Origin of the sequence: Maritalea porphyrae (assembly GCF_027213965.1) — a bacterium.
GTDB classification, from domain to species: Bacteria; Pseudomonadota; Alphaproteobacteria; order Rhizobiales; family Devosiaceae; genus Maritalea; species Maritalea porphyrae_A.
The window spans coordinates 799208-845167 of the sequence record NZ_JAPWGX010000002.1; the positions used below are offsets into that span (position 1 = coordinate 799208).

General features: G+C 50.1%; 44 protein-coding genes (1 of these 44 running past the window's edge). 34 read left to right on the forward strand and 10 right to left on the reverse strand.

Annotated features, from left to right (window positions below; translation table 11 throughout):
- From O4H47_RS08650 to deoD, 5 genes are all read right to left on the reverse strand, one after another.
- On the reverse strand, positions 1-205 hold the 5' portion of the coding sequence (locus O4H47_RS08650) for an ATP-dependent Clp protease proteolytic subunit (RefSeq protein WP_269393556.1). Its footprint begins 572 nt before the window's first position; the window shows 205 of its 777 coding nt (coding positions 1-205); the start codon lies at positions 203-205; the stop codon falls past the left edge of the window.
- Positions 202-1524 (reverse strand): hypothetical protein, encoded by a 1323-nt coding sequence (locus O4H47_RS08655; RefSeq protein WP_269393557.1) that lies wholly within the window; start codon positions 1522-1524, stop codon positions 202-204. The genes O4H47_RS08650 and O4H47_RS08655 overlap by 4 nt, the downstream gene beginning before the upstream one ends.
- A 76-nt stretch (positions 1525-1600) precedes the next feature.
- Positions 1601-2254 (reverse strand): hypothetical protein, encoded by a 654-nt coding sequence (locus tag O4H47_RS08660; protein ID WP_269393558.1) that lies wholly within the window; start codon positions 2252-2254, stop codon positions 1601-1603.
- A gap of 43 nt (positions 2255-2297) precedes the next feature.
- Complete coding sequence (locus tag O4H47_RS08665) at positions 2298-3320, reverse strand: NAD-dependent epimerase/dehydratase family protein (RefSeq protein WP_269393559.1); 1023 nt, start codon at positions 3318-3320, stop codon at positions 2298-2300.
- A 65-nt stretch (positions 3321-3385) separates the two neighbouring features.
- Positions 3386-4096, reverse strand: coding sequence for a purine-nucleoside phosphorylase (deoD, locus tag O4H47_RS08670; RefSeq protein ID WP_269393560.1), 711 nt, complete (start codon positions 4094-4096; stop codon positions 3386-3388).
- 156 nt (positions 4097-4252) lie between these two features.
- Here deoD and leuD point away from each other — a divergent pair, with 156 nt between their 5' ends.
- The 9 genes from leuD (at position 4253) to O4H47_RS08715 (ending at position 11798) form a co-directional block, all read left to right on the forward strand.
- The gene (gene leuD, locus O4H47_RS08675; protein ID WP_269393561.1) at positions 4253-4861 is read left to right on the forward strand and encodes a 3-isopropylmalate dehydratase small subunit; all 609 of its coding nucleotides are present in this window, start codon (positions 4253-4255) and stop codon (positions 4859-4861) included.
- Between the two features lie 121 nt (positions 4862-4982).
- A complete protein-coding gene (locus tag O4H47_RS08680) occupies positions 4983-5372 on the forward strand; it encodes a RidA family protein (RefSeq protein ID WP_269393562.1) in 390 nt (129 codons plus the stop codon).
- 86 nt (positions 5373-5458) lie between these two features.
- The gene (locus tag O4H47_RS08685) at positions 5459-5884 is read left to right on the forward strand and encodes a hypothetical protein (protein WP_269393563.1); all 426 of its coding nucleotides are present in this window, start codon (positions 5459-5461) and stop codon (positions 5882-5884) included.
- 114 nt (positions 5885-5998) lie between these two features.
- A complete protein-coding gene (gene leuB, locus O4H47_RS08690) occupies positions 5999-7096 on the forward strand; it encodes a 3-isopropylmalate dehydrogenase (protein ID WP_269393564.1) in 1098 nt (365 codons plus the stop codon).
- A 59-nt stretch (positions 7097-7155) separates the two neighbouring features.
- Positions 7156-8208, forward strand: coding sequence for a DUF2157 domain-containing protein (locus O4H47_RS08695; RefSeq protein WP_269393565.1), 1053 nt, complete (start codon positions 7156-7158; stop codon positions 8206-8208).
- Positions 8198-9388: a DUF4401 domain-containing protein gene (locus tag O4H47_RS08700; protein WP_269393566.1), complete on the forward strand. Its 1191-nt coding sequence runs from the start codon at positions 8198-8200 to the stop codon at positions 9386-9388. The genes O4H47_RS08695 and O4H47_RS08700 overlap by 11 nt, the downstream gene beginning before the upstream one ends.
- Entirely contained in the window at positions 9381-9887 is a 507-nt protein-coding gene (locus O4H47_RS08705) for a GDYXXLXY domain-containing protein (RefSeq protein WP_269393567.1), read from the forward strand. Before O4H47_RS08700 ends, O4H47_RS08705 begins: the two co-directional genes overlap by 8 nt.
- Before the next feature lie 343 nt (positions 9888-10230).
- A complete protein-coding gene (locus tag O4H47_RS08710) occupies positions 10231-11268 on the forward strand; it encodes an aspartate-semialdehyde dehydrogenase (RefSeq protein ID WP_269393568.1) in 1038 nt (345 codons plus the stop codon).
- Between the two features lie 95 nt (positions 11269-11363).
- The gene (locus O4H47_RS08715; protein ID WP_269393569.1) at positions 11364-11798 is read left to right on the forward strand and encodes a GNAT family N-acetyltransferase; all 435 of its coding nucleotides are present in this window, start codon (positions 11364-11366) and stop codon (positions 11796-11798) included.
- Positions 11799-11805: 7 nt separating this feature from the next.
- On the opposite strand, the gene O4H47_RS08720 is transcribed toward O4H47_RS08715, so the two are convergent.
- Positions 11806-12450: a carbonic anhydrase gene (locus O4H47_RS08720; protein ID WP_269393570.1), complete on the reverse strand. Its 645-nt coding sequence runs from the start codon at positions 12448-12450 to the stop codon at positions 11806-11808.
- A gap of 128 nt (positions 12451-12578) precedes the next feature.
- Between O4H47_RS08720 and O4H47_RS08725 the strand changes: the two genes are divergently transcribed.
- The 17 genes from O4H47_RS08725 to O4H47_RS08805 all read left to right on the forward strand — a co-directional run bounded on the left by O4H47_RS08725 (position 12579) and on the right by O4H47_RS08805 (position 30123).
- Positions 12579-12785 carry a DUF1737 domain-containing protein gene (locus O4H47_RS08725; protein WP_269393571.1) on the forward strand — a complete coding sequence of 69 codons (207 nt, stop codon included), beginning with the start codon at positions 12579-12581 and terminating at the stop codon, positions 12783-12785.
- A gap of 174 nt (positions 12786-12959) precedes the next feature.
- Positions 12960-13337, forward strand: coding sequence for a succinate dehydrogenase, cytochrome b556 subunit (gene sdhC / locus O4H47_RS08730; RefSeq protein WP_269393572.1), 378 nt, complete (start codon positions 12960-12962; stop codon positions 13335-13337).
- Between the two features lie 15 nt (positions 13338-13352).
- Positions 13353-13736 (forward strand): succinate dehydrogenase, hydrophobic membrane anchor protein, encoded by a 384-nt coding sequence (gene sdhD, locus O4H47_RS08735; RefSeq protein WP_269393573.1) that lies wholly within the window; start codon positions 13353-13355, stop codon positions 13734-13736.
- A gap of 6 nt (positions 13737-13742) precedes the next feature.
- Entirely contained in the window at positions 13743-15548 is a 1806-nt protein-coding gene (sdhA, locus tag O4H47_RS08740) for a succinate dehydrogenase flavoprotein subunit (RefSeq protein ID WP_269393574.1), read from the forward strand.
- Between the two features lie 28 nt (positions 15549-15576).
- On the forward strand, positions 15577-16020 hold the full coding sequence (locus tag O4H47_RS08745) for a DUF3052 domain-containing protein (RefSeq protein WP_269393575.1): 444 nt from the start codon (positions 15577-15579) through the stop codon (positions 16018-16020).
- Between the two features lie 18 nt (positions 16021-16038).
- Positions 16039-16815: a succinate dehydrogenase iron-sulfur subunit gene (locus O4H47_RS08750; RefSeq protein WP_269393576.1), complete on the forward strand. Its 777-nt coding sequence runs from the start codon at positions 16039-16041 to the stop codon at positions 16813-16815.
- 74 nt (positions 16816-16889) lie between these two features.
- Positions 16890-17372: a DUF2059 domain-containing protein gene (locus tag O4H47_RS08755; protein ID WP_269393577.1), complete on the forward strand. Its 483-nt coding sequence runs from the start codon at positions 16890-16892 to the stop codon at positions 17370-17372.
- 5 nt (positions 17373-17377) lie between these two features.
- Positions 17378-17605 (forward strand): hypothetical protein, encoded by a 228-nt coding sequence (locus O4H47_RS08760; protein WP_269393578.1) that lies wholly within the window; start codon positions 17378-17380, stop codon positions 17603-17605.
- 170 nt (positions 17606-17775) lie between these two features.
- Complete coding sequence (locus O4H47_RS08765; RefSeq protein ID WP_269393579.1) at positions 17776-18405, forward strand: AprI/Inh family metalloprotease inhibitor; 630 nt, start codon at positions 17776-17778, stop codon at positions 18403-18405.
- Complete coding sequence (gene zapE / locus O4H47_RS08770; protein WP_269393580.1) at positions 18405-19562, forward strand: cell division protein ZapE; 1158 nt, start codon at positions 18405-18407, stop codon at positions 19560-19562. The genes O4H47_RS08765 and zapE overlap by 1 nt, the downstream gene beginning before the upstream one ends.
- A 135-nt stretch (positions 19563-19697) precedes the next feature.
- Positions 19698-20660 carry a malate dehydrogenase gene (gene mdh, locus O4H47_RS08775; RefSeq protein WP_269393581.1) on the forward strand — a complete coding sequence of 321 codons (963 nt, stop codon included), beginning with the start codon at positions 19698-19700 and terminating at the stop codon, positions 20658-20660.
- 47 nt (positions 20661-20707) lie between these two features.
- Positions 20708-21904 carry an ADP-forming succinate--CoA ligase subunit beta gene (gene sucC, locus O4H47_RS08780; protein WP_269393582.1) on the forward strand — a complete coding sequence of 399 codons (1197 nt, stop codon included), beginning with the start codon at positions 20708-20710 and terminating at the stop codon, positions 21902-21904.
- A gap of 3 nt (positions 21905-21907) precedes the next feature.
- On the forward strand, positions 21908-22813 hold the full coding sequence (gene sucD, locus O4H47_RS08785) for a succinate--CoA ligase subunit alpha (RefSeq protein ID WP_269393583.1): 906 nt from the start codon (positions 21908-21910) through the stop codon (positions 22811-22813).
- Positions 22814-22974: 161 nt separating this feature from the next.
- Positions 22975-25956 carry a 2-oxoglutarate dehydrogenase E1 component gene (locus O4H47_RS08790; protein WP_269393584.1) on the forward strand — a complete coding sequence of 994 codons (2982 nt, stop codon included), beginning with the start codon at positions 22975-22977 and terminating at the stop codon, positions 25954-25956.
- Between the two features lie 34 nt (positions 25957-25990).
- On the forward strand, positions 25991-27526 hold the full coding sequence (gene odhB, locus O4H47_RS08795) for a 2-oxoglutarate dehydrogenase complex dihydrolipoyllysine-residue succinyltransferase (RefSeq protein WP_269393585.1): 1536 nt from the start codon (positions 25991-25993) through the stop codon (positions 27524-27526).
- Between the two features lie 114 nt (positions 27527-27640).
- The gene (lpdA, locus tag O4H47_RS08800; RefSeq protein ID WP_269393586.1) at positions 27641-29044 is read left to right on the forward strand and encodes a dihydrolipoyl dehydrogenase; all 1404 of its coding nucleotides are present in this window, start codon (positions 27641-27643) and stop codon (positions 29042-29044) included.
- A gap of 80 nt (positions 29045-29124) precedes the next feature.
- A complete protein-coding gene (locus tag O4H47_RS08805) occupies positions 29125-30123 on the forward strand; it encodes a threonine/serine dehydratase (RefSeq protein ID WP_269393587.1) in 999 nt (332 codons plus the stop codon).
- A gap of 42 nt (positions 30124-30165) precedes the next feature.
- On the opposite strand, the gene O4H47_RS08810 is transcribed toward O4H47_RS08805, so the two are convergent.
- The 4 genes from O4H47_RS08810 to O4H47_RS08825 form a co-directional block, all read right to left on the reverse strand.
- Positions 30166-31188, reverse strand: coding sequence for a TraB/GumN family protein (locus tag O4H47_RS08810; protein WP_269393588.1), 1023 nt, complete (start codon positions 31186-31188; stop codon positions 30166-30168).
- Positions 31189-31269: 81 nt separating this feature from the next.
- Positions 31270-32235: a DMT family transporter gene (locus O4H47_RS08815; protein WP_269393589.1), complete on the reverse strand. Its 966-nt coding sequence runs from the start codon at positions 32233-32235 to the stop codon at positions 31270-31272.
- 7 nt (positions 32236-32242) lie between these two features.
- Positions 32243-33391 carry an acetylornithine deacetylase gene (argE, locus tag O4H47_RS08820; protein ID WP_269393590.1) on the reverse strand — a complete coding sequence of 383 codons (1149 nt, stop codon included), beginning with the start codon at positions 33389-33391 and terminating at the stop codon, positions 32243-32245.
- A gap of 224 nt (positions 33392-33615) precedes the next feature.
- Positions 33616-34548, reverse strand: coding sequence for a tyrosine recombinase XerC (locus O4H47_RS08825; protein WP_269393591.1), 933 nt, complete (start codon positions 34546-34548; stop codon positions 33616-33618).
- Positions 34549-34655: 107 nt separating this feature from the next.
- Between O4H47_RS08825 and O4H47_RS08830 the strand changes: the two genes are divergently transcribed.
- The 8 genes from O4H47_RS08830 to O4H47_RS08865 all read left to right on the forward strand — a co-directional run.
- Complete coding sequence (locus O4H47_RS08830; RefSeq protein WP_269393592.1) at positions 34656-36836, forward strand: primosomal protein N'; 2181 nt, start codon at positions 34656-34658, stop codon at positions 36834-36836.
- 175 nt (positions 36837-37011) lie between these two features.
- On the forward strand, positions 37012-37656 hold the full coding sequence (locus tag O4H47_RS08835) for a F0F1 ATP synthase subunit delta (protein ID WP_269393593.1): 645 nt from the start codon (positions 37012-37014) through the stop codon (positions 37654-37656).
- The gene (atpA, locus tag O4H47_RS08840; RefSeq protein WP_269393594.1) at positions 37656-39188 is read left to right on the forward strand and encodes a F0F1 ATP synthase subunit alpha; all 1533 of its coding nucleotides are present in this window, start codon (positions 37656-37658) and stop codon (positions 39186-39188) included. Before O4H47_RS08835 ends, atpA begins: the two co-directional genes overlap by 1 nt.
- A 34-nt stretch (positions 39189-39222) precedes the next feature.
- Positions 39223-40098 carry a F0F1 ATP synthase subunit gamma gene (locus O4H47_RS08845; RefSeq protein WP_269393595.1) on the forward strand — a complete coding sequence of 292 codons (876 nt, stop codon included), beginning with the start codon at positions 39223-39225 and terminating at the stop codon, positions 40096-40098.
- Positions 40099-40116: 18 nt separating this feature from the next.
- Positions 40117-41547 (forward strand): F0F1 ATP synthase subunit beta, encoded by a 1431-nt coding sequence (atpD, locus tag O4H47_RS08850; RefSeq protein ID WP_269393596.1) that lies wholly within the window; start codon positions 40117-40119, stop codon positions 41545-41547.
- A gap of 15 nt (positions 41548-41562) precedes the next feature.
- Positions 41563-41979, forward strand: coding sequence for a F0F1 ATP synthase subunit epsilon (locus tag O4H47_RS08855; RefSeq protein ID WP_269393597.1), 417 nt, complete (start codon positions 41563-41565; stop codon positions 41977-41979).
- A gap of 272 nt (positions 41980-42251) precedes the next feature.
- Positions 42252-44777, forward strand: coding sequence for a methyl-accepting chemotaxis protein (locus O4H47_RS08860; RefSeq protein WP_269393598.1), 2526 nt, complete (start codon positions 42252-42254; stop codon positions 44775-44777).
- Between the two features lie 245 nt (positions 44778-45022).
- A partial coding sequence (locus O4H47_RS08865; RefSeq protein WP_269393599.1) for a Cache 3/Cache 2 fusion domain-containing protein occupies positions 45023-45960 on the forward strand: 938 nt, incomplete at its 3' end.

The following is a 45960-nucleotide window of genomic DNA, read 5'->3' on the forward strand; positions in this document are numbered from 1 at the left end:
ATTCTGGGCGCTCAACTGCTGGTAATATTGGTCTTTCAAATTGCAAGGGCTGAGCGGCTGTTTGCTCGTTCAATGACATGAAGTCCAAATAGAGCAAGGTCCCCGCGCCAGCGAGTAGGGCAAAGAAAATGCCTCTAATGAGATTAGCATCGCTTGGCCAACCAAGGCGTGAGCGTTTTGGCGGTGCCATTTGTGCGTCACTCATGTGGGTTTAGCGTCGTGGCGTTTTGCAGTTTCAATCGAGGTGACATTGGGGTCGTCTGTTTTGGTTTGAGGCGTTGGCTCTTTACTTTGCTCTTTTTCCTGTGGTGCTTGTTTGGCAACTTCTGCCTCGCGGTTTGCGTTCATTTCATTGAACAGGCTAACCGCGCGCATCATTTCAGCGGCTGTAATTTTGTCTGCCGCATCAAGCGTTCTGGCTTCGCGTCGACTGGCCGAATAAACAACAGCCAAGATTAAGACCAAGACCATCGGGAGCAAATCGATTGAAATGGCCCCGGCCCAGCTTGGCAAGAAGTCGCGCGCGTAAAGCAATACCGCTTCTGCTGAGGATAAAGGCACAAATCGACGTGGTTGTACTTTTGGCTCGCCTAAGATTTTGTCGGCGGCGGTTTTAAGGGCGGTGGATTGGGCTTGGACGGCCCCCATGACCGATTGCATCACTTCGTCTTGGCGGGCGACCAGTTCGTCCGATCGGCCATCTGCCACCGGGGCGATAAAACCAAGTGACAAGTCGTCCGCAGCGCGACTGACAGAAGAAGCAATGGATGTTTCCTGCAAAGAGGCAATCACGCCCGTCAGCGCTACGGCTTCGGCGGCAAACTTATCGGCACGCGGTTGCACTGCCCCTTCGCCCGAAACAAGGGCGCGCATGTTGGCAAGGTGGGTTGAGCCTTTTTCAAATTGCTCCGTCACAGTGCCGCGCGAGGCGGTAATTGTGTTGCCCAATTCGTCCAATTGGGCAGACATTTGGGTCAGCAATTGCACCACAGATCCAGACCCCGAGGTGCCGGTGAGGGCACCGGAACGACGCTCGTCGTCTGCCAGCCGTGAAAAGCGCACCGAGGCACGTTGTACGTCGGGCAAAAGGCTTTGTGCGGAAAGCGCATTGCCGTGGGCCGCATCCAAATCCGCAACATAATCTTCAAGGGTCACCGCTAAATGCTGCTCAAGCGCTGCCGACCCTGCAAGGGCTGCGGCGTTGAGCCAAGAGGACATAGCAACGATCATCAAGCTGCCCAACCCCATAACAGCGATCAATGCGCCGCGCCGCGCGTTGTCGCGCATTAGGGGCAAGAATTTCATCATATAGGTCCAAAAGGCATAAATGCCCACGGAAACGGCAACCGAATAGATGATGGCGGCGGCAAAAACCATGTCTGCGGACCCATCAAGCAAACTGCGCACGCCCAAATAGGTATAGACCCCGCTGGCCAACGCCAAAACGGCCAACGCAAAGCGGGTCATGGTTTCAAGGCTTTTCACCCCTTCGCGCAGACGCGCAGCATTATTGTTGTCGAGCATGGATCGCAATTCCCCTTAAGGCTGTTGCCAAGCATTAAGAGATTTAATCGCGACAAAAAAAGGGCGAACTTCGCAATTAGGCGAGCGAAAGCGGTTTTGGGGGCAGTGAAAGCTTAGCGATTGCCTTTTCTAACCGCGCACGTTTTGCTGCGGTCGGCATTTCTTCAAGGCGCGCAAAGAGCGTGTGCACCAGCTCAACGTTCTCGGTATTGATGAACCTTTTTGCAGCGTTTTCCGCATACATGGGCAGTTGATTTGGGGCCGCCGCGCTCAAGAAATTAATGAGATGCGGGTGCACCTGATTTTGATGGGCGGAGCTGGCCGCTAGTTCTAACAATATCTCACAGGTGGCGTCTTTGGCGATAACAGATCCGCGCGCTGAGGCGTCCAAAATTTGGGGCAAGTGCTCAAAGGTTGCGCCATGATCCAATTTGCACGTATTTGCCAATAGGGTCAGGGCGCCCCATAAAATGCGGTTGTCTTTAGTGCCCAACAGGTCGAACACAAATCCAATTTTGTCCCCAAAGGCCCCAGGACGCAGCGCGGCCAATTCATATAACACTTTGATAGCGTCATGTGCTTGTGCCTTTTCGCCATTTTTGACAATTGCGAGCAGTTCAAGAACCTCGCTGCTCACCTCCGCCTGTTTGGCGAGCCTTTGAGCCAATTCAACGTTCGGCTTTTCGTCATGGCGCTTTAGGGCACTTGCAAGATGGTCGGCTAGAGACATTCAATCGGCTCCGGTGTGCCCACAAGATCAGACTTATGTGCGTTTAGGTTGGTAGAAGTTTGTCTTCCATCGCCTGCGTTAAACCGCATTTGAGATTGATTTCTCTACGTGTTCGATCCCAATTAATCAACGGCAGAAGCGTTTCGGGTAAGGGGCGACACCTAAGGCCCGCTTTGATTGCTTTTGATGTATCAACTTCGAAGAAATGTTTAAATTGGGGTGAATCTGGGGGCATCATTGGAACGTTAGTCCATGGCGAAATGTTTGCCGCAACAATCTCGCTATTGGTGACCCAATTGATTTCTGGTTGTGAGCCGGTTTTAGTAGCGATTACTTGCAACAAATCCGCAAACCGCATGGGCGAGCTGGTGATGTTGAAGTTACCCCCAAACCCATTGGCCGCGCAAAGCAGTGCAAAATCTGCGATGTCATGTACATCAATCATTTGCACAAGTCTGTTTTTTGGAGCAGGCGCAATCATTCTTTTTCTGTTGCCATGGGCTTCATCAATTCTGCGCACCCAATAGCCAAGTCTGTCGGTGTAGTCTCCCGCCCCAACAAGCAAGCCGACCCGCAAATTCGTCGATCGGTCCGCTAGTCGTTTTTCTGCCGCTATTTCACATGATCGTTTGAGTGGCCCATAAGCGCTGCCATAGGCGGGGGCGCTGCCCTTTTTGTCGGCTGGGATATCTTGAATAGCTGCCAGTTCTTGGTCAGTTGCAGTGGGGCAAGGATGCTCCTCCGTGAGGCCTTGGGTCTCGTAATTCGCGTAAACTGAGAGTGATGAGATAAAGATGTAGCGTTTGATATCTTCCCCCACAGCGTCGAGCAATCTATCCACAGCGTCAGGTGAAAAAGCGCAGGTATCAAAAACCCAGTCATACTGTTTGCTTTTGATCTCTGAGAGGTCGCTGTGGCGGTCTGCTTGAACAAAACGGACATTATCTGGGCAGGTGCGCTGGGTATTACCACGTGAAAGCACATCGACAAAGTGACCGGCCATGGCCAGGCGATCAACAATCGCCCCACCGAGAAAACCTGTGCCCCCAACAACCAAACACTGCACAGAATCACTCCTTGTTATTTTGTTGTCAGGCTAGGCGAAGAGAATAGGCGCAACAATTGCGGGAACTATATAGACGCCGCCAATTCCAGTGATAATTGTGCCATGTCGGTCAAAGATGTTTGGCGCTGGTCTGCATCGATTTCGTCGCCTGTGATTAGGCAATCTGAAATGGTACAAATGGCCAAGGCTTTGCAGTTTTTGTGTGCCGCGATGGTGTAAAGGGCCGCCGCTTCCATTTCAACGGCCAAAATGCCGTGTGCGGTGAGGGGTTTATAGGCGTCTAACCCTAGGGGTTGATAAAAACTATCGCCTGAAACAATGCCACCGGCGTGCCACGTTATGTTTTTCTCGTCGGCTAAATCTGCGGCTTTGCGCAAAAGGGAGAAATCTGCGGTTGGTGCAAAGGTGAATTTGCCGAACACTTCTTTGAACATATTGCCTTCGTTTGAAGCGGACATGCCCAAAATTAGGTCGCGGACTTTTGCTTTTTTGTTGAGACCGCCGCAAGTGCCAATGCGGATGAGGTTTTTCACCCCATATGTATCGATCAATTCATTGACATAGATCGCAAGAGAGGGCTGGCCCATTCCTGTTGCCTGCACGCTGACCCGTTTGCCATTGAATGTGCCGGTATATCCCAAACAATTGCGGACCGAATTGACTTGTTTTGCGTCTTCTAGAAACGTTTCAGCTACCCATTTGGCGCGCAAAGGGTCGCCCGGCAATAGAACAGTTTCAGCATAATCACCGAATTTTGCATTATTGTGCGGCGTCATTTTACTCTCCGGTCAAAGTTTTGATGTCATCTAGCCATTTTTTGAAATCAGTTTCAATGATTTGATTGGCTCAAGGGCCTGAGCGTTGCGTGTGGGGCTTGACGCCTTAATACAGCTGATGCATTGAAAAGGCTGCATTTACTAGGGAAGTCGCAAATGGATAAGTTCATCTCATTAACAGGCGTTGCTGCGCCATTGCCGTTTATCAATATCGATACAGATATGATTATCCCAAAACAGTATCTGAAAACCATCAAGCGCACCGGATTGGGTTCTGCCCTTTTTGCTGAGATGCGCTTTGAAGAAGATGGCGTGACAGAAAAGCCAGATTTTGTGCTCAACAAAGATGCCTATCGCAACACATCGATTATTGTTGCGGGCGACAATTTTGGCTGCGGGTCCAGCCGTGAACATGCGCCATGGGCGCTTAAAGATTTTGGCATACGTTGTGTGATCTCAACCAGTTTTGCCGACATTTTTTACAACAACTGCTTTAAAAACGGCATTTTGCCGGTGGTTGTTACCGAAGAACAATTGGCCGCACTTATGGATGACGCGGACCGTGGATCAAACGCAACGATTTCCATTGATCTTGAGGCGCAAACAATTTCGGGCCCAGATGGGGGCACAATCAGTTTTGATATTGATCCATCGCGCAAGCAAGCCTTGCTGCAAGGTTTGGACGATGTTGGATTGACCATGGAAAAGGGCGAAGCGATTTCTGGCTTTGAAAGCAAAATGGAAGCTTCGCGTCCCTGGATTTAGATCCCTTTAAGCGAAATGATGTTGAGTTCTAAGGCGGGGAATGTCCCCGCCTTTTTTGTTTGCCAGATTTTGGGCGCGCGTTATGCTGAAAAAATACAATTCATAGGCATGGGTTTTTGATATGGCTGTACAACGCATTTCCACAGGATCACCGTTTGAAAAACAGGCGGGTTATTCGCGTGCGATTAAAGACGGGGACTGGGTGCATGTGGCGGGCACCACAGGGTATGATTATAAAACCATGACCATGCCTGAAGATGTGGCTGCACAGGCACTAAACTGTTTTAACACCATCGCAGCGGCGCTTGAAGAGGCGGGTTCCTCGTTAAAAGATGTGGTGCGGGCGCGTTATTACATCACTGATCCTGCGTTCGCAGATGATGTTTTTGAAGTCACGGGTAAGTATTTTGGTGAAGTTCGCCCTGCGGCAACAATGGTGGTCGCGGGGCTGATCAAACCAGAAATGAAAATTGAAATCGAGGTGACTGCGCGCATCGGTGCTGGCGATTAATCTGCTTCTCTCGTGTGGTGAAATGTCCACTTTTCAGATAATGAATATTAAGATACGCTTGCGTATGTTATATTGGAGAAGTGGTGATGCTTTTTGTTTTTGCAGCTTTGGCTGATTTTATCCTCTTTGTCATGCATGTGGCGGCCATTGTTATTGGAGAGCCCGCTTATCTGTTCCTGCGGGCAGGTAAGGTGATGGCTGAAGCTGATGCGCGGGGCGAAACTTGGCCCGCTATTCTTACCGGCGCAATTTCCACCGTGTTTTTGGCATGGGCGATCATTTCTTATTGGGCGGGCACGAACAAACCACTCGCGCGTTGGGCGCGCTATTTGATGATTGGCATCGGCATTGTGTTTTTGCTGCGCGGTGGCGTGATTGTTCTACAGCTGGGCGGAATGACCCAATTCTCTGATGGCGAGGCGCCACAAATGCGTGATTTTATCTTCTCGGGTTCGGCACTCTTTATCGGCTTGCTGCATTTGGCAGCAGTATTTAAAGATAAGCCGCGTTGATTGTTTCGCCCAAACGATGATGGTTTTAGACGGTTTTGGCGCACAAAGCCTTGTCAGTCTCGCTTGTTGCGCGTAGCAAAGCCGCAATTGGATTAATTTTTGATAGGCATCATTATGGCACAGCAAAATCTTTTATTGTTGCCCGGCGACGGCATCGGCACCGAAATTATGGCGGAAGTTGAAAAGCTAATCGCCCATCTCAACGCAAAAGGTCTTGCAGACGTTGCTTTTGATACCGGTCTTGTGGGCGGTTCTGCTTATGATGCGCATGGGGTCGCGATTTCTGAAGAAGACATGCAAAAAGCGTTAAGTGCTGATGCGGTGATCTTTGGTGCTGTTGGTGGTCCTAAATGGGACAATGTGCCTTACGAGTTGCGCCCAGAAGCGGGGCTTTTGCGCTTGCGTAAGGACCTTGGTCTGTTCGCAAATCTGCGCCCTGCAATTTGCTATCCGGCTTTGGCTGATGGCTCATCTTTAAAGCGCGAGATTGTTGAAGGTTTGGACATTCTTATCGTTCGCGAGTTGACCGGTGGCGTTTACTTTGGTGAACCAAAAGAGATCCATGATTTGGGCAATGGCCAAAAACGCGCAATTGATACGCAAGTCTATGAGACTTATGAAATTGAGCGCATTGCGCGCGTGGCCTTTGATATGGCACGCACACGCGACAATCGGGTTTCATCATCTGAAAAACGCAATGTGATGAAATCGGGCGTTTTGTGGCACGAAGTGGTGAGCGCCTTGCATGAAAGCGAATATGCTGACGTGCAACTGGATCACATTTTGGCGGACAATTGTGCGATGCAATTGGTGCGTAATCCAAAGCAATTTGATGTGATTGTGACCGATAATTTGTTCGGCGATATCTTGTCAGATGCGGCGGCCATGTTGACTGGGTCATTGGGCATGTTGCCTTCAGCCTCCTTGGGAGCGCCGGATGCGGGAACGGGTAAACGCAAAGCCTTGTACGAGCCTGTTCATGGCTCTGCGCCTGATATTGCGGGTCAAGGCATGGCCAACCCCATCGCCATGATTGCCAGCTTCGCAATGGCGCTTCGCTACTCCTTCGAAATGGTTGAATTGGCCGACAAGGTTGAAGCTGCCATCGCGGCTGTATTGGATGAAGGCTATCGCACCGGCGATATTATGCAAGACGGCTGCAAAAAGGTGTCGACCGCAGAAATGGGCGATGCGATTATCGCCAAACTCTAGCGCTTGCGCTTTTTACAGTTTCAGTTCTAAATTGGGCATCATTTTTGGTGCCCTTTTTTATGACGAAAACAATTGACTTTGATCAGCCCCTCACCAATGAGGACATTGAGCAGTTGTACCGCGACGGCAAGTTGCCGCGGGCCGGAATGCAATTCCTAAAACAGCTGGTGCAGCCGCGCGACTTATGGGGGCAATGGGCCGACAAGCTAAGTTTGGCCGTCGGTGCAATTTTGGTGCTTGCGGGTATTGTGTTCTTCTTTGCGTTCAATTGGAAAGACATGCCGGGTTGGCAAAAACTTGGCTTAATTGATTTGGCACTTGTCGGCTGTTTGTTGGTTTCGCTTTGGCGCGGGTTGGATGATGGGGCGGGTCAAACATTGGCGATTGGGGCGAGTATCTTCGTTGGCGTATTCATGGCGGTGTTTGGTCAGATTTACCAAACCGGAGCCGACGCCTATCAATTGTTCATGATGTGGGCCCTATTGATTTTGCCATGGGTGATCCTGTCTAAATCCTTGGCGCATTGGACATTGTGGTTGGTTGTTGCGCATACATTTTTGCTTGTTTTTTGGGTGCAAACCGTGGGCGATGGCATCGAAATTGATGTCCCCTTGGCCCTTTTGGGTTTGCTTGCCTATGGGCTGCAAAGTCACCTTGCATCCAAGCAGCCGGGCAGTTGGCTTGATCACAATTGGTTTTCGTGGATTTGGCTGTTCTATTCTCTCACCTTGACCGCTTTTTTGATCGGCGCGTGGGTATTCACCATGCGTTACGGATTTTATATTCCAAGCGATCCCTTTAACGGCGATCTTCGCACAATTGCTGGGCTGATTGGTTTGGCGCTGCATTGCGCGGGCTATTATTTGGCGTTTAAGCGATTCAAGCTTTTGGTCGGTGCGCAGATTTGGACGTTGATCAGTTCGATTTTGGTGTCGACCATTTTCTTGATCTTGTTTGCCGAATGGATATTTGATTGGGGCGATGGCGGTTTGTTGTTTGGTGGCCTGTTTATGGCTGCGGTTGTGGCCGGCATTTTTTGGGGTGGGATCAAGTTCTTAGACCTGCATCAGTTCGCTCCCGGTCCTGCGCGGGAGGTCAGCAATGTTGAGTAAGGAACATGCGATTACGCGCCTAAATGCTTACGGTGTGCCATTTTCTGAGCAAGTTTGGATGAGTGAAAGCAAACGAAAAGATGGCGAGTTTGGCGTTTTTGCCATTATCATTCGGGTGATCGCAGGGCTGTTCATCTTGGGTATGATGGTGGTGGCGATTGCGGGCCTTATTGCCTTGTTGGGACTAGATAGTCGTTGGGAACATGTGGCGGGCACAATTGGTGTTTTGGCCACAGGTTTTGCTGCTTGGAAATTTCGTACTTCATATAAAATGCTTGAAAAGCAATATAGCTTTAAAGGGCTAATGTATTTATCGCTCTTGCTGGTGGGAAAGGCCTGTTTGCTGGCGGCGCTTTTTGGTTGGTTTGACACAGGGCTGTTTCGCTCTGAAAGCGGTTGGATTGTCGCCCTCGTCTTTTCGCTCATCACGCTTGCATCACTGTTTTTCTACCGGATGTACTTGGAAGCCTTTTTGGCGATATTGGTATCGCTTTTCCTGCTTGATGTGGCGTTTGGTGCTGAAATGCTGAGAGTCCTGTTGCCGCAGGATTATATGCGAGTTCTTGGGCGCGGCGATGAAGCGCAGATCATGAGAATTCGCAGCGCTGGGGTGCTGGTCTCAACCCTGTCCGTTTCATTGCTGATTGGTATGACTGCCGTGCTGATCGCTATTCAAAATCGTCGGTACCTGTCTTCCGTATATTTTTATGCGGTTGTTTTGTTCTTGGCCTATAAGTTTTTGCCTCTTGATAACCAAGTGTATTGGTCCCTTGGGTCAACAATTGATGTCAAACTAGGCGTGGATTTGGGCATGGTGGTCGTAGGTTTTTGCGCCGTGTCGACTCTTTACGCGTTCCTCATCGGCGGTTGGCAAAAGCTTAAGTCGCTTGAGCATGTCATTGTGATTTGTTGTATCATCATTCTAGCCGTTTTGGGTCTGTATGGGGTGTTGTTTGCGGTTGCGCTTATGGCGCTTGGGCATGTGCGGCACGACAGGGTTTTGTGGGTGATCGGCCTGATCTATTTGCCGATTTATTTGTTCCTTTTTTATTATTCGCTGGATGTGACCTTATTGATCAAGAGCTACATGCTTTTGGGCTCTGGTATCGCCATATTGGCAGCACGGTTCGTGTTGCTGCGGTTTTTCAATCCGTTGAACGCGGAGGTTGAAAATGCGTAACTGGTTGATGCTTGGCTTTGGGGTGTTGGTCTTGGGATTGCTCAATTTTGGCGTGGTGCAAAAAGAGCGGGTGATTGCCAATGGCGAGCTCGTTTATTTGGAGTTGCGGCCCGTTGATCCGCGATCATTGTTGCAGGGTGATTTTATGCGGCTCGGGTTCGAAGTTGAAAATGTGGCGGCTGCTGAAATTGGTGCAAAAGTGCGCAACGGCAATATTGTGATCAGTCCGGACCAAAATGGTGTCGCGCAATTTGCGCGATTGGATGATGGTGCCGCGCTGGGCGATGCAGAATATTTGGTGCATTTCAGCAAAACCTCATCGCGTCCAACCTTGGTCCCCAATAGTTATTTGTTTCAGGAGGGGGAGGGCGAGGCCTTCTCCGAGGCAGAATATGCGGTTTTTGTTTTTGGTGCTGACCGGCGTGATTATGTACTACGCGGATTGGCGGACGAAAAGTTTCAACTGATCAATCCACGTGAAACTTTGGGGTTTAAGTAGGCTAAGAATTGACCGGCTTTGTGCATCTTTATGTGGGCGCACGGAACGGATAGGGGCAAATGCGTTATTGACTCTTAAGCATTTGCCGTTAGAAAAGGCGACAGTTATTTTTTGACCAAAGTGTGAGCATTTGATGCGCGTGTTTGTTAAAACAGCGATGAAGATGAAGACCATGACCACCACCGGTGGCGTGGCCAAAGCACTTGCAACAACAAAAAAGACCACCACCAAAACCGTTTAACCGTCTTCCCTGGGCTTTCCCCCGACAGGGTGGAGGGTCAAAACGACGGCCGCAACGTTCTTAAAATGTTGTGCGGGGGGTGAAGACAAGGATCAAACGATTATGGGTTACAAAGTAGCGGTTGTCGGCGCCACAGGAAATGTGGGTCGCGAAATGCTTTCAATTTTGGCAGAACGTGGATTTCCTGCAGACGAAGTGGTTGCGATTGCATCATCTCGTTCGGTTGGGCGCGAAGTTTCATTTGGCGACAAAACGTTGAAGTGCAAAGATTTGCAGCACTTTGATTTCACGGGCGTTGATTTTGCTTTCATGTCTGCTGGCGGTACCATTTCAGAAAAATGGGCACCTATTATTGGCGCGCAAGGCTGCATCGTTATCGATAATTCGTCCGCATGGCGATACCACCAAGACGTTCCTTTGATCGTGCCTGAAGTGAATGCCCATGCGCTTGATACTTACATGGCCCTTAATGATCGTATGAACATTATCGCCAACCCGAACTGCTCGACAGCGCAGCTTGTTGTGGCACTAAAGCCCTTGCACGATTTTGCGAAAATCAAACGTATTGTGGTTTCGACTTATCAGTCTGTTTCTGGTTCAGGCAAAGAAGCTTCTGACGAGTTGTGGAACCAGACCAAAGGCATTTATGTGACCGACATGCCAACGCCGTCCGTTTACACAAAACAAATCGCTTTTAACGTGATCCCGCACATCGATGTCTTCATGGAAGATGGGTACACTAAGGAAGAGTGGAAAGTTTTGGCTGAAACCAAAAAAATGCTCGACCCAAAAATCAAAGTGACATGCACGGCCGTGCGCGTGCCAGTGTTTGTTGGGCACTCTGAAGCCGTCAACATCGAGTTTGAGAACGAGATTACAGCCGACGAAGCGCGCAATATACTGCGTGAAGCACCTGGTGTTGCTGTTGTGGATAGTCGTGAAGATGGTGGCTATATCACCCCTGTTGAAGCTGCGGGTGAAGATGCGACTTACATCAGTCGTATTCGTGAAGACGCAACGGTTGAGAACGGCCTGAACATTTGGGTTGTTTCAGACAATTTGCGCAAAGGCGCAGCGCTGAACACGATACAAATTGCTGAATGCATTATCGAGCGCGGATTGATGACCAAAGCGGCATAGGGTTCAACCAAGTTACTGGGAATTGAAGCCGGGCCTTGTGCTCGGCTTTTTTCTTTGATCAATTGAGCTTAACTTTGGTTCCGTTAGGAAAATCCTTGCTCCAATTACGCCTTGCGACTGATGCGGATATTGAAACGATTGCAGATATATTTTTGCGCTCGCGCCAAGTTGCTTTGCCGTTTTTGCCCTTTGTGCACACACCAGCAGAAGACCGAGCGCATATGTGTGAAATGTTGGGCCGGGGCCGCATCACGTTGGCGGTCAAGGATGAGAGGGTGGTTGGTTTTCTGGTGGATCTTGAGGGGTGGATTGCCCATCTATATTTGGATCCTGAGGTGCGTCGGCAAGGCGTTGGCGCTATGTTGCTGGATGAAGCAAAACAACGCCATGACAGGTTAGAGCTTTGGTGTTTTCAACAAAATTGGGCCGCACGCGCGTTTTACGAAAAGAACGGCTTTGTCGCTGTAAAAGAAACCGACGGGGAGAATGAAGAAAAACTCCCCGATCGGTTGTATCGTTGGCAAAGCTAGTGGTTGTTTAGCTGGCTTCAGGGCGCATAAAATCACCCGTTTCGCCGTCCATAACCCATAATTCAGCAGTTGAGATATCAAACCAAGCGCCATGTAGGGACAGGGCATCTTGTTCGACCAATTCACCGATATAGGGGAACGACTTAAGGTTGTTGATGGATTGACGCACACCAACACGTTCAAGTGCTGTTTGCCGTTCGCCATCTGTCATGATGCCCGCGGCTGCCACTTGCTCGGCCACCGGGCCAAGTTGGCTCATCCATTTGCCGATGAAATCACCTTCGTCCAGTTTGGTGTCGCCGCCTGAAAGTGCTGCGGCAATGCCACCGCACCGGCCGTGGCCCATGACAACGATATTGGAAACGCCCAATCCTTTGACCGCAAATTCAATCGCTGCGGAGGTTGAGTGATGGCGGCCGTCTGGGGCGTATTCGGGCACCAAGTTTGCCACGTTTCGCACCACAAACAATTCGCCAGGGTGGGCGCTGAAAATCATTTCAGGCGCTGCACGGCTGTCGCAACATGCGATGATCATTGTTGAAGGGGTTTGACCTTTTGAGGCCAGGTCCCGGATTTTTTCGCGCTCTTCAATAAAGCGGCCATCCATGAATTCACGATAACCGTTGAGCAATTTGGTCGGAAATTTGTTCATAGGTTTTCCGAATACAGCTAAATCCAAAATATTTCAATGCATCAAAAGTGGCATCTGACCTGCAAAAAACGAATAACTTGCAAAAGTTCTCAATTCGTTGAAAAAGTGAGGAGATTAATGGAGTTTTTATGCAGATCTATCGCTTTATAACCAATGATGACGACAGCCAATTTTGCAAACGGGTGAGCAAAGCCCTCAGCGAAGGTTGGGCGCTTTATGGGGAACCAAAATATGTTTTTGATGCTGAAGAAAACAAGATGCGATGCGGGCAAGCGGTCACAAAACAAGTGGCTGACCAGCCGTTTGATATGGAAAAAGCCTTGACAGAATACTAGAGCCAGATGCAATTGGCGCAAGGTTAACCTTTGTTTACCTATAGGTAATGTAGGGTCTCCGACTTAAGAACAAGGCTCGTTTCTTTGACGAATCTGTCAATGACGAGTAGATGTTTCAGTGTCTTTGCATTTTTGGCAAGGACTTAACGCAAAAGATCAAGAGGCCCTGTCGCAATGGCTGAACCTAATCGACCTCTCTCGCCGCACCTGCAAATCTATAAATTCGAGATCACGATGGCCATGTCCATTGTGCACAGAATTACGGGTACAGGGCTTTATTTTGGCACAGCATTGCTCGCGTGGTGGTTCGCCGCCGCAGCGATTGGCGATGGCGCTTTTGATATGGCGCAGGGCTTTTTCAACCACTGGTTTGGCCGGCTGATCTTGATCGGCTACACATGGGCCTTGTTCCATCACATGCTTGGTGGCTTGCGTCACTTTGTTTGGGACATGGGCAAAGGCTATGGTCCGGAACGTTACACATATGGTTGGCTCACGCTGGCTGGTGGCGTTGTGTTGACCGCCCTGTTGTGGCTGTTCGTTTTAATCTAGTTCCTTGGGAGGCTGATGATGAGTTATCGTACCCCTTATTCGCGGGTCACAGGCCTTGGTTCTGCCAAGGAAGGCACCGGACATTTTTGGACCCAGCGCATGACCGCTGTGGCAAATGTGCCGTTGATGCTGTTTTTGGTTTGGTTGGTTGTTTCGCTGATCGGCGCGGACCGCGCACAGATGCTTGAGACATTTTCTAACCCGGTTATTACGGCTTTTACTATTTTGACGGTGGTGAGCGCATCAATCCATATGCGTTTGGGTTTGCAGGTGGTCATTGAAGACTATGTGCAAGCTGAAGGCAGCAAACTGGTTTTGATTTTGCTGAATACATTCTTTTCCTATGGCGTCGCTGCGGTTGCAGTTGTTTCGCTTCTTAAACTGAGTTTTGGGGGCTAAGACCTGATGGCACGCAAGGGTTCTTACGAAATTATCGATCACGCATTTGACGTGGTTGTTGTTGGCGCTGGTGGCGCTGGGTTGCGCGCAACGCTTGGTATGGCTGAGCAGGGTTTGCGCACCGCTTGTATCTCTAAAGTATTCCCAACCCGCTCGCACACGGTTGCGGCGCAGGGTGGCATTGCAGCTTCTTTGTCCAATATGGGGCCAGATAGTTGGCAGTGGCATATGTATGACACCGTCAAGGGTTCCGATTGGCTTGGGGACAATGATGCGATGGAATATCTCGCGCGGGAAGCCCCCGCAGCGGTTTATGAGCTTGAGCATTATGGCGTGCCATTCTCGCGGACAGAAGAGGGTAAGATCTACCAACGTCCGTTTGGTGGGCACATGCAAAACTTTGGCGAAGGCCCACCGGTGCAGCGCACGTGTGCTGCGGCTGACCGGACAGGCCACGCGATTTTGCATACGCTTTACGGCCAGTCTTTGCGCAATAATGCTGAGTTTTTCATCGAGTATTTCGCAACTGATTTGTTGATGAGCGAAGATGGCGAATGTATTGGCGTAATTGCTTGGAAATTGGACGATGGCACCATCCACCGTTTCCGCGCCAAACAAACAGTTTTGGCAACGGGCGGTTATGGCCGTGCTTACTTTTCTGCAACCTCTGCGCATACCTGCACAGGTGATGGTGGCGGCATGGTGGCCCGCGCGGGACTGCCTTTGCAGGATATGGAATTCGTTCAGTTCCACCCAACCGGCATTTATGGCGCTGGCGTGTTGATTACTGAAGGCGCGCGCGGCGAGGGTGGTTATGTCACCAACTCCGAAGGCGAGCGCTTTATGGAGCGTTATGCACCAAACGCGAAAGACTTGGCGTCACGTGATGTGGTTTCACGTTGCATGACCATGGAAATTCGTGAAGGTCGTGGCGTTGGTCCCAACAAAGACCATATCTATTTGCACCTTGATCACCTTGATCCAGCGGTATTGGCTGAGCGTTTGCCGGGCATTACTGAAAGCGCAAAAGTTTTCGCTGGCGTTGATCTGACCAAAGAGCCAATTCCGGTTATTCCAACGGTTCACTACAATATGGGCGGTATTCCGACCAATTATTGGGGCGAAGTGTTAAACCCAACCGCTGAGAACGAAGACGCGATTGTGCCCGGCCTTATGGCTGTGGGCGAAGCGGGTTGTGCATCAGTTCATGGGGCAAACCGTTTAGGTTCAAACTCACTGATCGATCTGGTGGTGTTTGGCCGTGCAGCGGCGATTAAAGCGGGCAAGGTGGTTGATCCAGAAACACCAGTGCCTGACGTTAATCCAACCAGCGAAGAAAAAGCATTGGATCGCTTGGATCGCTTGCGCTACGCGGATGGTAAAACTCCAACTGCTGCGCTGCGCGACAAGATGCAACGCACCATGCAAGAAGACGCAGCTGTTTTCCGGACTGAGGAGACTTTGCAGTCTGGCGTGAAACGCATGACTGGCATTTTCAAAGAAATGGGCGACGTGAAAGTTCACGACCATTCCATGATTTGGAACACGGATTTGGTGGAGACCCTAGAGCTTGAAAACTTGATGGCAAACGCTTTGACCACTGTGGTGTCAGCTGAAGCCCGTCAAGAAAGTCGCGGCGCCCATGCACGTGAAGACTATCCGGACCGGAACGACAAAACATGGCGCAAGCACACCATTTCTCGCCTTGATGAAAATGGCAATGTGGCATTGAGCTATCGCGGTGTTCATGTTGATCCGCTGACCGAAGATGTTGACTTGAAAAAGATCGCGCCTAAAGCGCGGGTCTATTAAGGGAATGGGTTAGGCAAAGGCGGTCAACGTGGTTGCGCAACAAGGATATTCCGGCACACCATTGCCCAAGAAATTGGGCCTAAGAGATGGACAGCGGGTATTGTTCTTGAACTTGCCTGCTACACAGATCGCCTTGCAAGACGCCTGCCAATTCCAAGAACTGACCCTAAGCGATTGGGATGGGTTGGTGGCCTTGAAAATGGGATATGATGTTATTCATGGTTTCACCATGTCCCACGTCGAAATGAAAGTTAATCTGGAGCGTTTGCAAAGCCTTATTGCCCCAGACGGTATGATTTGGATTTCTTGGCCCAAAAAGGCCTCGAAAATTAAGACAGATATCACCGAGGATGTGGTACGCGCTGAGGCGCTTTCACTTGATTTGGTGGATGTAAAAGTTTGTGCGGTTGATGCGATTTGGTCAGGGTTGAAACTGGTCATACGCAAAGAAAGGCGGCACTTGCATGGATAAGATTGGGAGCTCCCTCTGATGGTACAACTGACACTGCCGAAAAACTCGCAGCCGACCAAAGGCAAGACGTGGCCAAAGCCATCTGGTGCGAATGTGCGCGAGTTCCATATCTATCGGTTTGATCCTGATAGTGGCGACAATCCACGGATCGACACGTTCTTTGTTGATTTGGATGATTGCGGCCCGATGGTTTTGGATGCGCTTTTGTATATCAAAGACAAAATCGATCCGACCCTAACGTTGCGTCGCTCTTGTCGTGAAGGGATTTGTGGATCGTGCGCGATGAATGTCGGCGGCATGAACACACTGGCCTGTACCAAAGGTATGGACGAGTTTGACGGCCCAATTGCTGTTTATCCGCTGCCTCATATGCCTGTGGTCAAGGATTTGGTGCCAGATCTAACCAATTTCTACGCTCAGCACCGCTCAATTGAGCCATGGCTCAAAACCAAGTCGCCTGAACCGCAGGCAGAGTGGTTGCAAGCCCGGGAAGATCGCGAAAAGCTTGATGGGCTTTACGAGTGCATTCTTTGTGCATGTTGTTCAACATCATGCCCAAGCTATTGGTGGAATGGCGACCGCTATTTAGGCCCAGCTGTTTTGTTGCAAGCCTATCGCTGGTTGATTGATAGCCGGGATGAAGCAACAGGCGAGCGTTTGGACGATTTGGAAGATCCTTTCCGTCTATATCGTTGCCACACTATTATGAACTGCACCAATACTTGCCCTAAGGGTTTGAACCCAGCCAAGGCGATTGGTGAGATCAAAAAGATGATGGTTGAGCGTCGGGTTTAGTCTGAGTGGATCATCGATACAATTCGAAAAAGTCGCCCCCAAAGGGTGACTTTTTCTGTTTTAAAGGTTGAATTATGAGAAATATCGCATGGATCTTAATTCTGTTTTGCTCGTTCAGCGCAGCACACGCAGATGATGCATTGCGCCAGAAATTGGCAGCGCAGGTTGTTGAGCAAACAACAACGGGGGCAATGGTTGATCAAATGGTGGACGCGATTTGGCCAACTTTGAAAGCCAGTATCGTTGATAGAAGCAAGAATCCGAGCGAAGATGATCTTGCCGAAATGAAAATGGAATATGCAAAACTGGTTGAGGAAATGATAGGATCAGTTATTGGCGACGTGACTGAATTTTATGCCGAAAACTATACCGAGCAAGAATTGGAGGACTTGATCACATTCTATCAGTCTGAATTGGGTCAGAAAACGCTGACAAACGCGCCAAAGCTAATGAGCGAGATTATGCCAAACATGATGCAAAAATTGCAGCAGGAATTGCCGCATACAATGCAAAAGTTCTATGCGTTGGCAGAGGAAAAGGGATTGGTTGAGGGCTAAAGTCTATGGGGATCAAAACAATCATTAAAGTTGAGGATGTGGCGCACGCGCGCGTCCTCATTCCTGCTCTTAAAGGGCATGGGTTTCACCCGATTGAAGGCACCGATATTGGTGTGTCTGGCATGGGTGGAATGGCGGGTCCCAATGGCATCTCTATTCAGGTTCCAGAGGATGAAGCCGAGGATGCGCAATTGTTGGCAGAGGCATTGATGGCCGATATTGTCGCTAAGTAGGGCTTTATTTTTCCAAAAGCATCAATTAAGCAGCCCCGATGGGCTGATGCCCCATGTTCGCCACATTCGTTCGGCCACTAGGGCTTTCAAGCGCATGGGTGCAATTGAAGGGCTTTTAAGGATTTCCCGTTATGGTGCAAACCTTAGAATCTCGACAAAGGAGATCTGGAATGAAAATTGTTGTTAAGCAACTGGCGATCGGCGCAAGTTTTGGCGCTTTGTTGGTCTTATCTGCTTGTACCTCAACCTCATCTCCTTTTGGGTCGCGGGTTGCGACATCCAATTTACCCCCAGAACAATTGACTCCCGTGGACAATGGGTCGGTTAATCAGTCGTCTTTGCCCCCGGTGGGCAGTGAAGCAAACACACAAACAAGCACAAATGGGGATCCAACGTTCACTGATGGGCGTATCGATGGGGATGCTGAAAACCTATTTGGCGATGCTGATCCTTCTTTTGTTTCGCTGGATGATTTGGACACAAACACCAATGTTGCGGGCCGTGACCTCACTGGGCCGCTGACGACTTTGAAGTTACTTGGTGTGTGGACCGTGCAAAGCGGGGAAGAGACTTGTCGTTTAAACCTTACCCAATCTGCAAAAGGCTCAACTGGTCGCTATCGGGCTTCGTCTCCGGGGTGCACAGTACCAGCCATTGCGGCTGTGAGCTCATGGCAGTTGGCAGGCAATCAGGTGCAATTGTTTAATGAAGCCGGTCAGCTGATTGGGGCATTGCTACAAAATGGCGATCGATTTGTGGGCACCATGGTGGGTGGCCAAGGCATTTCGATGGTTGGCTAATGGATAGCTCTGCTGACATTGTACATCTTTGCAGTGATGTTGGCAGCGTCGGCGCGACCTATCAGGCTTTGATTGGTGACGGTGTTTTGCAGCCGGATCATCAGCAAGCAAAATGCGTTGCGGCGCTTGACGAAGTACGCAAACAAATAGATGCCCCCAAACAATCAACATCCCTATTTGCCAAATTCTCCAAAAGATCAAAGCGCGACGGCTTGATCAAAGGGCTCTATGTTTGGGGCGACGTGGGGCGCGGCAAAACCTTATTAATGGATATGTTTTTTGAAGCGGTGCAAGAACCGCGCAAACAACGGGTTCATTTTCACGAGTTTATGGATGAAGTGCACAACCGCATTGCGGCCTTTCGCAAAAGCGGCGATGCAGATAAGTCGGGCGACCCCATTCCATATGTTGTAGCGCCCATCATTGCGGATGTGAAATTGCTGTGTTTTGACGAGTTCCACGTCAACGACATTACCGACGCGATGTTGCTCAAGCGCTTGTTCGAAAAACTGTTCGAAGCGGGTATTGTGGTGGTGGCGACCTCGAATGTGGTGCCTGACCAACTCTATAAAAATGGTCTTAATCGACAGTTGTTTTTGCCGTTTATTGATTTGTTGCTTGAACATGCAGATGTGCTCAAGCTTGCTTCGGATACCGATTATCGGCGACAAAAATTGGAAACCCAACCGGTCTATTTCTTTGGCCCTGAAAATGAAACCCGTCCTGGGCTAGATCAAGCTTGGCGCACGCTAACGGGTGGGGTGGAAGCGGATCCGCAGCATATTGATTTGATGGGGCGCGATTTTGTGGTTGAGCGGCACTTCATGGGCGCAGCGCGATTCGGCTTTAAAGAGTTATGCGAAGCCCCGCTTGGGGCACGGGATTATTTGCGGCTCTCGCATCATTTTCATACTTTTGTCATTGAAGGCATCCCGCGCTTTGAGCGTGCTCGGTCCGATGCGGCTAAACGGTTCATTTTGCTGATCGATACGCTCTATGATCGAGGCGATAAGCTTGTGGCCTCTTTTGAGATGGAATTGGACGGGTTAAGCCTAGATGATAAAACGGCTTTTGAGTTCCAACGTACGATTTCTCGGCTCATTGAAATGCAGTCAAAAGACTATTTGGCAGCGCCGCGCAAGGACGCCGCGGAATAGACGCATTTGGCGCAAACCGCCCAACACCCCCCAATAGTATGAATTGTTAGACGAACGGGTCACTTGCACACCACCAACTATGGGGGTAAGGAAGGTCAGGAAAAACTCAACCTTACCTATAGGGAAACTTCACAAATGGCTCGCAAAAAAATTGCGCTGATCGGTGCAGGTCAAATCGGTGGCACGCTCGCACACTTGGCGGCATCTAAGGAACTTGGTGACGTGGTTTTGTTCGACATCGTTGATGGCGTACCACAGGGCAAAGCGCTCGACCTTGCTCAAACATCAGCCGTTGATGGTTTTGACAGCAATCTTAAAGGCACTTCAGAGTATAAAGATATTGCTGGCGCCGACGTTGTGGTTGTAACCGCTGGTGTGCCCCGTAAGCCGGGCATGAGCCGCGATGACCTGCTTGAAATCAATCTAAAAGTCATGGAGCAAGTTGGCGCAGGTATCGCCAAATATGCACCGGACGCCTTTGTGATCTGTATCACCAACCCGCTTGATGCGATGGTTTGGGCGTTGCAGCGTTTTTCTGGTTTGCCAGCAAACAAGGTTGTTGGCATGGCGGGTGTTTTGGACAGCTCTCGCTTCCAGCACTTTATTGCTGACGAGTTCAATGTTTCAATTAAAGACGTAACAGCGTTTGTGATGGGTGGCCACGGCGACACTATGGTGCCGTTGACACGTTACTCAAATGTTGCTGGTGTGCCGTTGACTGATTTGGTCAAAATGGGCTGGATCACGAAAGAGCGTTTGGAAGAAATCGTTCAGCGCACACGCGATGGCGGTGCTGAGATTGTGGGCTTGTTGAAAACTGGATCTGCTTTTTACGCACCTGCCGCATCTGCGATTGCAATGGCTGAAAGCTATTTGAACGATCAAAAGCGTGTGCTTCCTTGCGCAGCCTATTTGAAAGGCGAGTTCGGCGTTAAGGGAATGTATGTGGGTGTTCCTGTAGTACTTGGCGCCGATGGTGTTGAACGGGTTGTAGAAGTTTCGTTGAACAAGTCAGAGCAAACCATGTTCGACAAGTCTGTCGGCGCGGTGGAAGGCTTGGTTGAAGCTTGTAAGAAGATTGCGCCTAAACTGGCGTAATTGGACGCATCATAGAACAAAATCGCTAACCAGAGCGGAGCGACGCGATGAATATTCATGAATATCAGGCCAAAAAACTATTGGCCTCCTTTGGTGCGCCAATTGCAAAGGGCATTCCGATCTTTTCAAGTGAAGAAGCCAAAGCGGCAGCTGAAGAACTTGGTGGCCCATTGTGGGTGGTCAAGAGCCAAATCCATGCAGGTGGACGCGGTAAAGGCAAATTCAAAGAGCTACCAGAAGACGCCAAAGGCGGCGTTCGTTTGGCGTTCTCAATGGATGAAATGCAAGCCCATGTTGACGAAATGCTCGGCAACACATTGGTGACCAAGCAAACTGGTCCTGCCGGCAAACAAGTCAACCAGCTTTATATCGAAGATGGTGCTGACATTGAGCGCGAGCTTTATTTGTCAATTTTGGTTGATCGTACAACTGGCCGTGTGGCTTTTGTGGCGTCGACTGAAGGGGGCATGGACATTGAAGCGGTTGCTGAAGAGACACCGGATAAAATCCACACTTTGCCAATTGACCCAGATACTGGCGTAACTGCTGACGATGCTGCAAAGATTTGCGCGTCTTTGGAACTTGACGGTGTTGCAAAAGACGATGGGATGAACCTCTTCCCTATTCTTTACAAAGCATTTGTTGAAACAGATATGGCTTTGCTTGAGATCAACCCATTGATCGTGATGAAAGATGGTCGCCTCCGGGTGTTGGATGCAAAAGTTTCTTTCGACAATAACGCCATGTTCCGTCACCCAGATATCGCTGAATTGCGTGATCTGACGGAAGAAGACGAAAAAGAGATCGAAGCGAGCAAATATGATCTCGCCTATATCGCTTTGGACGGCACAATCGGTTGCATGGTGAATGGCGCTGGTTTGGCGATGTCGACAATGGACATCATCAAATTGTACGGTGAAGAGCCTGCGAACTTCTTGGACGTTGGCGGTGGTGCGAACGCAGAAAAAGTAACAGCAGCGTTTAAAATCATTACAGCTGACCCAAGCGTTAAAGGCATTCTCGTCAACATCTTTGGCGGCATTATGCGCTGCGATGTGATTGCTGAAGGCGTTTTGACAGCGGTGAAAGAAGTTGGTTTGCAAGTGCCACTTGTTGTGCGTCTTGAAGGCACAAAAGTTGCTGAAGGCAAAAAACTAATCGCTGAAAGCGGCCTAAACGTGATCGCTGCGGATGATCTTGATGATGCTGCACAAAAAATCGTTGCTGCAGTGAAGGGGGCATAACCAATGTCAATATTGATCAATAAAGACACAAAAGTATTGGTTCAGGGCCTGACCGGTAAAACCGGTACTTTCCACACCGAACAAGCGCTTGCCTATTTCGGTACGCAAATGGTCGGGGGCACGCACCCAAAAAAGGGCGGCGAAAAGTGGACTTCCGGTCTTGATGGCACTGAATTGCCAATTTTTACAACGGTTGCTGAAGGTAAAGAACGTACAGGCGCAAATGCATCTGTGATCTATGTACCACCGGCTGGTGCGGCTGCGGCTATTCTTGAAGCCATTGAGGCTGAAGTTGAATTGATCGTATGTATCACTGAAGGCGTGCCTGTTATGGACATGGTGAAGGTGAAACGTGCGCTTGAAAAATCAAATTCACGTTTGATCGGTCCAAACTGCCCCGGCGTTTTGACCCCAGAAGAATGCAAAATCGGCATTATGCCGGGCAACATCTTCCAAAAAGGCTCCGTGGGCATTGTGTCACGTTCTGGTACGTTGACTTATGAAGCTGTGTTCCAAACAACGAACGCTGGCCTTGGCCAAACAACGGCTGTTGGTATTGGTGGTGACCCGGTTAAGGGCACTGAATTTATCGATATGCTTGAAATGTTCTTGGCGGATGACGAAACCAAATCGATTGTGATGATCGGTGAAATTGGTGGTTCAGCTGAAGAAGAAGCCGCGCAGTTCATTATGGATGAAGCGAAAAAAGGCCGTTCGAAACCAATGGCTGGTTTCATTGCGGGTCTTACAGCTCCTCCGGGTCGGACAATGGGCCACGCTGGTGCGGTGATTTCTGGCGGCAAAGGCGGCGCTGAAGACAAAATTGCGGCTATGGAAGCAGCGGGCATAAATATGTCTCGTTCACCTGCCAAAATTGGTGAAACCCTTCTTAAGGCACTGAAGGGCTAACACAGCAATTATCGCGCGCGAATTAGCGTTAATCGAAACATAACGCCTCGCGCGCGATACTAAATGACTAATATCGGCACTAACGCCGATCTGTATTTTACCTTTGGTTTTGAAGGTATTTGGATTAGGGGACGACGAGGCCACTCCTCGCCAGGCAAGTCATGACACGACAAGAACAGAACTCTGCGTTTCTGCTCACTTCCTTCCTTGATGGAGGCAACGCGGGCTATATCGAAGAGCTTTATGCGAAATTTCAAGAAAACCCCGCCAGTGTTGATGAGACATGGCGGTCTTTTTTTGGCTCAATGGACGATGATGCACTCGACGTTATCAAAAGCGCAAAGGGCCCTTCTTGGGCGCGCAAAGATTGGCCAAAGGCTGAAAGCAGCGAACTTATTTCCGCGCTGGATGGCGATTGGGGCGATGTCGAAGAGCGATCTGTAAAGGCTATACAGAGCCAGGCAAAGAGTGCTGGTCGCGATCTATCATCTGAAGATGTGCAACAGGCCACGCGGGATTCGATCCATGCGATTATGATGATCCGCGCTTATCGGATGCGCGGTCATTTGCATGCAGATCTTGACCCATTGGGCTTAGCGGTTCTGGAAACTGCGCCCGAACTTGATCCAGCAAGTTATGGGTTTACCCCTGCAGATTACGACCGCAAGATTTTTATCGATAATTATCTCGGGCTTGAATATGCCACGATCCCTGAGATGATCGATATTTTGAAGCGCACTTATTGCTCCACATTTGCGATCGAATTCATGCATATTTCGAACCCGGATGAAAAGGGTTGGTTGCAGGAGCGCATTGAGGGGCCAGATAAAGAAATCGCGTTCACCAAAGAAGGGCGAATTGCGATTTTGAAGAAATTGATCGAAGCAGATGGCTTTGAGAAATTTCTGGACGTCAAATATACGGGCACCAAGCGTTTTGGTTTGGATGGGGGCGAAAGCCTGATCCCAGCGCTTGAACAGATCATCAAGCGCGGCGGCGCAATGGGCGTTAAAGACATTGTGCTTGGCATGGCGCACCGTGGTCGATTGAATGTGTTGACCCAAGTGATGGGCAAAGAACACCGGGCCTTGTTCAACGAGTTTAAGGGCGGCTCTGCCGTGCCGGACGATGTGGAAGGCTCTGGGGATGTAAAATATCACCTTGGCGCATCGTCTGACCGTGAATTTGATGACAATAAGGTCCACTTATCTTTGACCGCTAACCCTTCTCACCTTGAGATTGTGAACCCTGTTGTATTGGGTAAAGCGCGGGCCAAACAAGATCAGCATAATGCTGAAAATGGCATCTTTATCCCACCAAAGAAAACAGATCGCTCGTCGGTATTGCCTTTGCTCTTGCATGGTGATGCAGCGTTTGCTGGTCAGGGTGTTGTGGCAGAGTGCTTTGGTCTTTCAGGGCTTAAAGGGCACCGCACAGGCGGCTCCATCCACTTTGTGATCAATAACCAAATCGGCTTTACAACGGCGCCGATGTACTCGCGGTCTTCGCCCTATCCAACCGATGTGGCGAAAATGATTGAAGCCCCCGTGTTGCACGTGAATGGCGATGATCCTGAAGCCGTGGTTTTTGCCGCGAAGATGGCGATTGAATATCGCCAAAAATTCAAGAAGCCTGTTGTGATCGATATGTTCTGCTATCGTCGATTTGGACACAATGAAGGCGACGAACCCTCCTTTACGCAACCAGAAATGTATAAACGCATTCGCGCGCATCGCACGACTTTGCAAATTTATGCTGACCGTTTGGTTGCAGAGGGCGTGTTGAGTGCCAAAGAAGTTGATCAGTTGATCGAAGACTGGCGCACACATTTGCAAGCCGAATTTGATGCAGGCGATGATTATAAGCCAAACAAGGCCGATTGGATGGATGGGGCTTGGAAAAACCTGTCTATGGCTGAAGATGGTGCGCGTCGCGGCAACTCTGGCGTTGAAATTGATCGTTTGGTGTCTTTGGGCAACAAGATCACGGAAGTTCCTGAAGGCTTTAGCGCCCATAAAACCATCAAACGTTTCATGAACAATCGCCGCAAGGTGATTGAGGCTGGTGATGGTGTTGATTGGGCGTTGGCTGAGGCATTGGCTTTTGGTTCCTTGGTTAGCGAAGGCCATCCAGTGCGGTTGTCCGGTCAGGACTGCGAGCGCGGCACCTTTTCGCAGCGCCACACGGTGATCCATGATCAAGAAACAGGCGCGCAATATACCCCGCTCAACAATGTTGATCCGGGCCAAGCGCGCTATGAAGTGATCAACTCGATGCTGTCAGAAGAGGCGGTGCTTGGGTTTGAATATGGGTATTCATTGACAGAGCCAAATGCACTGACCATCTGGGAAGCGCAATTTGGTGATTTCGTGAACGGCGCGCAGGTGCTGATCGATCAGTTCATATCGTCAGGTGAGCGCAAATGGTTGCGCATGTCCGGTTTGGTGCTGATGTTGCCACACGGGTATGAGGGCCAAGGCCCTGAACACTCTTCAGCGCGCATGGAGCGTTATTTGCAGCTTTGTGCGGAAGACAATATGCAAGTGGCCAACTGTACAACTCCGGCGAACTATTTCCATATTTTGCGTCGCCAATTGAAGCGCGATTTCCGCAAACCTTTGCTATTGATGACACCAAAGAGCTTGCTGCGTCACAAACGTTGCACCTCAACGCTTGAGGAATTGGGACCCAATAGCACATTCCACCGTTTATTGTGGGATGATGCGGAGGCCCCGAACGGCAAGACAGAAATCAAACTGCAATCCGATGACAAGATCCGTCGCGTGATCCTTTGTTCGGGCAAGGTCTATTTTGACCTGCTTGAAGATCGCGAAAAACGTGGTGTGGATGATGTCTATTTGATGCGGCTTGAGCAGCTCTATCCGTTCCCTGCAAAGGCTTTGCATGACGAACTTTCGCGGTTCAAAAACGCTGAAGTTGTTTGGTGTCAAGAAGAGCCGAAAAACATGGGCGCTTGGTTCTTTATTCAGCCCTATGTTGAATGGGTATTGGAGCAAATGGATCGGGCAGGTGAGCGTCCACGTTATGTGGGTCGTGCGGCTTCTGCCTCTACAGCAACTGGCTTGATGCGCACGCACTTGGCGCAATTGCAGGCCTTCTTGGATGAGGCGTTTGCAGAGTAATTGACAACAGAATTTAGATAGGAAATTCGACGTAATGTCTGTTGAAATTCGAGTGCCCACTCTTGGCGAGAGCGTGACAGAAGCCACGATTGGGCAATGGTTCAAAAAGCCGGGGGAAGCCGTTAATGCGGACGAACCGGTGGTTGAACTGGAGACGGATAAGGTAACAATTGAAGTGAGTGCACCGGCAAGCGGCGTTCTGGAAGCGATAAGCTTTTCAGAAGGTGAAACGGTGGAAGTAGGCGCTTTAATTGGAGTCATTGCGGATGGTGCTAAAGCGGCACCAACCGAACAAAGTCAAAACAAGCAAGAAACGAGCGAGGCCAGCATGGCGAGCGAAGATAAAAATGATGCAGCGCCAGTAGATATTGTGGTGCCGGTAGCGGGCGAATCTGTTGTTGAAGCAGATGTTGGCCAATGGTTCAAAAAAGTCGGCGATCGGGTTGAGTTGGACGAGGCAATCGTTGAACTTGAAACCGACAAAGCGGCGATGGATGTGTCCTCTCCAGTTGCCGGTACGGTGATTGAAATTCTCGCTGAGAGTGGTGAGACGGTTGAAGTTGGTGCATTGCTTGCCCGTGTTCAGCCTGGTGAAGGTGGAGCTGCGGTTACAGCAGCACCAGCACCTTCGCCCGTTGCACAAGTGCCAGCGGCAGCTCCTGCTGTTGGGGGTACTGAAATGCCACCTGCACCATCTGCTGCAAAAATGCTTGCTGAGAAAAATATGGATGCCGCTGACGTTGCCGGTTCTGGCAAGCGTGGTCAGGTGTTAAAAGAGGATGTGCTTTCAGCCGTTGCGAACTTGGGCACCACAGCTGTGACCAAAGCAGCCCCTGCGCCAGCGCGTGCCCCGTCAAATGTTGATGATGCGCCGCGCGAAGAACGGGTGAAAATGACCCGTCTGCGCAAAACCATTGCGACACGTCTAAAAGAAGCTCAAAACACCGCGGCCATGTTGACCACTTTTAACGAAGTGGACATGAAGCCTGTGATGGACTTGCGCAAGTCGTATAAGGATTTGTTTGAGAAAAAGCATGGCGTAAAACTTGGCTTCATGGGCTTTTTCACCCGTGCGGTTGTGCATGCACTCAAAGAAATTCCAGCGGTTAATGCTGAGATTGATGGCAATGATCTAATCTACAAAAACTACGCCCACATTGGGGTCGCTGTTGGAACCGAAAAGGGCCTTGTTGTCCCTGTGGTTCGTAATGCAGATCAGATGAGCATTGCAGAAGTCGAGCAAGAAATTGGCCGATTGGGCCGTGCAGCACGCGACGGCGAATTGTCCATGGCTGATATGCAGGGCGGCACCTTTACCATTTCAAATGGTGGTGTTTACGGCTCATTGATGTCGACCCCAATTTTGAATGCACCACAATCTGGTATTTTGGGCATGCATAAAATCCAAGAACGCCCTGTGGTTGTGAATGGTGAGATTGTGATTCGCCCAATGATGTATCTAGCGCTTTCTTATGACCACCGAATTGTTGACGGCAAAGAAGCCGTGACGTTCTTGGTGCGCCTAAAAGAAAGCTTGGAAGATCCACAGCGTTTGGTTTTGGATCTCTAGTTCTAATCGGCGCGCGGCATAGGGTGTTGCGCGCCAATTTCCTCTCTCTCCCAATCATAATAAGGCGAAGCAAATTCGTCATAAATCGGGTTTATAATCTTTTACGAGGCAATTATGTCGGACAAGTTTGATCTCACCTTTATCGGAACCGGCCCTGGGGGCTATGTTGGCGCAATTCGTGCGGCGCAATTGGGTATGAAAGTTGCGGTTGTTGAAAAACGCAGCACCCATGGCGGCACGTGCCTGAACATTGGCTGTATTCCTTCAAAAGCGTTGTTGCACGCATCAGAGCTTTTTGAAGAAGCCAACCACACATTTGCAAAACTGGGCATTCAAGTTGAGCCTGAGCTTGATCTTGGCACCATGCTGAAGCACAAAGATGATACGGTTTCTTCAAACACCACTGGCATTGAGTTCTTGCTCAAGAAAAACAAAATCACCGCCTTCCACGGTCTTGGTACCATTGAAGCACCGGGCAAGGTGAAAGTGACCGCCGACGATGGATCCGAGCAAGTGCTTGAGACCACAAATATTGTGATCGCCACGGGTTCTGATTCAGCCAATTTGCCGGGCATTGAGATTGACGAAGAACGCGTTGTGACTTCAACCGGCGCTTTGGAACTTAAAGAAGTACCAAAGAAAATGTTGGTTGTTGGCGCGGGCGTGATCGGTCTTGAACTGGGGTCAGTTTGGTCGCGTTTGGGTGCAGAGGTTACCGTTGTTGAATTCCTTGACCGCATTTTGCCGGGCATGGACAGCGAGATTGCAAAGAACTTCCAGCGTACGCTGAAAAAACAAGGCTTTAAGTTTAAACTGGGCACAAAGGTGACCGGTGTTGATAAATCTGGCGATGTTCTTAAAGCGACAGTTGAACCTGCAGCTGGCGGTGCCGCTGAAGACATTGAAGCTGATGTGATTTTGGTGGCCATTGGCCGTACGCCTTATACACAAGGTCTTGGTTTGGAAGCCGCAGGCGTTGAGCTTGATGAGCGCGGTCGTGTGAAAACCGATGCGCATTACAAGTCAAATGTTGATGGCATCTATGCGATTGGCGATGTGATTGTTGGCCCGATGTTGGCCCATAAAGCTGAAGACGAGGGTGTGGCCGTTGCTGAGATTATTGCGGGGCAAGCTGGGCACGTGAACTATGGTGTCATCCCGGGTGTTGTTTACACCAACCCTGAAGTGGCTTCAGTTGGTCAAACCGAAGATGACGTGAAAGCGGCGGGCATCGAGTATAAAATCGGCAAATTCAACTTCACGGCCAATGGTCGTGCTAAGGCGATGCGGGCAACAGATGGTTTTGTGAAAATCATTGCGGACAAAAACACCGACCGCGTTCTTGGTGCGCATATCATCGGCAAAGGCGCTGGTGAGATCATTCATGAATTGGCCGTGTTGATGGAGTTTGGTGGTTCGGCTGAAGATTTGGCCCGCACCTGCCACGCTCACCCCACCATGTCTGAAGCCGTGCGAGAAGCGGCAATGGGCTGTGGCGATGGCACCATTCATATGTAATTGAGCTTATGCTCAATAAGTGATCTAAATGAAGTGCCGGAGATTTGCTCCGGCACTTTTTTGTTTGTGGGGATGGATGAATGGTTGAGTTGCCAACTTTGAGTGAGATTGAACAGCGCTACGCACAACTTGAGGGGCAGGTTTTGCCCACACCTACTGTGCAGGCCACATCTGCCAAACTGGCGGATGTGTTGGGATTTGATCTGTTCTTGAAGTTAGAACTGTTTCAACATACGGGCACCTTTAAAGCGCGCGGCGCACTTTCGGTGATCAGCACTTTAACCAACGCACAAAAAGCAAATGGTATTACCGCGGTCAGTGCGGGAAACCATGCGATTGCCGCCAGTTGGGCGGCGCGAAAGGCTGGGATTTCGGCCAAAGTGGTGATGACGAAAACGGCAAACCCCTTACGTATTGAGCGCTCTAAGGCTGAAGGCGCTGAAGTTATTTTGTGTGACGATATCGCCGCGGCATTTGCCGAAGTTCAGCGCTTGGAAAAAGAAGAAGGGCGCACCTTTGTCCATCCGTTCGAAGGGGTAAACACAACCCTTGGCGCTGCAGGGGTTGGCCTTGAATTGATGCGAGACGTTCAAGGTTTGGATGCAGTGATCGTATCTATAGGTGGTGGCGGTTTGATTTCGGGCGTTGCAGCGGCCGTGAAATTGATCAACCCCAGTTGCAAAGTCTATGGTGTTGAGCCAACTGGCGCTGCCTCCATGAGCGCGTCACGAAATGCAAATGAACCAGTGACCATGGATGAGATCAACACCATCGCTGATAGTCTCGCGCCACCCTATTCCTTGCCCTACAGTTTTGCCCTCAACCAAGCCTTCGTCGATGAGGTGGTTACGGTCACCGACGATCAGATTTGTGCTGGGCAGGCGCTTTATCAAGAAGAGCTAAAATTGGCAGTTGAACCCGCCGCAGGGGCAACACTTGCAGCAGCGCTTGGGCCCTTGCGCAACAAGGTTGCAGGCAAACGGCATGCACTTATTGTGTGCGGCGCGAATATTGACAGCGCAACTTTTGCAAGCCAAATCGTGCGCGGGCAAGACCATGTGGCTGCGTTGCTTGGCTAAGCGAAATCAATATGTGACCCCGCATAAGCGGGGCCGATATTTTTAACGCTCCAACAATACCCGCTCAACACTATAGCCTGCGTTGCGGAAGCCTTCGACTAGTCCGGTTTCGCCGACCAAATGTAGGGCGCCGACGGCAACAAAAATGGAGCCTTGTTCATGCAAGGCGACCGATTTTTCCACCATGCCTTGGTTGCGGATATCGAGCAACTCGCGCTGGAAACTCAGCATGTCTGCTTCCCCGTCTTTTAGGCTATGGGAATAATGCATCATCAGAGGCAGCATAACGCCGATTTCTTCGTCCAAATAAAGCTCGGCAGCGGTCTGCAAAATGTCATCAAAAACACCATCGCGATATTGCTGGGCCGCGTCATCAAGGGACTTGTAAAAAAAGCTTTTGTCGATTTGATCGATGGCTTCAATCTGATCGCGCACGGTTTCTAATCCAACCACGGTTTTGCCCGCGTCACGGGCTTTATTTTCCATGACCACATCAAGGAAATTGGTGTCGGATAATCCTTTTTCGACGTCACACATGCTAAAGGCGAGCAGGGAGGCGCTTAGCCAAGGCTGCATGGGTTCAATCTGGTCAAAATCTGAACCGCGCTCGTTCAGCAATTTGTCCACTTCAGCCACTGTTTCAGCGCTAAGATTGTCACTAAGTTTTGCGCCATCTTGTTGAAACATCAATTCGGGCGATCCGCCCATGATGATGCCCATTTCGTAGGCGGTTTTGGATCCATCCAATTCGCCCACGAATGTGTCGGCTGACATAAGTGCGGTTTCAACATTTTTGGGTAAATCCAAAATCCGCTCGTCGGATTTGTGCATGGTGCCGTAAATCCACGACACATGTGCATCATCCTCGTGGCTTATTTTCCAAAATAGGCCGCGCCCATTGGCTGTTGCGTCGGCCTGAGCCTTAATATTGGCATAGGCAGCGGGGTCCATTTGTTGCATCTCTTGATAAAGATTTGCTTGGGTGCAGGCCGTGCTGGCCATTGCGGGGTGAATGGAAAATGCTGCGCTGAGTGTAAGAGCGGCACCGAATATGGTTTTAAACATAAATCTTCCTCGTCAAAATCGAAATGGCCTTTGCCTTTAAATGTGGGTTTGGATCATAGCAATGCAATGACCAAATGGTTTTTAGGACGGAATTTGTACCTTGCGGGCTGCCGCCTCTTTGGCCACCCGATCCATTTGGGTGAAACTGATCACGCCGATCAGCACCATTGCGGCCCCCGCTGCGTGCCAAATGGTGAAGGGTTCACCCAAGACCGAAACCGCTAACCCGATGGTCACAAGCGTTGAAATGTTGCCGATTACCGCAGTGGGCTCTGGCCCCACCATGCCGATGCTTATTGAGATCAAATAGGCAGGCACAACTGTTGAAATTGTGGCAACCGCAAACATAAGCATCATGGCGCGCGGCGGCAAAGACAAGTCACTTAAATCGTTGACGATGAAAAAGTGAACGATCACCACCAGCCCTGCGGCAGTCATGGCAATCGAAGTGAACAGCCGTGCGCCGATGCGGTCAATATGGGGTTTGGCCAAGACCTGATAGACCGCATAAGACAGAGCCGCGCCCAGAACGAGGGACGCGCCGATGATGGTTGAGTGGCCATCCAATTGCAGATCTCGGGCAAAGATGACGGCCAATCCGCTGTATGAAATAAAGAGGGCGATCAGCATTTTTGGTTGGAGGGGGCGGCCTTGGAAAATGGCGCCAATCAGCACCACAAAAATGGGGTAGGTCAGCAAAATCAATCGATCAAATTGCGCGGAGATATAGGTCAGGCCGGCAAAGTCCAAATAGGACGCTAAATAATAGCCAAGCGCGCCGATGGCCCCAACGGTTGCCAATGCTTTCCAGGTGAGCAGTTTGCCCTTTGTTTGGGCAACACGGCGGCGATAGCCAAAGTAACCGATTAAAATGAAGAACGGCAGTGCGATGATCATGCGCCATGTAAGCGTGGTAATGGCGTCGACGTTTTCGATCAGCGCCAGCTTGATCAGAATGCCTTTTGTGGCGAAAAAGCTCGCACCAAGCGCGCCGATCAAATAGCCAAGGATGATTTTATTGCCAGAAGTGCCAGAAGTGGTCGACATAATGTGCCTATTTGGATTGATGAGCGATAAGATCGCGGATGAATTGCACGCCTAATTCAACCTGGCTGAGTTCGATATATTCATCTGGCTTGTGGGCTTGATCGATTGAGCCGGGGCCACAAACGATGGTTGAAAACCCGCCGTCAGTTTGGAACTGTCCGGCCTCTGTGCCGTAGGGTACGCCAATTGTTTCATTTTTACCCGCCAACCGCATGGCAAGGGATTTGGCCACATCCTCTTCTGGGGCGGCAAAGCCGGGGGTCCAGACCACGGTTTGAGTGATCGAACAGTCCGCGTGTTTGGCCTGCATCTCTTTTTCAAGTTCGGCGATTAAGGCGTCAATTCTTTTTACGATGGCGGCATGGTCTTCTTGGGGGAGCACCCGATAGTCATAGGTAAATGTGCAATCGCGGGCGACAATATTGTCTGCGATACCGCCATGGACTTTTCCAACATTCAAAGTGGAATGGTTCGGGGAAAGGGGCAGTCCAACATATGGGTTGGCTAATAATTCATCGTGCAGGTCATTGATGAAATTGATGATCTTTGCGGCATAGCGTGTGGCGCTGACGCCCAAATGGGTCTGGCTTGAGTGGGCTTCTAGTCCGCGCACATGGATGGTGGAGGCGTAAACGCCCTTGTGCATTTCGGCCACTTGCATGTTGGTGGGTTCACCCACAATCACGGCATCGATTTGGGGTAGGTTTTTTGCCATTTCCTTGATCATGAAGGGCGCGCCCAAACAGCCCAGCTCTTCATCATAAGACAAAGCGATATGGATGGGGCGTTTGAGGTCGCTTTTGAGCATTTCAGGGATAAGCGCCAAACCAATGGCGCAAAAGCCTTTCATGTCGCAGGTGCCGCGACCATAAAGGCGGTTATCCTTTTCCACCACTTCAAATGGGTTGGTGGACCAATCTTGATCCTCCACCGGCACCACGTCAGTGTGGCCGCTCAATATAATGCCACCATCCACATTTGGCCCAATGGTGGCATAAAGATTGGATTTGCTGCCATCTTCATTTGGCACCAAGTGGCTATTGATACCAAGTTCGGCCAAATAGGCTTTTACGTCATGGATAAGAGGTAAGTTCGACTTTGACGATACCGTATCGTGCGCCACAAGACGCGCAATCATGGCTTTGACATGTTCCACCGTTCTCTCCTGTGCATATGGGTGGTCGAGCGACCAAAGGTGCGGAGGGGCAGTCTAGTGTCAAAGAAATGGTTGTGCCAATGCAAAATGCACGAAAACGAGTGGTTTTCTAGCATTGGCGAACAAGTGTGGCGCAGCGCTAGATGTTTGAGGCCATTATGGGCGGTTGATTTGGTCAATCTGGAAAATGATTGGTCCTATAAAATGCCGGCACGGTTTAAAGTCTAGGAGCGCGGATGCGCCTTAAGATAGGCGTCCATGAGTTGGGCAGTGTCGACTTTTGTGTAGATTTGCGTGGTGGAAAGGGACGCGTGACCGAGCAGTTCTTGGATGGCGCGAAGATCTCCGCCACCGGCCAAAAGGTGGGTGGCAAAGCTGTGTCTAAGCGCGTGGGGCGTTGCTGAATTGGGCAGGCCAAAAGCGGAGCGCAATTTTTGCATTTTGAGCTGCACGAGCCTTGGGCTCAATGGCCCGCCGCGTGCGCCCCGAAAAATCGGGTCGTTGTCGTCCGGGTGATAAGGGCAGCTTTTTTGATAATCGGTTATGGCATCGTGGATTGCGCTGAGCACGGGCACCATGCGGGTTTTGTTGCCCTTGCCGGTGATGCGTAGGGTTTTTTGGTCTTTAAGATCATTGGCGGTCAGCGCCAGTGCTTCGGATATGCGCAAGCCCGCGCCATAACAAAGCGCCATGACGGCGATGTCGCGTGCAGCGATCCAAGGTTCGTCGTCCAACATGTCGCCCTGGTCGACCAACTTTTTCGCGTCGATTGCGGTAAGGGCTTTTGGCAGGGTTTGCTTTTTCTTTGGCGCTTTTATTGCGGCCAAACTGTCTGCGGGGGCATGGCCCTCTTTTTCCAAAAAAGTAAAAAAACTTTTGATGCCCGAAAGTCCGCGCGCCATGGTGGCATTGCCCACCCCGGTTTGGCGGCGGTTCGACATGAACGCGCGCCAATCGGCAGGGGTGAAGGAATTTAAGGTTTTTGCGGATACAGGCGCGCCGAAATGATGCGTGAAAAACGTTAGCATTTGCTCCACGTCACGATCATAAGCAACAAGGGTTTTGTCGCTTAAGCGGCGAAGCGAGGATAATTCGTCTTGCCATTGGCCAAGCCAGTGGGCGACTTTTTTGTCTTTGTTGATCAACAGCTCATTCATACCGCCAATTATAGGTGCTGCTTGCTTACCAAAATTGAAATCGCCCTCGTTTTTTTGACGGTCACGATTTAGGCTCTAAGCCACAAACGATTCTTAGAAAGCATCTGATGGGCCAAATTTCTGCCGACATAGTATCCGTTATGGTCAGCGTTGCTGTTGATAGACCATATTCCTATCGGGTGCCGGAGGGGATGAACGTGAGCCGTGGCTCCGTTGTGCAGGTGCCCTTGGGGCCGCGCAAGGTGATGGGGGTTGTGTGGGGCGAGCCCAAAGACCAAGTGGCGCACAATCGACTTAAAGACATTGACTTCGCTTTTGATACACCGCCCTTGACCGAAGAGCTGATGGCGCTTGTTGATTGGATCGCCAAATATACTTTGGCGCAACCTGGAATGGTTCTGCGCGGGGTTTTGCGTTCGCCCGAAGCCTTTGGCGACGATAAACCGATTGCCGTTTATCGGTTCTCAGGGGTTTTGCCCGAGCGCATGACCTCAGCCCGTCAACGGGTGATTGATGTGATGGAAGATGGTTTTGCTTGGCAAAAGCGGGCGCTGGTGGGGGAAACAGGCGTTAGCCCTTCGGTAATCGAAGGCATGGTGAAACTCGGGGTGTTGGAGCAAAGCTTTGTGCCACCGCCCCCGATTGTGCAACCGCCAAACTCAGATCATGCGCCTTTGGTGCTAAATGATGAGCAACAGGCTGCGCTTGAATTGTTGCGCGAGCAAAGCCCAAACGAATTTGGTGTGGCGCTTTTGGATGGGGTCACAGGTTCGGGTAAAACCGAAGTGTTTTTTGAAGCGGTGGCTGATTGTTTGCGCGCTGGGCGGCAGGCGGTGATCCTGTTGCCTGAGATTGCATTGACCCACACCTTCTTGAAGCGCTTTGAAGATCGGTTTGGCGCCCGGCCGGGGGAATGGCATTCGGATATGACCCCGGTGCAGCGCGCACGGATGTGGCGGTCGGTGGCGCGGGGTAAAGTGCAAGCGGTTGTGGGTGCGCGTTCAGCATTGTTTTTGCCCTATCCTGATCTTGGTTTGATCGTGATCGACGAAGAACATGATACGGCGTTCAAGCAAGCAGATCGCGTGAACTATCATGCGCGGGATATGGCGGTGGTGCGGGCCCATCTAGCGAAGGCACGGGTGATCCTGTCGTCAGCGACCCCGTCAGTTGAAAGTCGCAACAATGCGGATCAGGGGCGTTATGCCCATGTGAAAATGCTCGGTCGATTTGCAGACGCAAAAATGCCCGATATTACCGCCATCGACATGAAAGAAGACGGGCCAGAAAAGGGCGAATGGATTGCGCCCAAATTAGCGCGAGAGATTTTTGGCGCGTTGGAGAAAAAAGAACAGGTTCTTTTGTTCCTCAATCGGCGTGGATATGCGCCGCTGACCCTGTGCCGGGATTGTGGATATCAATATCAATGTCCGGATTGTTCGGCCTGGTTGGTAGAACATCGGTTTCGAGGTGTCTTATCGTGTCATCATTGCGGGCACGAAGTGCAAAAACCCAAAACATGTAAAGAGTGTGGGGCAGAAGAATCGCTTATTCCCATCGGTCCGGGTATTGAGCGAATCGCTGAGGAAGCCGCGCGGCGTTTTCCTGAAGCGCGGCGTGTTATCCTTTCGTCTGATATGGGGGGCATCGTTGCGGCACGTGAGCGGTTTGAAGAGATCGCGCGAGGTGATTACGATCTGATCATTGGCACGCAATTGGTGGCCAAAGGGCACCATTTCCCCAAGCTGAATTTGGTTGGGGTGCTGGATGCGGATTTGGGTTTGGCCCATGGGGATCCGCGAGCAGCAGAAAAGACATTTCAAATATTGACCCAGGTAACGGGCCGTGCCGGACGGATAGGCAAGGCCGGGCGAGCATTTTTGCAGACTTATGTACCCGAGCACGCGGTGATGCAGGCGATGGTGCGCGGTGACCGTGAGGCATTCTATAAACATGAGCTAAAGGCGCGCGAATCGGCGGGATTGCCGCCCTTTGGCCGTTTGGCTGCGCTAATTATATCGGCAACTGAACATGAAGTGGCGTTTGGCCATGCGCGCGGGTTAGCGGTTATGGCCCCAAAAGCGCCAGATGAAGCGAAGCTGAAATTGTTTGGTCCAGCAGATGCGCCCGTGGCGATGGTTCGGGGGCGACACAGGGTGCGGCTTTTGGTGCAGGCTGACAAGCATTTCGATCTGTCCGGATATGTGCGTTTTTGGTTGCAAGAAGGGCCAAAAGTTACCGGGAACTTGCGGGTGCAGGTCGATATTGACCCGATGAGCTTTTATTGAGAGTCGGCGCTAGTTTTGACAGTTTGATGCCAAACTTTGTGTAAAATTCACAAAAAGTGCCCAACTGCAAATGAGTCTGCCCAATTTTCGCCTCCTGTCTATTGCGCGGCCTAAATGCTTATGGTAGACGGTGCGCGATATCTGAGGAGGGCGCGAGCGTCAGCCTCCTAACACCATGAAAATTCGTGCCGGTATCGCGGGCGGTCGCTCGACGGGACAGGTAAGACGAATTTTTGCAATTGATTGGGGTATAGAGGCTTTGAGCGCACAAAACTCGGTTCTCGTAACAATCGCCCGGCCGTACGCGTCGGCGCTGTTTGATTTAGCGTCTGATGCAAGTGATATTGCGGGTGTTGAAAAGGCTCTTGATAGCCTTTTGAAGCTGATCAATGACAGCACAGACTTTGCTGCTTTTTTGAAAAGCCCAGTAATTTCTGGCGACGATAAAACAGCAGTTGTCGAAGCATTGATCAAAAAGGCCAAACTTAAGGGCCTATCAGCAAATTTCTTAAATCTTGTGGCAAAGAACCAACGTCTGTTCGCGTTGCCGCAAATGATTTCTCAGTTCAAAGCGCTTGCTGCAAAGGATCGGGGTGAAGTTCACGCCGAGGTTACCTCTGCTCAGCCGCTTTCGAAAGCACACCAGGACAGCCTTGCTAAGGCTCTGAAAGAGAAAATTGGTAAGGATGTCACGCTTGAGCAGCATGTGGATGCTGATCTTATTGGCGGACTAATCGTTAAGGTTGGTTCTCAAATGATCGATTCCTCGCTCAAGACGAAATTGACAGCCATGAAGATCGCCATGAAAGAGGTCGGCTAATGGATATTAAAGCTGCAGAAATTTCTGCCATTCTCAAAGATCAAATCAAAGATTTTGGGAAAGAGGCGCAAGTCTCAGAAGTTGGGCAAGTTCTCTCCGTCGGTGACGGTATTGCTCGTGTATATGGCCTTGACAATGTTCAGGCTGGTGAGCTCGTTGAGTTCCCAGGCGGCATTAAAGGGATGGCCTTGAACCTTGAAGCTGACAACGTAGGTGTTGTTATCTTTGGTTCTGACCGTGCCATTAAAGAAGGCGACACCGTTAAGCGTACTGGCGCAATTGTTGACGTTCCTGTTGGCAAAGAATTGCTTGGTCGCGTTGTTGATGGTTTGGGCAACCCAATTGATGGTAAGGGCCCAATTAAGTCAAAAACACGTAAGCTTGTGGATGTTAAGGCACCTGGCATTTTGCCACGTAAGTCTGTGCATGAGCCAATGTCGACTGGTTTGAAAGCTGTTGATGCGATGATCCCGATTGGCCGTGGCCAACGCGAATTGATCATTGGTGACCGCCAAACTGGTAAAACCGCTGTTCTTCTTGATACATTCTTGAACCAAAAGCCTGCTCATCAGGGTAAGGACGAGAATGAGAAGCTTTACTGTATCTATGTTGCTGTTGGCCAAAAGCGTTCAACTGTTGCTCAGTTCGTAAAGACTTTGGAAGACGCTGGCGCGATGGAATATTCTATCGTTGTTGCTGCAACCGCTTCTGATCCTGCTCCAATGCAGTTCTTGGCGCCGTTTACCGGCTGTACCATGGGTGAATATTTCCGCGATAACGGCATGCACGCTGTGATTGGTTATGATGACCTGTCAAAGCAAGCTGTGGCTTATCGTCAAATGTCACTTCTTCTTCGTCGTCCACCTGGGCGTGAAGCTTATCCTGGTGACGTTTTCTATCTTCACTCACGTTTGCTCGAGCGTTCAGCGAAATTGAACGAAGATCACGGTTCTGGTTCTTTGACCGCTTTGCCGATCATTGAAACACAAGCGAACGACGTGTCTGCTTATATTCCAACGAACGTGATTTCGATCACGGATGGTCAGATCTTCTTGGAAACAGACTTGTTCTTCCAAGGTATCCGTCCTGCGGTTAACGTTGGTCTTTCAGTTTCTCGTGTGGGTTCATCTGCGCAGATTAAAGCAATGAAGCAAGTTGCTGGTTCTGTTAAAGGTGAGTTGGCTCAGTATCGTGAGATGGCAGCGTTCGCTCAGTTTGGTTCTGACCTTGATGCGGCGACGCAGAAAATGTTGAACCGTGGTGCCCGTTTGGTGGAGCTTTTGAAGCAACCACAATTCTCACCACTTAAAACTGAAGAGCAAGTTGCAGTGATCTTTGCCGGCGTTGAAGGCTATATTGATAGCGTTGGCGTTCGTGACGTGCAAAAGTTCGAGCAAGGTTTGCTTGGCGCATTGCGCGGTACACACAAAGACTTGCTTGATACGATTGCAAAAGAGAAAGCTATTTCTGACGAAACACGTGAGAAATTGCATTCAGCGATTGGCGGATACGCCAAGACCTTTGCAGCGTAACAATCTTTAGGTTTTGACAAGGAGCTGAGGTGCTATGCCCTCATTGAAGGACCTTAAAAACCGGATATCTTCGGTCAAATCGACCCAGAAGATCACCAAGGCAATGCAAATGGTTGCAGCTGCAAAGCTGCGCCGTGCGCAAGATAATGCTGAAAGTGCCCGGCCATACGCAGAGCGCATGAATGATGTGCTCGCCGGTTTGGCCGCGGCCTATAAGGGCCGTGACGGTGCGCCGCAGCTACTTGGTGGAAACGGTAAAGACCAGACACATTTGCTTATTGTCGCATCCGCAGAGCGTGGACTTTGTGGCGGCTTTAACTCGTCCATTGCACGGCTTGCTCGTGATCATGCGAATGAGTTGATTGCAAAAGGCAAGACAGTCAAAATTCTTTGTGTTGGCAAAAAAGGACATGACGTTTTAAAGCGTTTGTTCGCTGACCAAATGGAAGGTTTGATCACCTTGCGTGAAGTCAAACAAATTGGCTATGCGAATGCTAAGGAAATTGGCGATCGCGTGTTGGCCATGTTTGATGCTGGCGAATATGACGTGGCGACATTGTTCTATTCAAAGTTTAAATCTGTGATTAGCCAAGTGCCAACGGCACATCAGCTTATTCCCGCTTCTTTTGATCAAGACCAAGAGACCGGCGAAGCCACAAATTATGAATATGAGCCAAGCGAAGAAGCTATTTTGGAAGACTTGCTGCCACGTAATGTGTCTGTGCAAATTTTCCACGCGCTACTTGAAAATGCGGCTGGTGAAATGGGTGCAAAAATGTCCGCGATGGACAATGCGACCCGTAACGCTGGTGACATGATCAATAAGCTTGAAATTAGCTACAACCGTCAGCGCCAAGCTCAGATCACAAAAGAATTGATTGAAATTATCTCAGGCGCGGAAGCGCTCTAAGGCAAACGAGGACAGACCATGGCAGCAAAAGCGAAACAGGTCGGACGCATCAAGCAGGTAATTGGTGCGGTTGTGGACGTGGAATTTGACGGTGATCTACCGCCAATTCTAGGTGCGCTTGAAACAATGAATAATGGCAACCGGATGGTATTGGAAGTCGCCCAGCACTTGGGTGAAAACACAGTACGTACCATTGCGATGGACACATCTGAAGGGCTCGTTCGCGGGCAAGAAGTTGTTGATCTTGGTTCCGCCATTACAATTCCAGTTGGTGTTGAAACACTTGGCCGGATCATGAACGTTATCGGTGAGCCGATTGACGAAGCTGGTCCGATTAAAACCAAAGAAAAACGCGCCATCCACCAAGAAGCACCAGAATTTGTTGAGCAATCTCCAGAAGCTGAAATTCTTGTGACCGGTATTAAGGTTGTGGATTTGCTGGCTCCATATGCGAAGGGCGGTAAAATCGGCCTCTTCGGTGGTGCGGGTGTTGGTAAGACAGTTCTTATTCAAGAGTTGATCAACAACGTTGCGAACAATCACGGTGGTTATTCTGTGTTTGCGGGCGTTGGTGAGCGCACACGTGAAGGTAATGACCTTTACTGGGAAATGATTGAATCAGGCGTGAACAAAGAAAAAGGCGGCGCAGGCTCAAAATGCGCGCTTGTGTTCGGCCAAATGAATGAACCCCCAGGAGCACGTGCTCGTGTGGCATTGACTGGTTTGACCATTGCGGAACAGTTCCGTGATGAAGGCCAAGACGTGTTGTTCTTTGTTGATAACATCTTCCGCTTTACACAAGCTGGTTCAGAAGTGTCAGCTTTGTTGGGACGTATTCCTTCAGCTGTGGGTTATCAGCCTACTTTGGCGACTGACATGGGTGCCATGCAGGAGCGGATTACAACAACATCAAAAGGTTCAGTGACTTCAGTGCAAGCTGTTTACGTGCCTGCCGATGATTTGACCGATCCAGCACCAGCGGCAACCTTTGCTCACTTGGATGCGACAACCGTTTTGAACCGTGCGATTTCTGAAAAGGGTATTTACCCTGCGGTGGATCCACTTGATTCAAACTCACGTCTTCTTGATCCACAGGTTGTGGGTGAAGAGCACTATCAAGTGGCACGTGATGTTCAAGAAATCCTTCAGCGTTATAAATCGCTTCAAGATATTATCGCGATTTTGGGCATGGACGAGCTTTCTGAAGAAGACAAACTTACTGTGGCACGTGCCCGTAAGATTGAACGCTTCATGTCTCAGCCATTCCACGTGGCGGAAATCTTCACAGGTACGCCTGGTATCTTTGTTGGTCTTGAAGACACGGTTAAAGCGTTCAAAGGCTTGGTTGCGGGTGAATATGATCACCTTCCAGAAGCTGCATTCTACATGGTTGGCACAATTGATGACGCCGTGAAGAAAGCACAAAAACTTGCAGCAGCTGCTGCATAAAGAAACGAGGGTTTAATGGCCGAAGGCATTAAAATCGAGATCGTTTCACCAGAAAGTCTGGTGCTAAGTGAGCAGGCTTCTGCTGTCACTGTGCCAGGTGCTGATGGTTATTTCACAGTCATGGGCGACCATGCTGCTATGATGACCACGCTAAAAGCCGGCTTTGTGACGGTGACTTCTGGTGGTGCGGAGCGTACCTATTATGTACAGGGCGGCTTTGCGGATGTTAATGATGCAGGCCTGACCATTCTTGCTGAACAAGCAAAAACGGGCGCTGACTTTGACAAAGGTGAGTTAGATGCGGCCATTGTGAGTGCACAAGAAGCACTTAATGGCGCAACAACTGACCAAGCAAAGCAAGATGCTCAGACAGCGCTTGATGGCTGGAAGAACCTGCTGATGGAAATTGATGTTGTGGGCTTGCCCAACTAGGCAGCACAAACATTGGTAAAATTTGGAACCCGCGTACCTCGTACGCGGGTTTTTTATTGTTTACTTTTAAAATACGGGCTGTTCGATGGATTTAGTAATGTCGTGTTAACGCCCTATTCGACATTGTATCCCTAAATCAAGATGTATTTTTCCAAGTTGTATTTAGTAGATTGCCAATACCAAGTGTTAACCATTTGGTTTTTGTTGGCTGGCATCTTGTAATCAAAGTGTACGCGTTGGGGGATTCGCGCGTCGTCGAAGAGGTCAAAAGAATGAGTGTTTTATCTCGATTAAAGATTGCACATAAACTACCCGCATTAGTCATCGGTGGCGTGATCGCCGTCGGCTTAGGATTGGGCATATCTGGGGTCATGATTGGTTCTTCAGTAATTACACATGCTGAGACTGAAAAACTGGAGACCCTTGCGGATGGTCGAGCGCATGAAATGAAGGCCTATTTGGAAGATCTCCAAACCGACCTTTTGCTTACCGCTGATAATCCGTTCACAGTCGAGGCACTTAAAGCTTTTGATACAGCTTGGGATACGCTTGGCGGTAGCCAAGATAAACTGTTGCAAGATGCCTATATCAAGAAGAACCCCAACGAGCTTGGGTCCAAGCATTTGTTGGATGCCGCGCCCGGTGGTACCAAATATGACAATGTCCACTTGCAGTACCACGGTATTTTCCGCGAACAGCTGAACCAACGTGGCTATTACGATATCTTCTTGTTCGATGATCAAGGCGATCTTGTTTATACAGTATTCAAAGAACTTGATTATGCGACCAACTTCAAAACTGGTGGCGGTCAGTGGGCCGATACTGATCTGGGCAATGCCTTTAGAGCCGGTATCGCTTTGGACAAGGGCGAAAGCTACTTCTTAGATTTTGAACCCTACAAACCCAGCAATGATGCCCCCGCAAGCTTCATTTCAACACCCATTTTTGACGGCAAAACGCGCATCGGGGTTTTGGTTTTCCAAATGCCCATTGATCGCATTAACGCCATCATGGGCGCAAAGGTTGGCTTAGGAGAAACGGGTGAAACTTTGGTTGTGGGCGCAGATCATTTGATGCGCAACGATTCAACGTTCAGCGAAGACAATGATATCCTGCAAACGACCTTCAAAGCGCAAGAAGTTGACGCCGTGATAAACGGTAACGCAATGCATGGTGAGTTCACCGAATACCGAAACGCATCTATGCTTTTTGCTGCCGCACCAATGGAATTTGAAGGCACCACTTGGGCCGTGTTGGCTGTGCAAGAAAAGTCCGAAGCACTGGCTTCGGTTGATACGATGCGCTGGACAATGCTGGCAATCGGCAGTTTCTTGCTTTTGATTACTGCGGCGATAGGGTGGTTCTTTTCGCGCACCATTACGCGCCCCATGTCGAACATCACAGAAACAATGCGCGCTTTGGCAGACAACGACTTGGACGTCACAGTTGACGGCATTGACCGGTCTGATGAATTGGGTTCAATGGCGCGCGCTGTCGAGGTGTTCCGCGAAAACGCTGTCAAAGTCGCTGAATTGGGTGTTGAAGAAGCAGCCCGTCAAAAAGCCCTCGCTGAGCGCCAAGAAATGATGGAAGAGCTACAACAAAGCTTTGGGATCGTTGTTGGCGCGGCGGCGGCTGGCGATTTCTCGCAGCGGGTTAGCGAAGACATTGCAGATGATGAGATGGTCAAATTGTCACGCAGCGTGAATTCTTTGATCGATACGGTGGACCGCGGCATTAAAGAAACGGGTGAAGTGCTTGCGGCCTTGGCCAATACCGACCTAACCAAGCGCATGGAAGGTAATTATGAAGGCGCATTCTTGCAGCTTAAGAATGATACCAACCGGGTTGCGGATCGTTTGACAGATGTTGTGGGGCAATTGCGCACGACGTCAACCGCTCTGAAAAGCGCGACCAGTGAGATTTTGGCTGGTGCCAATGATCTATCCGAACGCACCACGCGCCAGGCCGCAACGATTGAAGAAACTTCTGCTGCCATGGAGCAATTGGCAGATACGGTTTTGGAAAACGCTAAAGAAGCGGAAAGCGCCAGCGATATTGCGGATAAAGTTCGTGCTACGGCTGAAGAAGGTGGCGATGTCATGCGTCAGGCCAATGAGGCTATGGAGCGCATTACGGAAAGCTCGAACAAGATTTCTAATATCATTGGCATGATTGATGATATCGCTTTCCAGACCAACTTGCTTGCCCTGAACGCTTCAGTTGAAGCCGCGCGGGCGGGTGAAGCGGGCAAAGGCTTTGCCGTTGTTGCGGTTGAGGTGCGTCGCCTTGCTCAATCTGCTGCCACAGCCTCTTCGGACGTCAAGGTGCTCATTGAGCAATCCGTAAACGAAGTTGACGGCGGTACAAAACTTGTTTCACAAGCCTCTGACAACCTTGGCGTTATGCTGGATGCAGCACGGACCAACAACGAATTGATGGTTTCTATTGCTGATAAGAGCAAATCCCAAGCTTCAGCAATTGAACAGATCAATACCGCTGTTCGTGAGATGGATGAAACCACTCAGCACAATGCAGCATTGGTTGAAGAAACCAACGCAGCCATTGAGCAGACAGAAGGCCAAGCAGCTGAACTTGATCGGATCGTTGATGTGTTTGTAACCCATGATGGTGGTCAACGCCGTCTGCCTGTAGGTGCAAACAATCAGGTGCCAAACGAATTGCCGCCCGAAAACGGCATCAAGGCCATTCAAGCCAAAGCACAAAAGGTTGCAAAATCCTATATAAGCCAAGGCAATGCGGCCGTTGATATGGACGCCGAGTGGCCGCAGTTCTAGTCAACACCAATTCTGAAATTTTAGGGGGCGCTCATCTGTTGAGTGCCCCTTTTTATTGCGTCAATCGGAAGTGAAACTAGTGGGTTTTTGTTGGTGAAAACCGGCTATTGAGAGATTTATTGTTAGTTATCCGGCACTTACTTCATTAAAGTTGAATTTACTAAGCTGGCTTACACTCAGACAAAAGAGTAGCCACGAGGGATGTGCAAAGAGCGCGCGTATATAGCGTTACAGCACAGCAGAATATGCAAAACAAACTTCGCTTCCGAATCGGTTCGCCTAAACTCACAACATCAATTGCATTGTTTGTTGTACTCAGTATTGCGCTCTCAATTGCAGCGGTGGCGACCGCTATCTATTTTCAGATTTCATCTAATGTAATGGAGCAAGCGCGCGCCTCACAGCTGGCCAATATGCGCACAACCATTGCCATTCTTGAAACGCAGATGCCAGGCTCCGATATGGGGCGTGACGAAAGCGGTGAGGTTAAAACAATCACCACCTTCCGTATGCCCAAGTTGCGCACGGATGACATGGTGGAGTCAATTGGCGCGGTAACACGCGGACCTGTTTCACTTATGGTGTTCAACCCTGAAGTTGAAGGGTTTGAGCAGTTCACCACAACGGTTGAAATTGAAGAAGGTGTGCGCGACAAGGAATATGTATTAGACGCGAGCAATCCCGCGTATGAACGTTTGATCCTTAACGAGCAATTTGCCGGCCGTGTGATGATTAGGGGCACCAAGTTCTTTGCGGTCTATCAGCCCATCCAAGACAAAAAGGCCAATGTTATCGGTGCCGTTTTTGTTGGTGCACCAATCGCGGACTTTGAAGGTCAAGTTATGGCCACCCTGCAACTCATCGTGGTGGTATCGCTTGCGGTTCTTGGGGTGATGGCTGTTGCTGCGTTCGTTGTGTCACGCATTATGATGCGTCCAATTCCCCGCATCTCAGAAGCAATGACAGAAATTGCCAATGGTGATTATGACTATGAAGTGCCTTACACTCAAAAAACCAACGAACTTGGCGAGATGGCGCGGGCGGTTGAGGTTTTCCGGGCCAATGGACTTCGGGTGAATGAAATGACCGAAGAAGAGAAGATGGCTTCCAAGCAGCGCATGGTGGAACGTGCGGATATGATGCAAGAACTGCAACGTGCCTTTGGCGAAGTTGTGGACGCAGC

Coding starts and splice junctions, on each gene's coding strand:
- O4H47_RS08655 (WP_269393557.1), bottom strand. CDS start 1,524: ATGCTCGACAACAATAATGCTGCGCGTCTGCGCGAAGGGGTGAAAAGC.
- O4H47_RS08660 (WP_269393558.1), bottom strand. CDS start 2,254: ATGTCTCTAGCCGACCATCTTGCAAGTGCCCTAAAGCGCCATGACGAA.
- deoD (WP_269393560.1), bottom strand. CDS start 4,096: ATGACGCCGCACAATAATGCAAAATTCGGTGATTATGCTGAAACTGTT.
- leuD (WP_269393561.1), top strand. CDS start 4,253: ATGGATAAGTTCATCTCATTAACAGGCGTTGCTGCGCCATTGCCGTTT.
- O4H47_RS08680 (WP_269393562.1), top strand. CDS start 4,983: ATGGCTGTACAACGCATTTCCACAGGATCACCGTTTGAAAAACAGGCG.
- O4H47_RS08685 (WP_269393563.1), top strand. CDS start 5,459: ATGCTTTTTGTTTTTGCAGCTTTGGCTGATTTTATCCTCTTTGTCATG.
- leuB (WP_269393564.1), top strand. CDS start 5,999: ATGGCACAGCAAAATCTTTTATTGTTGCCCGGCGACGGCATCGGCACC.
- O4H47_RS08695 (WP_269393565.1), top strand. CDS start 7,156: ATGACGAAAACAATTGACTTTGATCAGCCCCTCACCAATGAGGACATT.
- O4H47_RS08700 (WP_269393566.1), top strand. CDS start 8,198: ATGTTGAGTAAGGAACATGCGATTACGCGCCTAAATGCTTACGGTGTG.
- O4H47_RS08705 (WP_269393567.1), top strand. CDS start 9,381: ATGCGTAACTGGTTGATGCTTGGCTTTGGGGTGTTGGTCTTGGGATTG.
- O4H47_RS08710 (WP_269393568.1), top strand. CDS start 10,231: ATGGGTTACAAAGTAGCGGTTGTCGGCGCCACAGGAAATGTGGGTCGC.
- O4H47_RS08720 (WP_269393570.1), bottom strand. CDS start 12,450: ATGAACAAATTTCCGACCAAATTGCTCAACGGTTATCGTGAATTCATG.
- O4H47_RS08725 (WP_269393571.1), top strand. CDS start 12,579: ATGCAGATCTATCGCTTTATAACCAATGATGACGACAGCCAATTTTGC.
- sdhC (WP_269393572.1), top strand. CDS start 12,960: ATGGCTGAACCTAATCGACCTCTCTCGCCGCACCTGCAAATCTATAAA.
- sdhD (WP_269393573.1), top strand. CDS start 13,353: ATGATGAGTTATCGTACCCCTTATTCGCGGGTCACAGGCCTTGGTTCT.
- sdhA (WP_269393574.1), top strand. CDS start 13,743: ATGGCACGCAAGGGTTCTTACGAAATTATCGATCACGCATTTGACGTG.
- O4H47_RS08750 (WP_269393576.1), top strand. CDS start 16,039: ATGGTACAACTGACACTGCCGAAAAACTCGCAGCCGACCAAAGGCAAG.
- O4H47_RS08755 (WP_269393577.1), top strand. CDS start 16,890: ATGAGAAATATCGCATGGATCTTAATTCTGTTTTGCTCGTTCAGCGCA.
- O4H47_RS08760 (WP_269393578.1), top strand. CDS start 17,378: ATGGGGATCAAAACAATCATTAAAGTTGAGGATGTGGCGCACGCGCGC.
- O4H47_RS08765 (WP_269393579.1), top strand. CDS start 17,776: ATGAAAATTGTTGTTAAGCAACTGGCGATCGGCGCAAGTTTTGGCGCT.
- zapE (WP_269393580.1), top strand. CDS start 18,405: ATGGATAGCTCTGCTGACATTGTACATCTTTGCAGTGATGTTGGCAGC.
- mdh (WP_269393581.1), top strand. CDS start 19,698: ATGGCTCGCAAAAAAATTGCGCTGATCGGTGCAGGTCAAATCGGTGGC.
- sucC (WP_269393582.1), top strand. CDS start 20,708: ATGAATATTCATGAATATCAGGCCAAAAAACTATTGGCCTCCTTTGGT.
- sucD (WP_269393583.1), top strand. CDS start 21,908: ATGTCAATATTGATCAATAAAGACACAAAAGTATTGGTTCAGGGCCTG.
- O4H47_RS08790 (WP_269393584.1), top strand. CDS start 22,975: ATGACACGACAAGAACAGAACTCTGCGTTTCTGCTCACTTCCTTCCTT.
- odhB (WP_269393585.1), top strand. CDS start 25,991: ATGTCTGTTGAAATTCGAGTGCCCACTCTTGGCGAGAGCGTGACAGAA.
- lpdA (WP_269393586.1), top strand. CDS start 27,641: ATGTCGGACAAGTTTGATCTCACCTTTATCGGAACCGGCCCTGGGGGC.
- O4H47_RS08805 (WP_269393587.1), top strand. CDS start 29,125: ATGGTTGAGTTGCCAACTTTGAGTGAGATTGAACAGCGCTACGCACAA.
- O4H47_RS08810 (WP_269393588.1), bottom strand. CDS start 31,188: ATGTTTAAAACCATATTCGGTGCCGCTCTTACACTCAGCGCAGCATTT.
- O4H47_RS08815 (WP_269393589.1), bottom strand. CDS start 32,235: ATGTCGACCACTTCTGGCACTTCTGGCAATAAAATCATCCTTGGCTAT.
- O4H47_RS08825 (WP_269393591.1), bottom strand. CDS start 34,548: ATGAATGAGCTGTTGATCAACAAAGACAAAAAAGTCGCCCACTGGCTT.
- O4H47_RS08830 (WP_269393592.1), top strand. CDS start 34,656: ATGGGCCAAATTTCTGCCGACATAGTATCCGTTATGGTCAGCGTTGCT.
- O4H47_RS08835 (WP_269393593.1), top strand. CDS start 37,012: ATGAAAATTCGTGCCGGTATCGCGGGCGGTCGCTCGACGGGACAGGTA.
- atpA (WP_269393594.1), top strand. CDS start 37,656: ATGGATATTAAAGCTGCAGAAATTTCTGCCATTCTCAAAGATCAAATC.
- O4H47_RS08845 (WP_269393595.1), top strand. CDS start 39,223: ATGCCCTCATTGAAGGACCTTAAAAACCGGATATCTTCGGTCAAATCG.
- atpD (WP_269393596.1), top strand. CDS start 40,117: ATGGCAGCAAAAGCGAAACAGGTCGGACGCATCAAGCAGGTAATTGGT.
- O4H47_RS08855 (WP_269393597.1), top strand. CDS start 41,563: ATGGCCGAAGGCATTAAAATCGAGATCGTTTCACCAGAAAGTCTGGTG.
- O4H47_RS08860 (WP_269393598.1), top strand. CDS start 42,252: ATGAGTGTTTTATCTCGATTAAAGATTGCACATAAACTACCCGCATTA.